46 protein-coding genes, 1 other RNA gene and 2 pseudogenes are annotated in these 46,748 nt (G+C 67.8%); 24 read left to right on the top strand and 25 right to left on the bottom strand.

Annotated features, from left to right (window positions below):
• The first annotated feature begins 50 nt into the window (after positions 1-50).
• The 5 genes from ACE5C1_RS01710 (at position 51) to ACE5C1_RS01730 (ending at position 3,844) form a co-directional block, all read left to right on the top strand.
• Entirely contained in the window at positions 51-716 is a 666-nt protein-coding gene (locus tag ACE5C1_RS01710) for a response regulator transcription factor (protein ID WP_374942333.1), read from the top strand.
• Positions 717-926: 210 nt separating this feature from the next.
• The gene (locus ACE5C1_RS01715) at positions 927-2,282 is read left to right on the top strand and encodes an ATP-binding protein (RefSeq protein ID WP_374942334.1); all 1,356 of its coding nucleotides are present in this window, start codon (positions 927-929) and stop codon (positions 2,280-2,282) included.
• Positions 2,283-2,358: 76 nt separating this feature from the next.
• The gene (locus ACE5C1_RS01720; protein WP_374942335.1) at positions 2,359-2,604 is read left to right on the top strand and encodes a hypothetical protein; all 246 of its coding nucleotides are present in this window, start codon (positions 2,359-2,361) and stop codon (positions 2,602-2,604) included.
• A gap of 136 nt (positions 2,605-2,740) precedes the next feature.
• The gene (locus ACE5C1_RS01725) at positions 2,741-3,484 is read left to right on the top strand and encodes a Crp/Fnr family transcriptional regulator (RefSeq protein ID WP_374942336.1); all 744 of its coding nucleotides are present in this window, start codon (positions 2,741-2,743) and stop codon (positions 3,482-3,484) included.
• A gap of 114 nt (positions 3,485-3,598) precedes the next feature.
• Positions 3,599-3,844: a hypothetical protein gene (locus ACE5C1_RS01730; RefSeq protein WP_374942337.1), complete on the top strand. Its 246-nt coding sequence runs from the start codon at positions 3,599-3,601 to the stop codon at positions 3,842-3,844.
• Here the strand turns inward: ACE5C1_RS01730 and ACE5C1_RS01735 are convergent.
• From ACE5C1_RS01735 to ACE5C1_RS01745, 3 genes are all read right to left on the bottom strand, one after another.
• Positions 3,799-4,032 carry a hypothetical protein gene (locus tag ACE5C1_RS01735; RefSeq protein WP_374942338.1) on the bottom strand — a complete coding sequence of 78 codons (234 nt, stop codon included), beginning with the start codon at positions 4,030-4,032 and terminating at the stop codon, positions 3,799-3,801. The genes ACE5C1_RS01730 and ACE5C1_RS01735 overlap by 46 nt on opposite strands.
• 135 nt (positions 4,033-4,167) lie before the next feature.
• The gene (locus ACE5C1_RS01740; protein ID WP_374942339.1) at positions 4,168-5,166 is read right to left on the bottom strand and encodes an LLM class flavin-dependent oxidoreductase; all 999 of its coding nucleotides are present in this window, start codon (positions 5,164-5,166) and stop codon (positions 4,168-4,170) included.
• A 67-nt stretch (positions 5,167-5,233) separates the two neighbouring features.
• Positions 5,234-5,653, bottom strand: a complete 420-nt coding sequence (locus ACE5C1_RS01745; protein ID WP_374942340.1) for a hypothetical protein — start codon at positions 5,651-5,653, stop codon at positions 5,234-5,236.
• Between the two features lie 260 nt (positions 5,654-5,913).
• Between ACE5C1_RS01745 and ACE5C1_RS01750 the strand changes: the two genes are divergently transcribed.
• Together ACE5C1_RS01750 and dapD are read left to right on the top strand one after the other, a co-directional pair.
• Positions 5,914-6,579, top strand: a complete 666-nt coding sequence (locus ACE5C1_RS01750) for a pyrimidine 5'-nucleotidase (RefSeq protein WP_374942341.1) — start codon at positions 5,914-5,916, stop codon at positions 6,577-6,579.
• Positions 6,576-7,370, top strand: coding sequence for a 2,3,4,5-tetrahydropyridine-2,6-dicarboxylate N-succinyltransferase (gene dapD, locus ACE5C1_RS01755; RefSeq protein ID WP_374942342.1), 795 nt, complete (start codon positions 6,576-6,578; stop codon positions 7,368-7,370). Before ACE5C1_RS01750 ends, dapD begins: the two co-directional genes overlap by 4 nt.
• A gap of 4 nt (positions 7,371-7,374) precedes the next feature.
• On the opposite strand, the gene ACE5C1_RS01760 is transcribed toward dapD, so the two are convergent.
• Positions 7,375-7,671, bottom strand: a complete 297-nt coding sequence (locus ACE5C1_RS01760; RefSeq protein WP_374942343.1) for a PspC domain-containing protein — start codon at positions 7,669-7,671, stop codon at positions 7,375-7,377.
• Positions 7,672-7,924: 253 nt separating this feature from the next.
• Between ACE5C1_RS01760 and glpX the strand changes: the two genes are divergently transcribed.
• The 3 genes and pseudogenes from glpX to ACE5C1_RS01775 all read left to right on the top strand — a co-directional run bounded on the left by glpX (position 7,925) and on the right by ACE5C1_RS01775 (position 10,656).
• Positions 7,925-8,890, top strand: a complete 966-nt coding sequence (gene glpX, locus ACE5C1_RS01765; RefSeq protein ID WP_374942344.1) for a class II fructose-bisphosphatase — start codon at positions 7,925-7,927, stop codon at positions 8,888-8,890.
• Positions 8,891-8,895: 5 nt separating this feature from the next.
• On the top strand, positions 8,896-9,618 hold the full coding sequence (locus tag ACE5C1_RS01770) for a type II CAAX prenyl endopeptidase Rce1 family protein (RefSeq protein ID WP_374942345.1): 723 nt from the start codon (positions 8,896-8,898) through the stop codon (positions 9,616-9,618).
• A gap of 157 nt (positions 9,619-9,775) precedes the next feature.
• Positions 9,776-10,656, top strand: a pseudogene (locus tag ACE5C1_RS01775) (IS1595 family transposase).
• Between the two features lie 38 nt (positions 10,657-10,694).
• On the opposite strand, the gene ACE5C1_RS01780 reads toward ACE5C1_RS01775, so the two are convergent.
• Together ACE5C1_RS01780 and ACE5C1_RS01785 are read right to left on the bottom strand one after the other, a co-directional pair.
• Positions 10,695-11,141 carry a hypothetical protein gene (locus ACE5C1_RS01780; RefSeq protein WP_374942346.1) on the bottom strand — a complete coding sequence of 149 codons (447 nt, stop codon included), beginning with the start codon at positions 11,139-11,141 and terminating at the stop codon, positions 10,695-10,697.
• Complete coding sequence (locus ACE5C1_RS01785) at positions 11,131-11,433, bottom strand: hypothetical protein (protein WP_374942347.1); 303 nt, start codon at positions 11,431-11,433, stop codon at positions 11,131-11,133. The genes ACE5C1_RS01780 and ACE5C1_RS01785 overlap by 11 nt, the downstream gene beginning before the upstream one ends.
• 202 nt (positions 11,434-11,635) lie before the next feature.
• Between ACE5C1_RS01785 and ACE5C1_RS01790 the strand changes: the two genes are divergently transcribed.
• Complete coding sequence (locus tag ACE5C1_RS01790; RefSeq protein WP_374942348.1) at positions 11,636-13,477, top strand: CocE/NonD family hydrolase; 1,842 nt, start codon at positions 11,636-11,638, stop codon at positions 13,475-13,477.
• Positions 13,478-13,570: 93 nt separating this feature from the next.
• Here ACE5C1_RS01790 and ACE5C1_RS01795 read toward each other — a convergent pair whose 3' ends face one another.
• The 5 genes from ACE5C1_RS01795 to ACE5C1_RS01815 all read right to left on the bottom strand — a co-directional run bounded on the left by ACE5C1_RS01795 (position 13,571) and on the right by ACE5C1_RS01815 (position 20,460).
• Positions 13,571-14,332 carry an ABC transporter permease gene (locus ACE5C1_RS01795; protein WP_374942349.1) on the bottom strand — a complete coding sequence of 254 codons (762 nt, stop codon included), beginning with the start codon at positions 14,330-14,332 and terminating at the stop codon, positions 13,571-13,573.
• A gap of 220 nt (positions 14,333-14,552) precedes the next feature.
• Positions 14,553-15,485, bottom strand: coding sequence for an ATP-binding cassette domain-containing protein (locus tag ACE5C1_RS01800; protein ID WP_374942350.1), 933 nt, complete (start codon positions 15,483-15,485; stop codon positions 14,553-14,555).
• 4 nt (positions 15,486-15,489) lie between these two features.
• On the bottom strand, positions 15,490-16,200 hold the full coding sequence (locus ACE5C1_RS01805; RefSeq protein ID WP_374942351.1) for a DsbA family protein: 711 nt from the start codon (positions 16,198-16,200) through the stop codon (positions 15,490-15,492).
• Positions 16,201-16,208: 8 nt separating this feature from the next.
• Positions 16,209-17,573 (bottom strand): M48 family metalloprotease, encoded by a 1,365-nt coding sequence (locus ACE5C1_RS01810; RefSeq protein WP_374942352.1) that lies wholly within the window; start codon positions 17,571-17,573, stop codon positions 16,209-16,211.
• Positions 17,574-17,676: 103 nt separating this feature from the next.
• Positions 17,677-20,460, bottom strand: a complete 2,784-nt coding sequence (locus tag ACE5C1_RS01815) for an Rne/Rng family ribonuclease (RefSeq protein WP_374942376.1) — start codon at positions 20,458-20,460, stop codon at positions 17,677-17,679.
• A gap of 491 nt (positions 20,461-20,951) precedes the next feature.
• Here ACE5C1_RS01815 and ACE5C1_RS01820 point away from each other — a divergent pair, with 491 nt between their 5' ends.
• From ACE5C1_RS01820 to ACE5C1_RS01860, 9 genes are all read left to right on the top strand, one after another.
• Positions 20,952-21,923 (top strand): N-acetylmuramoyl-L-alanine amidase, encoded by a 972-nt coding sequence (locus ACE5C1_RS01820; RefSeq protein WP_374942353.1) that lies wholly within the window; start codon positions 20,952-20,954, stop codon positions 21,921-21,923.
• A 303-nt stretch (positions 21,924-22,226) separates the two neighbouring features.
• The gene (locus ACE5C1_RS01825) at positions 22,227-24,743 is read left to right on the top strand and encodes a penicillin-binding protein 1A (protein ID WP_374942354.1); all 2,517 of its coding nucleotides are present in this window, start codon (positions 22,227-22,229) and stop codon (positions 24,741-24,743) included.
• A gap of 130 nt (positions 24,744-24,873) precedes the next feature.
• Positions 24,874-26,001, top strand: a complete 1,128-nt coding sequence (prfB, locus tag ACE5C1_RS01830) for a peptide chain release factor 2 (protein WP_374942355.1) — start codon at positions 24,874-24,876, stop codon at positions 25,999-26,001.
• A 10-nt stretch (positions 26,002-26,011) separates the two neighbouring features.
• On the top strand, positions 26,012-26,719 hold the full coding sequence (locus tag ACE5C1_RS01835) for a class I SAM-dependent methyltransferase (RefSeq protein ID WP_374942356.1): 708 nt from the start codon (positions 26,012-26,014) through the stop codon (positions 26,717-26,719).
• A complete protein-coding gene (thyA, locus tag ACE5C1_RS01840; protein ID WP_374942357.1) occupies positions 26,716-27,606 on the top strand; it encodes a thymidylate synthase in 891 nt (296 codons plus the stop codon). The genes ACE5C1_RS01835 and thyA overlap by 4 nt, the downstream gene beginning before the upstream one ends.
• Positions 27,607-27,728: 122 nt before the next feature.
• Positions 27,729-28,568: a peptidoglycan-binding protein gene (locus ACE5C1_RS01845; protein WP_374942358.1), complete on the top strand. Its 840-nt coding sequence runs from the start codon at positions 27,729-27,731 to the stop codon at positions 28,566-28,568.
• A 62-nt stretch (positions 28,569-28,630) separates the two neighbouring features.
• Complete coding sequence (gene guaD, locus ACE5C1_RS01850) at positions 28,631-29,941, top strand: guanine deaminase (protein WP_374942359.1); 1,311 nt, start codon at positions 28,631-28,633, stop codon at positions 29,939-29,941.
• Positions 29,942-29,993: 52 nt separating this feature from the next.
• Positions 29,994-30,620 (top strand): class I SAM-dependent methyltransferase, encoded by a 627-nt coding sequence (locus tag ACE5C1_RS01855; RefSeq protein ID WP_374942360.1) that lies wholly within the window; start codon positions 29,994-29,996, stop codon positions 30,618-30,620.
• 72 nt (positions 30,621-30,692) lie between these two features.
• On the top strand, positions 30,693-31,826 hold the full coding sequence (locus ACE5C1_RS01860; protein WP_374942361.1) for a Gfo/Idh/MocA family protein: 1,134 nt from the start codon (positions 30,693-30,695) through the stop codon (positions 31,824-31,826).
• Between the two features lie 349 nt (positions 31,827-32,175).
• Here ACE5C1_RS01860 and ACE5C1_RS01865 read toward each other — a convergent pair whose 3' ends face one another.
• Both ACE5C1_RS01865 and ACE5C1_RS01870 read right to left on the bottom strand, forming a co-directional pair.
• Entirely contained in the window at positions 32,176-34,659 is a 2,484-nt protein-coding gene (locus ACE5C1_RS01865; protein ID WP_374942362.1) for an ABC transporter permease, read from the bottom strand.
• Complete coding sequence (locus tag ACE5C1_RS01870) at positions 34,656-35,354, bottom strand: ABC transporter ATP-binding protein (protein ID WP_374942363.1); 699 nt, start codon at positions 35,352-35,354, stop codon at positions 34,656-34,658. The genes ACE5C1_RS01865 and ACE5C1_RS01870 overlap by 4 nt, the downstream gene beginning before the upstream one ends.
• Positions 35,355-35,398: 44 nt before the next feature.
• Between ACE5C1_RS01870 and ACE5C1_RS01875 the strand changes: the two genes are divergently transcribed.
• Complete coding sequence (locus ACE5C1_RS01875; protein WP_374942377.1) at positions 35,399-35,986, top strand: arylesterase; 588 nt, start codon at positions 35,399-35,401, stop codon at positions 35,984-35,986.
• Here the strand turns inward: ACE5C1_RS01875 and ACE5C1_RS01880 are convergent.
• The 7 genes and pseudogenes from ACE5C1_RS01880 to ACE5C1_RS01910 form a co-directional block, all read right to left on the bottom strand.
• Positions 35,955-36,335: a Rieske (2Fe-2S) protein gene (locus ACE5C1_RS01880; RefSeq protein ID WP_374942364.1), complete on the bottom strand. Its 381-nt coding sequence runs from the start codon at positions 36,333-36,335 to the stop codon at positions 35,955-35,957. The genes ACE5C1_RS01875 and ACE5C1_RS01880 overlap by 32 nt on opposite strands.
• On the bottom strand, positions 36,332-37,612 hold the full coding sequence (hmgA, locus tag ACE5C1_RS01885; RefSeq protein WP_374942365.1) for a homogentisate 1,2-dioxygenase: 1,281 nt from the start codon (positions 37,610-37,612) through the stop codon (positions 36,332-36,334). Before hmgA ends, ACE5C1_RS01880 begins: the two co-directional genes overlap by 4 nt.
• A gap of 147 nt (positions 37,613-37,759) precedes the next feature.
• Positions 37,760-38,827 (bottom strand): 4-hydroxyphenylpyruvate dioxygenase, encoded by a 1,068-nt coding sequence (gene hppD / locus ACE5C1_RS01890; protein ID WP_374942366.1) that lies wholly within the window; start codon positions 38,825-38,827, stop codon positions 37,760-37,762.
• Between the two features lie 64 nt (positions 38,828-38,891).
• On the bottom strand, positions 38,892-39,404 hold the full coding sequence (locus tag ACE5C1_RS01895; RefSeq protein WP_374942367.1) for an NUDIX hydrolase: 513 nt from the start codon (positions 39,402-39,404) through the stop codon (positions 38,892-38,894).
• A pseudogene (locus ACE5C1_RS01900) lies at positions 39,401-40,070 on the bottom strand (TPM domain-containing protein). Before ACE5C1_RS01900 ends, ACE5C1_RS01895 begins: the two are co-directional and overlap by 4 nt.
• A complete protein-coding gene (locus tag ACE5C1_RS01905; RefSeq protein WP_374942378.1) occupies positions 40,070-40,912 on the bottom strand; it encodes a TPM domain-containing protein in 843 nt (280 codons plus the stop codon). Before ACE5C1_RS01905 ends, ACE5C1_RS01900 begins: the two are co-directional and overlap by 1 nt.
• Positions 40,913-40,914: 2 nt before the next feature.
• Positions 40,915-41,490 carry a LemA family protein gene (locus ACE5C1_RS01910; protein ID WP_374942368.1) on the bottom strand — a complete coding sequence of 192 codons (576 nt, stop codon included), beginning with the start codon at positions 41,488-41,490 and terminating at the stop codon, positions 40,915-40,917.
• A 105-nt stretch (positions 41,491-41,595) separates the two neighbouring features.
• Here ACE5C1_RS01910 and mscL point away from each other — a divergent pair, with 105 nt between their 5' ends.
• On the top strand, positions 41,596-42,063 hold the full coding sequence (gene mscL / locus ACE5C1_RS01915; protein ID WP_374942369.1) for a large conductance mechanosensitive channel protein MscL: 468 nt from the start codon (positions 41,596-41,598) through the stop codon (positions 42,061-42,063).
• A gap of 25 nt (positions 42,064-42,088) precedes the next feature.
• Here mscL and ACE5C1_RS01920 read toward each other — a convergent pair whose 3' ends face one another.
• The gene (locus ACE5C1_RS01920; protein ID WP_374942370.1) at positions 42,089-42,520 is read right to left on the bottom strand and encodes an RrF2 family transcriptional regulator; all 432 of its coding nucleotides are present in this window, start codon (positions 42,518-42,520) and stop codon (positions 42,089-42,091) included.
• A gap of 41 nt (positions 42,521-42,561) precedes the next feature.
• Here ACE5C1_RS01920 and ssrA point away from each other — a divergent pair.
• Positions 42,562-42,902, top strand: a transfer-messenger RNA (tmRNA) gene (gene ssrA, locus ACE5C1_RS01925).
• A gap of 254 nt (positions 42,903-43,156) precedes the next feature.
• Here ssrA and ACE5C1_RS01930 read toward each other — a convergent pair.
• Positions 43,157-43,897, bottom strand: coding sequence for an energy transducer TonB (locus ACE5C1_RS01930; protein WP_374942371.1), 741 nt, complete (start codon positions 43,895-43,897; stop codon positions 43,157-43,159).
• A gap of 414 nt (positions 43,898-44,311) precedes the next feature.
• Between ACE5C1_RS01930 and ACE5C1_RS01935 the strand changes: the two genes are divergently transcribed.
• A complete protein-coding gene (locus ACE5C1_RS01935) occupies positions 44,312-44,680 on the top strand; it encodes a CHAT domain-containing protein (RefSeq protein WP_374942372.1) in 369 nt (122 codons plus the stop codon).
• Positions 44,681-44,758: 78 nt separating this feature from the next.
• On the opposite strand, the gene ACE5C1_RS01940 is transcribed toward ACE5C1_RS01935, so the two are convergent.
• The 3 genes from ACE5C1_RS01940 to ACE5C1_RS01950 form a co-directional block, all read right to left on the bottom strand.
• Positions 44,759-45,844, bottom strand: a complete 1,086-nt coding sequence (locus ACE5C1_RS01940) for an L-dopachrome tautomerase-related protein (protein WP_374942373.1) — start codon at positions 45,842-45,844, stop codon at positions 44,759-44,761.
• Between the two features lie 105 nt (positions 45,845-45,949).
• The gene (locus ACE5C1_RS01945; RefSeq protein WP_374942374.1) at positions 45,950-46,204 is read right to left on the bottom strand and encodes a hypothetical protein; all 255 of its coding nucleotides are present in this window, start codon (positions 46,202-46,204) and stop codon (positions 45,950-45,952) included.
• A gap of 82 nt (positions 46,205-46,286) precedes the next feature.
• Positions 46,287-46,748, bottom strand: a 462-nt coding sequence (locus ACE5C1_RS01950) for a S1 RNA-binding domain-containing protein (protein WP_374942375.1), incomplete at its 5' end; no start/stop codon positions are given.

A 46,748-nucleotide genomic window follows, 5' to 3' on the forward strand; every position in this document is an offset into this window, starting at 1 on the left:
TCAGACGGGCCAAGTCCTGGGCCGCACCGGACGTTGAGAGGGGATACGACATGCGCGTTCTGATCGTCGAGGACGAGCCGAACCTGGGCCAGCAGCTCAAGAACACGCTGGAGGGCGCTGGCTATGCGATCGACCTCGCCACCGATGGCGAGGAAGGACTGTTCCTCGGCCAGACCGAGAATTACGACGCGATCGTTCTCGACCTGGGCCTGCCCGAGATCGACGGGCTGACGGTGCTCGACCGCTGGCGCAAGGAGGGCAAGACGATGCCCGTGCTGGTGCTCACCGCGCGCGACAGCTGGTCGGACAAGGTCGCCGGGCTCGACGCGGGCGCCGACGATTACGTCGCCAAGCCGTTCCAGACCGAGGAACTGATCGCCCGCCTGCGCGCGCTGATCCGCCGCGCCTCGGGCAATGCGTCGTCGGAGCTCAACGCCGGCGACATCCGCCTGGACACCCGCAGCGGCAAGGTGACACGCGCGGGCGAGCCGGTGAAGCTGACCGCGCAGGAATACAAGTTGCTCAGCTACCTGCTCCACCACAAGGGCAAGGTGGTCAGCCGCACCGAGCTGATCGAGCACATCTACGACCAGGATTTCGACCGGGATTCGAATACCATCGAGGTGTTCGTGACGCGAATTCGCAAGAAACTGGGGCAGGACGTGATCACGACGATCCGGGGCCTGGGGTATTCGCTGGAAGAGCCTGGGGCTTAATCCCGGTCCGATGATCACCGGCACCCTTCCGTTCGCCCTGAGCGAAGTCGAAGGGCATGCCCCGGGCTCAGGTGCTTCGACTGCGCTCAGCACGAACGGGGTGAGAGAAATCGTGGCCGCCCAAACCCCCGTTCGCCCTGAGCGCAGTCGAAGGGCATGCCCCAGGCCAAGGTGCTTCGACTGCGCTCGGCACGAACGGTGGAGGGGTTGATGGCCGAACCCCCCCTCGTCCGCACCACCGGCTCGCTCTCCCGCCGCATGATCCTGATCGCCGCCGCATGGATCATCGTCCTGCTCGCCGGCGGCGGGTTCGCGCTCGACCGTGTCCTCACCACCGCGATCACCCAGAATTTCGACGACCAGCTCGAATACGTCCTGCGCTCGCTGCTCAATTCGGCCGAGATCGGTCCGGACGGCGAGGTGATCTTCAACCGCGAACCCGCCGACCAGCGCTTCATCGAACCCTATTCGGGGCTCTACTGGCAGGTGTCGGCGAAGGGTCGCGACGCGTTCCCGTCGCGCTCGCTGTGGGACCGCCAGCTCCCCTATGGCGGCAAGCACGACGACCGGGTCGTCCACACCTACGATACCATCCAGTTCGGCGACGAGCGGCTGCGCATCGTCGAGCGCGACGTCGTGCTGCCCAAGTCGCCGGTGCGCTGGCGCTTCCAGGTCGCGCAGACCCGCGACGGGCTGGACGAACAGATCACCACGCTGCGGCGAACGCTGGTGCGCAGCTTCGCACTCCTGGGTGTCGGGCTGATCGCGCTGGCGGCACTGCAGACGCTCTACGGTCTGTGGCCGCTGCGCCGGGTGCGCGCCGAGATCGCGCGGATGCGCGCCGGCAAGTCGAACCGCGTCGACAGCGCGATGCCCGACGAGGTCGCGCCGATGGTCGAGGAGCTGAACGCGCTGATCGCGCACAACGAGCGGCAGGCCGAGGAAGCGCGCCGTCATGCGGGCAACCTCGCGCATGCGCTGAAGACCCCGCTCACCGTCATCATGAACGCCGCGACCGCTGAGGCGGACGACCTGTCGGAAACGGTGGTGCGCGAAGCACGGACGATGCGCCGCCAGGTCGATCACCACCTCGCCCGCGCCCGGGCGGTCGGCCGCCGCGGCTCCGCGCACAGCCGTGCAGAGGTCTGGCCTAGCCTCGAATCGGTCGAGCGCGCGGTCGGCCGCCTCTACCGCCACGTCCGCATCGACATCACCGGGCCGAAGACGTTGCAGGTCCATGTCGAGCGCCAGGACCTCGACGAGATGCTCGGCAATCTGATCGAGAACGCCGCCAAATACGGCGGCGGCAGCGTGTTCGTGACGGTCGGCGCGCAAGCCGGGTTCGTCGAGTTCCTGGTCGAGGACGACGGCGCCGGCATTCCCGAAGAGGAACGCGTCCGCATCTTCGACCGCGGCGTCCGGCTCGACACCGGCAAGCCCGGCACCGGCCTCGGCCTCGCCATCGTTCGCGACGTCGCCGAAATCTACGAAGGCACCGTCGCTCTGGAGGAGAGCGAAGACCTCGGTGGATTGCTCGTCCGCTTGCGGCTACCGGCTGCGGGCTGATACGACCTGCCTGACATAGGTTGCTGCGCGATGCGGTGCCGCCTGGCTACACGGATCGTTCATCGCCGGAGCCATCATGCCCCATTACTTCTTCCACACTGCGAACGGCGAGCGGCACCGCGATCGGTCCGGCGTCGACCTGCCGGATGATGCCGCCGCTCGCGTAGAGGCGATCCGCTTCACTGGCGCGGTCATGACCGACGAACCCGATGTGCTGTGGGACGGCCGCGATTTCCGGGTTGAGGTGACCGATGCCGAGCAGCGCCCGCTGTTCACCATCATCACCCTCGCCGTCGACGCGCCGCGGTTCGCGAGCGAATGACCGGTCCGGGCCAAGGTCAACAAATGTTAGCCTATTCTGCGTTGGCCTGTGTTAATGAACCAAATCGCCGCTCGGCTAAGCTAGGGTTTCGGCGACTGAGAGATGCGTGTGCTCCCGCCCCGATTGGAGTAGCCGCATGTTCAAAGACACGCCCATGTCGCTGATGGTCCGCAAGCTGGAATCGCGCGGGCCGCTGGACGACGCCGATCGCGCCGCGATCGTCGCGTTGCCGCACCTGCGCCGGACGTACGAGCCATCGAGTTATCTGGTGCGCGAGGGCGAGCCCGCGCGCAAGTTTTGCAGCTTTATCGAGAGCGGACTGGCATACCGGCAGAAGCTGACCGCCAACGGTGCGCGGCAGATCGTGTCGATCCAGATGACCGGCGACTTCATCGATTTCCAGCATCTGTTCCTGCGCCGCGCCGACCACAACGTCCAGGCGCTGACCCGGATCGAGACGATCGATATCGAGCGAGAGGCGTTGCAGGCGCTGTCGAGCGAGCGGCCCGCGGTGGGACGGGCGATGTGGATCGATGCGCTGATCGACGCGTCGGTGTTCCGCGAATGGGTGGTCAATGTCGGCCGCCGCGACGCGCGTACCCGGATCGCGCATCTGTTGTGCGAGGTCGCGGTGCGGATGCGCGCGGCCGGCCTGGCGAGCGACGGCGGGTTCGAGCTGCCGATGACGCAGGAACAGGTCGGCGATGCGACCGGACTGACCTCGGTCCATGTCAACCGCACGTTGAAGTCGCTGGCAGAGGATGGGATCATTACGCGCCACGGGCGCTACATCGGCTTTGCCGATTGGAACCGCATCCGTCAGGCGGCCGATTTCAGCGATCTGTACCTCCACCTGGACCAGACCGCGCCGATTGTCTGATTTAGGTTGGAGCACAGCGCATTGACATGTATTGTGCGAACATTGCCGGAATGGATCATGGCGGTCCCGGCGACTGAGAGAGCGATGCTCCCCGCCCCGAAGCGAGGACGTCGTGTGACCCGGTTCTTTTTCCACCTGCGTGACGGCAACGACCAGGTGCTGCTCGATCCCGAGGGCGTCGAGCTTGCCGATATGGAGGCGATGAAGCGGTGTGCGATGCAGGCCGCCCGCGGGGTGATGGCCGGCGATCTGAGCAATGGGGTGCTCGACCTGCGTTACCGCATAGACGTCGAGAATGCGGCGCACGAGATGATCTATACGCTGGCGTTCCGCCACGCGGTCAGCGTCATCGACGCATAAGGATCAGCGGCGCGGGATCGCCATCGACAGGATCGGACGGTTTGCCCCGACTCTTCGTTCATCGTCGCATAGCGCGACGCCATGTTCAGATGGATGTCGCGGATCGCCTTCGACGTCGCGCGCGCCGCAAGCGCCAACGCCTGCTCCGCGCGCCGTTCGTAATAGCTGGCTTCGTTGTCGTTGTTCATCAGCCTTCTCCTGCCGAGCGACTCTTTCTGGGGAGACACTGTTACGCCCCTGATATGTGCTTGCCCGGAGCAAACGGCGCTCTAAACCAGGTTAAAAGCTGATTTGTTCAAGTATGTTATTGGCCTTTGCTGAGATTACGCTGCCGCGGCGACGTCCTGCATGGCGTCGGCAGCGATGGCGATGCTGCGCTTGCGCGCGTCGTGATCGTAGATCGAGCTGGTGATCATCACCTCGTCCACCCGCGTCCGCGCGATAAAGGCGGCAAGCTCGCCCGCGACCTTGGCGGGCCCGCCGACCGCGGAGCACGACAGCACATGGTCGAGGATCGCGGCACCTTGTGCACCCAGCGACTGGCGGTATCCCGCGACCGGCGGCGGCAGCTGACGCGGGTTGCCGGTGCGCAGGGCCACGAACGCCTGCTGCTGCGACGATGCGAGCAGCTCGGCCTCCGCATCGGTCTCCGCGGCAAAGACGTTGAACCCGGCCATAGCATAGGGCCGCGCGAGTCGGGCCGATGGGCGAAAATCGCGACGATACACCGTCAGCGCCTGATCGAGCGCGTCGGGCGCGAAGTGCGAGGCGAAGGCGTAAGGCAGGCCGAAAGCGGCGGCGAGCTGCGCGCCGAACAGGCTCGATCCCAGGATCCACATCTGCGGGTCCGCCCCCGCGCCGGGGGTCGCGACGATGCCCGTCTGCCCGTCGTTGGCGAAATAGCTTTGCAGCTCGAGCACGTCCTGCGGAAAGGCGTTGGCGTCGGTCTCCAGCGTCCGCCGCATCGCCCGCGCGACCCGCTGGTCGGACCCCGGTGCGCGGCCGAGCCCCAGGTCGATCCGCCCGGGAAACAGCGCGTCGAGCGTCCCGAACTGCTCCGCGATTGTCAGCGGCGCATGGTTGGGCAGCATGATGCCGCCCGCGCCGACCCGGATCGTTCTGGTCGCGGCCGCGACATGCGCGATGACCACCGCGGTCGCAGCGCTCGCGATCCCCGTCATGCCGTGATGCTCGGCGACCCAGTACCGCTGATAGCCACAGCTTTCCGCATGTCGCGCCAGATCGGCGGCATTGGCGAGCGCCCCGGCGACAGTGCCGCCTTCGACGACGGGGACGAGATCGAGCAGGGCGTAGTTGGTCATGGCAAGGAGATAGGAACGCGATCCTTTCGGTGCCATGCCCGTCGCCGACCTTGAGCCACCGCAGGGATCAGGCGCGCGTCCAGTTCTTCGACTTTCCGTCGTACCAGGTCATCGTGTATTTGTTGTTGCCCGCGCCGCTGCCGCCCGCGTGCGATCCCAACCCCCAGACCGTCATCTTGCCGCCCTTCCAGCTGTACCAGACGGTGCAGTTGTTCGCCTTCTGCGTGTCGTGCAGGCAGGATATGCCGTGGACCATTTCCTCGCCCCCCGAACTTGCGCCCCAGGACTCGATCGCCTCGATCCGGCGCTTGTACGGGTCGGATGGCGTGTCGTTGGCGGCGAGCGCGGCGAAGCCCGCGTTGGGCGTCGTGGACCCGCCAGGGCAAGCCAGCAGCGACGCGAAGGTCCGCGTGCCCGACGCCGGCGGTGGGTAGTCGGCGCGGCGATGCGTCGACTCGCATTTGCCGCCCTTCAGCGCGACATTCATGCACAGGACTCCGTCATCCCAATATTGGCTGCACGTCTGCATAATGATTCTCCCCCCGATTTCAGACCGTTGTTCCGAACGCAGCACAATAGACTTCCGTCGGCGTCCCCAAACGCCGACCGGCGACCCAAGAACATGGTATCCCCGAGTATCGCAACTGCCAAGAGCCGGAATGCGGAACCCGGACGTTGTCGCCGGCATCGGGCTCAAGCGCCCGCCCGTACTTGCCCACCCAGGTGGGCTATCCTACAGCCGCCGCCATGCGCGCCGAACTCCGTTCCATCGACACCTGGATCTTCGATCTCGACAATACGCTTTATCCAGCGCGCGCCGATCTGTTCGGGCGGGTCGACTGGCGGATCACCGATTACGTCGCGCGATTGCTGGGGCTCGACCGGGTCGAGGCGCGGCGGCTGCAAAAGGCGTGGTTCATGGATCACGGCACGACGCTGGCCGGGCTGATGGCCGAGCACGCCGTCGATCCGCACGATTTCCTCGCCTACGTCCACGATATCGAGATGGACGTGCTGGAGCACGACGCGCCGCTCGCCGCCGCGATCGCGCGGCTGCCGGGGCGCAAGCTGGTCTTCACCAACGGCGACAAGCCCTATGCCTTGAAGGTCCTCGACCGGCTGGGGCTCGGCGACGCATTCGAGGCCGTCCACGATCTCCACGCGATGAACCTGGTGCCCAAGCCGAACGCCAGCGCCTATCGCGGGCTGTGCGACGCCTACGCCATCGAGCCCACCGCCGCGCTGTTCGTCGAGGACATGGCGCGCAATCTCGCCCCCGCCAAGGCGATCGGCATGACCACGGTGTGGATCGACAACGGCTCCGAACAGGCCGCGGACGCCGATCGCAGCTATATTGACTACACCGTCGCCGATCTCGCGGGCTGGCTGAACACCATCATGGAGGATGCATGACCGATCTCGCGGCAACGATCGACGCGGCATGGGAAGACCGGGCCGACCTGGGCTTCGACACCGCTGGCGAGACGCGCGATGCGGTTGACCGGGCGCTGGCGCTGCTCGATTCGGGGAAGGCGCGGGTCGCCGAGCCAGACGGGGAAGGCTGGCGGGTCAACCAGTGGCTGAAGAAAGCGGTGCTGCTGTCGTTCCGGCTGAACGATAACCAGATCATGCCCGGCGGCTTCGACAAGGTGCCGAGCAAATTCGCTAACTGGAGCGAAACCGAGTTCCGCGCCGCCGGTTTCCGCGCCGTCCCCGGATCGGTCGTCCGCCGCGGCGCGTTCGTCGGCAGGGGCGCGATCCTGATGCCGAGCTTCGTCAACATCGGCGCCTATGTCGGTGAAGGAACGATGGTCGACACCTGGGCGACCGTCGGCTCCTGCGCGCAGATCGGCCGCAACGTGCATCTCTCGGGCGGGGCGGGCATCGGCGGGGTGCTCGAACCGCTCCAGGCCGATCCCGTCATCATCGGCGACGGCGCGTTCATCGGCGCACGTTCCGAAGTCGCGGAAGGGGTGCGCGTCGGCGAAGGCGCGGTGCTGTCGATGGGGGTGTATCTCGGCGCGTCGACCAAGATCATCGACCGCGCCACCGGCGAGGTGTTCAAGGGAGAGGTGCCGCCGTATTCGGTTGTCGTGCCCGGCACGACCGGCGGCAACCCCGCGCTCTATTGCGCGGTGATCGTCAAGCGCGTCGACGCGCAGACGCGGAGCAAGACCAGCATCAACGACTTGCTCCGCGACTGACGCGTCACGCCGCCTTCGCCAGCTCCACGGCGTCGGTCGTCACGGGGCGAGCCGCGTCGAGGTGCGTGATCTCGGCGGTGGCCGCAGAGGTCTTCGCATCGGGGCACAGCAACCGCGTGGCGAGCACCACCAGACCCAGCGCGAGATAGCCGCCGAACATCGCCAGCGGGTTCCACAGGATGCCGACACTCAGCGCGATGCGCAGGTACAGCGGGTTGAAGCCGAAATCCTCCCCCAGTGCGGCGCAGATGCCGAACAGATTGTCTTTCTTGGCGATCGGGGCGGGCTGCTGATCGTGCATCGGTCGAACTCCGTTTCGGCAGGTTGGCGCATCGTGCGCCGCCATGCCCCATGCTAAGCACGAGCCGTGCCAAACCGATTAGGCGAGCATTCCCAACAGCTTGGCCGGTCGCGGCGATCGGGCGCACGACGATCCATGCGGACCTGGCGCCACATGTCGGCATTCCGCACCACCCCCACAACGCCGCTCCGCGCATCTCGACATACCGCCGCGCACTGCCTATCCCGCCGCCAGACCAGATAAGGGGACTTCCATGACCGCCGCCGCCAGCCAGGTACTCGACCGCGTCCTCGTGCTGGAGATGGTGCGCGTCACCGAAGCCGCCGCCATCGCCGCCTCGACCCTGGTCGGGCGCGGCGACGAAAAGGCCGCCGACGCCGCCGCGGTGGAGGCGATGCGCGCCGCGCTCAACACGCTCGACATGGACGGCACCGTCGTGATCGGCGAGGGCGAGCGCGACGAGGCGCCGATGCTGTTCATTGGCGAGAAGGTGGGCACCGGCAACGGCCCCAAGATCGACATCGCGCTCGATCCGCTGGAGGGCACGACGATCTGCGCGACCGCGGGGCCGAACAGCCTCGCCGTGCTGGCGATCGCGGAGGAAGGCGGGCTGCTCAACGCCCCCGACGTCTACATGGACAAGATCGCGGTCGGCCCCGGCTATCCCGACGGGATTATCGACCTCGACCGCTCGCCAACCGAAAACGTCACCGCGCTAGCGCAAGCCAAGGGCGTCACCCCGCGCGACATCATCGCCTGCGTGCTCGACCGCCCGCGGCATGAGGCGCTGATCGCCGAGCTGCGCGCGCTCGGCTGCGGCATCATGCTGATCGGCGATGGCGATGTCGCGGGGGTGATCGCGACGACCAATCCCGACACCACGGTGGACATCTACATGGGATCGGGCGGCGCGCCGGAGGGCGTGCTGGCGGCGGCGGCGCTGCGCTGCGTCGGCGGGCAGTTCAAGGGCAGGCTGCTGTTCCGCAACGACGACGAGCGCGGACGCGCGGCGAAATGGGGCGTGACCGATCTCGACAAGCAATATGACCTGACCGAGCTCGCCAAGGGCGACTGCATCTTCGCTGCGACCGGGGTCACCGACGGATCGCTGCTCGCGGGCGTCAAGCGCAAGGGCGGCACCATGACCACCGAGAGCGTCGTCATGCGCGCGTCGTCGGGCACGGTGCGCTGGGTCAAGGGCGAGCACCGCATCGGCTGACCGGCGTGCTCGCGGGCGCGCTGCTGGCCGCGTCGCTGGCGATCGTCGGCTACGGCTGGTGGACGGGCAAGGGGTTCGCAGGCCGGATCGCCGCCCTAGCGGGGCCGACGTCGCGCGCGCGGATGATCGTGGCGTGGGCGGCGGGAACCTGGGTGACCTATGGTCTGTCCAGCCTCCTCGCACTGATCCTGCTCGGGCAAATCGACGCGGTCGCGACGATGCCGCCCGATCTGCAAATCGTCGCCTGGCGCTTCGGCCTGTCGGGCGGGAGCGACGCCGGCATGCTGCTGTGGCTAGGCGCGTGCCTCGCCGCAGGGGTCGTGGCGGGGGTGGCCGTCCTCGCGCTTCGAAACAGGCTCGGCAAGCGCCCGATCGGCCTTGCCTACCGCTCGCCCGCCGCGGCGCGCGTCGCCGGGGAACGCCTGCCTGCCGCCCTGCTGGCGTTGTCGGCGGGGGTATCGGAGGGGTTGTTCTTCCGTCTTCTTCTCCCGCTGCTGGTCGCGCTGGTCTTCGGCTCGGCGGCGCTGGGCTACGCGGTGTCGCTGGTAGCTTTCGCGGCGCTACACGGGCATCAGGGCCGGGTAGGCATGATCGCGGTAACGCTCGTTGGCGCGTGGCTGACGTACCTGTACCTGCTGACCGGCGCGCTGTGGGTGGTAGTGCTGCTTCACGTGCTTATCGACCTCCACGCGCTGGTCCTGCGACCTCGGTTGGCACCCGCCACCTGAACCAATCCTTCCGTCACCCCGGACTTGTTCCGGGGTCCAGCGTGCCGCACTGGAAATCCTCAACGCTCAAACCGCATCGCCAGCCGCCTGCTGGACCCCGGAACAAGTCGGCAATTATCCCCTTGCGACATGTAAGGCGTTGTGGCATACAATCCATATGCGCAGCAAAGCCCCCACCCTTCGCCAGTTTCAGGACCGTTTCCCGACCGAGGATGCGTGCCTGGATCACCTGTTTCAGGTTCGGTACGGCGCGGACTTCACGTGCCCCGGATGCGACCGCCCGGCGCGCTACAGCCGCGTTGCGGGCCGCCGCTCCTACCAGTGTCAGTGGTGCGCCAATCAGGTCTACCCGACCGCTGGCACGCCGTTTGACCGCACCCGCACGCCGTTGCGCGACTGGTTCTTTGTCATGTTCCAGTTTTGCACGTCGCGGAACGGGGTTGCCGCGAAGGAAGTCGAGCGCCAGCTTGGCGTGACCTACAAAACGGCGTGGCGCATGTGCCACATGATCCGAGAGTATATGAGCGCGGTAGACGGCTTCGACATGCTTGGCGGTTCGGGCGCGCGACCGTTGAGATTGACGAGACGATCGTTGGCGGCTCGGTCAGCGGCAAAGGCTCGGGTTACATGGGGAACAAGGCGGTTGTCGTCGGCATGAAAGAGCGCGGGGGCAAGCTGGCGATGCGCGTTGTGGTGACCCGCACGCGAGGGCCGATGGAAGCGATGATCCACGCCAACATCCTTCCCGGCACGACGATCAGCAGCGACGAGTTCGGCTCCTACCGCTTCCTTGGTCAGCAGGGCTTCCGGCACATAGCGGTATCGCACAAGTCGGGCCGTCACGTTGGCGCTTATGGCGCGTCCACGAACGCCATTGAAGGCATTTGGGCGCAGCTTAAGCGTTCGATCAACGGCACGCATATTCATGTCAGTGCGAAGCATCTTCCGAAGTATCTTGGGGAGCATGAATATCGCCACAACATGCGGGACGTTCCTCACTTGATGCTTGATCGTCTGATGGTTTCTTTCCCCCGCTAACCGGAGGCGCCATTGCGCTTAGTAGCGCATCAAAGCAATCATTGGGCGTCAAAGTCATGTTGCTCCTTAATAGCCGCAAGACGGCTCGTTGCTCGTTTGGTTAAAATGAAACCCCGTATGAAATAGTAAATCATGGCAAGCGACGACAAAGCTCCAACCGCAATCCAAACTCCTTTGATTATCTGCGAAGCAGGCTCGCTAAACGAAAAACTCGAGACCGTTGTGACCAACAATCCTAGGCAAAAAGACGCAAGAGCTCGAGCTTGGGCCGCCTCTTTTTGAGGGTCGCCAATAAAATCTAATTCGTGGTCAGTAAGCCGATAATATGTCACCGTCCGATTACCGCCAATATTGACAGTCTTTCCTGTTCGGGACTTTTGCCCACCTGTTGAAGCCCTACCTCCAAGGGAAGTCGAAACTTGCGCTCCAGCCGCCGCTGCTGTTCCAATGCTGGAAGATGCTTGGGCTTGGGGCTTATTCGCCATCGGCAAAACCAGAATCGGCTAGCTGATCTACTGCGCGTTGCGCTATTTCTCTGATTATGTCGGCATAACCAACGGCTTCGGTAGCCGACATGATCAATGCCGTATGGTAAATAGCTTCTCCGCTTACCATTTCTCCAAAGTTCAGACGGATATTTGCACCCGATATCTGAAGAAAGACACGGTTTGTATAAAACGAGCGAAGGGAACGAACCGCAATCATGTCCTTGGGCGTGACGCCAGGACCGAGTTCGTATCCATCCTCTACAGCCTTTGCGATCTCGTCTTCGCCCATCCTGCATCTCCCGCACGTCCGAATCGCCAAACGCAATCCGACCCATTACAGACGACGTACCAAGTTTTGTGCTACATGTCCAAAGGGGATAAATGCCAACAAGTCCGGGGTGACGTAATAGAGTTTAGGTTGCGTGGCGGCTCGTCGGATTGACGTCGCGATCACCGCATGGTCCCCTGCCGCATCGCCGCAGGAGCAAGCCATGCCGTTCAAGTCGATTTTCGTCGCCCTCGCGCTGCTCGCCCCAGCCGTCCACGCACAAACCCCGCCATCCACCGCGACCCAATCCCCCTTCACCTTTGAAGAAACCATGCTCCCGATGCGCGACGGCACACGGCTCCAGACCGTGATCCTCCGCCCCCGCGACGCGAACGGCTCGCTCCCCGTCCTTCTCCAGCGCACGCCCTACGGCGTCCCCGACAGCGCGCCCGCCGCCATGCCCAAGAGCTGGGCGGCGCTGGCGAAAGACGGCTACATCTTCGTCTTCCAGTCGATGCGCGGGCGGTTCAAATCGGACGGCGTCTTCACCCTGTCGACAGCGGTTCACCCCGGCGACAAAAAGGCCATCGACGAGGCCACGGACGCCTACGACACCGTCGCATGGGCCGCCAAGTTGCGCGGCAGCAGCGGCAAGGTCGGGATGTGGGGCATCTCCTACCCCGGCTTCGCGGCCGCGGTCGCGCTGGTGGGGCCGCATCCCGCGCTGAAGGCGGTCAGCCCGCAGGCGGCATGGACCGATTACTGGACCGGCGACGACCTGCACCGGAACGGTGCGCTGCGCCTGAGCTACGCCACCGACTGGCTCTACATGCTCCAGCACGACAAGGCTGACGACGCGACCTTCGACTATGGCCAATACGATACCTACGACTGGTTCCTGCGCACCGGTTCGGTCGAGAACGTCGACAAGACCCGGTTCAAGGGCTCGATCCCGATGTTCACCGCGCTGCTCGACCACCCCAACCACGACGCCTTCTACACCCGCCAGCGCTGGGTCGATGCGCTCGGCCGCACGACGGTGCCGACGCTCAACGTCGCGGGCTATTGGGATCAGGAGGACCCGAGCGGGTCGTGGGCGGTCTACCGCAAGCAGGAGGCGAACGATCCGAACCACCTCAACGTCATCGTCGCGGGCCCGTGGAGCCACGGCTACTGGAGCCGCCCGGAAGCGGACAACCTCGGCCGCATTCCTTACGGCGTGCCAAGCGGACAGCAGTTCCTCGACGAGGTGCAGGCGCCGTTCTTCGCCTGGTGGCTGCACGGCAAGGGGGCGAAACCCGCGTATGAGGTCAAGAGCTTCCAGAGCGGATCGTGGGGCTGGAAGAGCTACGCGCAGTGGCCGCCCGCCGCCGCGAAGCCGACCAGCCTGTACCTTGGCGTCGACGGCACGCTGTCGTTCGACAAGCCGACGGGGCAGGGGTGCCGCGACTATGTCTCCGACCCGGCCAACCCGGTGCCGTTCCGCCCGCGCCCGATCAGCCCCACCTATCCGCGCCCCGAATGGCAATGGTGGGAGGCCGAGGATCAGCGCTTCGTCGAAGGCCGCCCCGACGTGCTGACATGGAAGACCGCGGTGCTGACCGAGGACGTGACCGTGACCGGCACGGTCGCCGCCGAGCTGATGGCCTCGACCAGCGGCACCGACAGCGATTTCGTCGTCAAGCTGATCGACGTCTTCCCCGACGATTACGAACCTGCGCCCGACCACCCTCAGAACGGCGACTACACCCGGTCGCTCAATGGCTACGAGCTGCCCGTGGCGATGGAGGTGAGGCGAGGGCGCTTCCTGACCAGCGACACCGCGCCGAGCGCACTGACGTCGGGCAAGATCACCGCCTGGACCATACCGATGCGCGACCACGACCACCTGTTCCGCAAGGGCCACCGGATCATGGTGCAGGTGCAGTCGACGTGGTTCCCGGTCATCGACCGCAACCCCCAGACCTTCGTCCCCAACATCGCGAGGGCGAAGGCAGGGGATTTCGTCAAGGCGACGCAGAAGGTGTGCGCGGGGTCGCGGCTGATGTTGCCCGTGGTGCGATAACCCGCGCGTACCCCAATTCCGTTCGCCCTGAGCGAAGTCGAAGGGCACGCTCGACCCAGGTGCTTCGACTGCGCTCAGCAAGAACGGCGAGACTCAGCTCTTCAGCCGCCACCCGGTCCGGAAAATCCACCCGATCCACACGCAGCACGCCAGCAGGAACAGCCCCGTCACCGCCAGGCTCACGCCTACCGCGACATCGCTCGTCCCGAAGAATGTCCAGCGAAAGCCGTTGATCAGATACACCACCGGGTTGAACAGGGTGATGGTCCGCCAAGGCTGGGGCAACACGTCGATCGAATAGAACGCGCCGCCCAGGAACGTCATCGGCGTGACGACGAGCAGCGGAATCACCTGCAATTGCTCGAACCCCTTCGCCCAGATGCCGATCGCGAAGCCGAACAGGCAGAAGGTCGCCGCGACCAGCACCAGGAACCCGATCATCGCGAACGGATGCGCGACGTGCAGCGGCGTGAACAGATGCGCGGTCGCGAAGATGACGAGGCCGATGATCACCGACTTGGTCGTCGCCGCGCCGACATAGCCGAGCACGGTCTCGATCGGCGACAGCGGCGCGGACAGCAGCTCGTACATCGTGCCGGTGAACTTGGGCATGTAGATACCCAGGCTCGCGTTCAGGATGCTTTCGGAAAAGATCGCGAGCAGCATCAGCCCGGGCACGATGAACGCGCCGTAGGGGACGTCCGACACGCTCCCCATCTTGGCGCCGATCGCGGAGCCGAAGACGACGAAATACAGTGAGGTGGTGATGACCGGTGTGGCAAGGCTGGTCCAGACGGTCCGCCCGAACCGCGCCATCTCGAACCGATAAATCGCCCAGATGCCGTGATGGTTCATGGGCAAGCCTTCGAGAACCCGTTCGTCGCCGGGCATAACCAACCCTTTGCGTCATACCTCAATTTCGTCACCCCGGACTTGTTCCGGGGTCCAGTTTGCCGCGGACGATTCCGCTTGAGCCTCCGACCGCACCGCCTGCCGAGCGCTGGACCCCGGAACAAGTCCGGGGTGACGGAAGATTGGCGGGTGGCGATGCCCACCAAACGAGCGAACAGCCGGTTCATCCCTTCGCCCCCACCAGGTCGACGAAGATATCCTCCAGGCTCGACTTCCGCGTCTCCAGGTCCTTGAATGCAACCCCCTCCGCCTCGACCGCACGCAGTAGCGCCGGCACCCCGGTATCCTCGGCGCGCGCGTCGAAGACGTAGCGCAAGGTATGCCCCTCGTCTTCCAGCGTCGGTTTCCATTCCGCCAGCGCGTCCGGCACCGCGTCCATCGGGGTCACCAGCGCCAGCTTCAGCTCGCGCTTGCCCAGCTTCTGCATCAGCGCGGCCTTTTCCTCGACCAGCAGCAATTTGCCGCCCGCGATCACCCCGACGCGGTCGGCCATCTCCTCGGCTTCCTCGATATAATGCGTCGTCAGGATGATCGTCGTGCCGCCCGCGCGCAACCGGTGGACCAGCTTCCACATGTCGCGGCGCAGGTTCACGTCAACCCCAGCGGTCGGCTCGTCGAGGAACAGGATATCGGGCTCGTGGCTAAGCGCCTTGGCGATCAGCACCCTGCGCTTCATGCCCCCCGACAGCTCCATGATCTTGGAGTGCCGCTTGTCCCACAGCGACAGGTCGCGCAGCACCTGTTCGATATAGCCGCTGTGCCCCGACCGCCCGAACAGCCGGCGGCTGAAGGTGACGGTCGCCAGCACGCTCTCGAATGCATCGGTCGACAGTTCCTGCGGCACCAGCCCGACCTTGCGCCGCGCTTGCTTGTAGTCGGTGAGCGCATCGTGACCGTCGACCGTGATCGTCCCCGACGACGGCGTGACGATCCCGCAGACGATCGAGATCAGCGTCGTCTTGCCCGCGCCGTTGGGCCCGAGCAGCGCGAAGATCTCGCCGCGATTGATCTGGAGGTCGACCGGCTCGAGCGCCTTGGTCCCATCGGCGTAGGTCTTGGAGACGCCCGCGATCGTGAGGATTGCGTCGGTCCCCATATTACTACGAACGCCTGGCCGCGGCGATCGCCGCCTCGATCTGCTCGATCGGCAGCGCACCCGCCAGCACCCGGTCACCGACCACCCAGCTCGGCGTCCCCGTCAGCCCGAGCGCGCCCGCGGTCTTCAGGTTGCGTGCGATCTCCGCATCGGCGCGGGCGTTGAACGCGGCGGCCTGCGCCAGGTCGACGCCCGCGCGCGCCGCGGCGGCGGCGATCGTCGCATCGCTCACCTGACCGCCTGCGTAGAGCGCATCGTGGAAGGCGGCGAACCTGCCCTGCGCCGCCGCCAGCAGCGACGCGCGCGCCGCCGCGCGGCTCGACGGCGCGAGGATCGGCAGCTCACGGTAGACGATGCGCAGCTTGGGATCGCGCTGCACCAATTGCTTGAGCAACGGCAGGCTCGCGCGACAATACCCGCAATTGTAATCGTAGAACTCGACCAACGTGACGTCGCCCTGCGGATTGCCGGTCCACGCAGCCCCGAACGGCCGCGTCAGGTCGCCCGCCGCAGCCACAGCCTTGCCCTGCTCGCGGTCCTGCAACCGTTGCATCGCCTCCGGAATCAGCTCAGGATGCGCCAGCACGTAGGCGCGCACGACCCGCTCGACCCGTGCGGTGTCGCCCGCGCCGAGCGGACCGGGCGAGGCGCGATCATACGCAACGACGCCGGCTGCGCCCAGAACGGCGCCGATCAGCGCGACCACAGCAAGCATCCAGGCCCTCACCGTTTCTTGTACTTCTTGGGGTTGTCCGCGATGTCGTTGCGCGCGGTCATCGCAATGTCCTGCGCGCGAATCCAGTCGACCGTGTTGGGCGGGATGTTGGCCAGTGCATAGGCCGCGCTCTGCGCCGCGGTGCGGCTGTCGCCGGTCATGCTCGCGCGCTCCGCGGTGGCCAGCGCCGCACGCGCGGTGTCGCCGCTCGCTTCGTAAGCAGTGCCGAGCTGGACCCAGGCGACCGGATTGTCGTCGTCGCGCGCCACCGCGACGCGCAGCACCTTGATCGCCTCGGCATAGTTCGCTTTGTCCTCGGTTGCGATCAGCGCATGGCCGAGCGTCGTCGCAATCAGCGGGTTCTGCCCGGAGTCGCGATTGGCGATCCGCAGCGGTGCCAGCGCCTCGCGCGGCTTGCCCGATTCCAGCAGGATTTGCCCCTCGACTTCCTGAAAATACGGATTTGCGGGCTCCGCCTTCACCAACGCACGCGCCTCGGCGTCGGCTTTGTCGGGGTAGCCCGCCTTGTGATAGGCATAGGCGCGCGCATAATGCGCGTAGAGCGACTGATCGCTGTCGGGATATTGCTGGAGCGTCATGTCCGTCGTCTGGACATAGCCCTTGAGCTTCGCCTTCACTCGCCGGAACCGTTCCTCCAGCGCCGGGTCGGACGGCTTGTTCCACGCCGGCGACGCGGTCAGCGTGTCGGTCAGGTTCGCGATTCGGTCCCCCGACACCGGGTGATCGAGCATGAAGCCGACCTTGCGCGTGATGCCGTAGCGATATTCGAGCTGCTGCAACTTCTTGAAGAAGCTGAGATAGCCTTTGCCGGTGATCCCCGCGGCGTTGAGGAACGACGCGCCCGCCGCATCCGCCGAGCTCTCCTGGGTCCGCGAGAAAGACAAATACGACCCCTGCGCCGCCTGCTGCCCCGCCGCCATGATCCCCGCGCCCGCCTCGCCGCTGCCCGCCGCGATCGCCGCCAGCCCCAGCACCATCGACAGCACCGTGATTCCCATCGGCGCCTTCATCATACGGTCGCCGAGCGGCACGTGGCCGCCGGTGATATGGCCGATCTCGTGCGCGACCACGCCCTGCACCTCGTTGATGGTGTCCGCCGCCTGGAGCGTCCCCGAATGGACGTACACCGTTTGCCCGCCCGCGACGAAGGCGTTCACCGAATCGTCGTTGATCAGCACGACGCGGACGTTGCGGGTGGAGAGCCCCGCGGCGGTGACGATCGGCGCCGCCATGTCCGCGAACAGCGCCTCGGTCTCGGCATCGCGCAGCACCGATTGCGCCGCCGCAGGCTGCGCCCACAGCAGCAGCGTGGCGGCGCCAAGGATCATGGGGGTGGCGAGAATACGCTTCATGGTGGCGGTATCGGCCCTGCGCTGCAATTCGACAACGGAAGATGAACGCCGCGCACGGGCCGCGCGCCGTGCGCGGGTTCTCCCACGCACGGCGCGCAACCGTTCAGGCGCCGAACGTTCGCTGCCACCAGCCCCCGCGCCGAGGCGCGCCTGCCTCGTCGGAGGATGCCGCGGTGTCCTCCGGCGCAGGTTCGGCATCGGGCTCGGGCTCCGCGGCGAGTGCCAGCGGCGAGACGATCGGACCGGCGTCGGCGGCGTTCGCTACCGGCTCTGCCCCGACATCGGTCCCGGCATCCGCATCGACGGGCTTGCGCCGCGTCCGCCGCCGCGGCTTGGCCGCGGGCTCCTCGGCAGCCACATCCTCCGCCGGCGCCTCGGCTGGAGCCGCGTCAGCGGGCTTGCGCCGCCCGCGCCGCGGCTTGGGCGCGGCGTCGGCTTCCGCTTCGGGAGCCGGTGCCGCGACCTCCTCCACCGTATCGGTCGCCGCCGTGGCCGCCCGCGCGCGGGGGCGGCGGCGCGTCTTGGGCGCTTCGTCCGCGACCGGCGCAGGTGCTTGCTCCGCGACCGGCTCTTCCGCGTCCGCGACCGGTTCGGGGATCGGCAGCTCGGGTTCGCTGCCGGGCTCGTCGCCCATCACGTCCCCAGTCACATCGGCGACCGCAACACCCTCGGCTTCGACCGGCGCTTCGAGCGCTCCCTCACCGCCCTCGCTGCGCCGTCCGCCACGACGCCCGCGACGTCCGCGCCGGCGCCGCGCGCCCTCGGCGGTCTCGACCGGCTGCTCGCCGGCAAAGTCGCCCGCCTCGTCCGTGGCGCTGTCTTCTGCCGCGTCGACATCGCCCGGCTCGTCGCTTTCGTCGTCGCCACCCGCCTCGGACACGGTCTCCTCGGGCGCATCGCCTTCCTCGCGACGCTTGCCACGCCCACGGCGGCGGCGGCGGCGCTTGCGTCCGGCCTCGTCGCTCTCGGCGTCGTCGCGCGGCTGACGCGGCGCGCGCGCCTCGACCGCCTCGTCCTCGGCGAACTCCTCCCCGGCGTCGATCTCGTCGCCCTCGATCTCCTCGGGAATGTCGTCCTCGATCTCCTCGACCATCGGCGCGTCGAAGCGCGGCGCGTAGGCGGGCGGCGGGCCGCTCGCCTCCACCGACATCCGCGCGCCCTCTTCCTCGCGGTCGGGGAAGATCTCGACCGAGACGCCGTAGCGATCCTCGATCTCGGCGATGTCTGCGCGCTTGCGGTTGAGCACGTAGATCGCGGCTTCCTGGCTCGCGCGCAGGCAGATCAGCGATCCGCGCCCGCGCGCCGCCTCGTCCTCGATCAGCCTGAGCGCCGACAATCCGGCCGACGAAGCGGTGCGCACCAGCCCGGTGCCCTCGCAATGCGGGCACTGCCGCGTGGACGCTTCGAGCACGCCGGTGCGCAGCCGCTGGCGGCTCATCTCCATCAGCCCGAACGACGAAATCCGCCCGACCTGGATGCGCGCGCGATCGTCCTTCAGCGCTTCCTTCATCGCTTTCTCGACTTTGCGGACATTGCCGTTGTTGTCCATGTCGATGAAGTCGATGACGACCAGCCCCGCCATGTCGCGCAGCCGCAGCTGCCGCGCGATCTCCGCGGTCGCCTCAAGATTTGTCGCGGTCGCGGTCTGCTCGATGTTGTGCTCGCGGGTCGACCGGCCTGAGTTGATGTCGATCGACACCAAGGCTTCGGTCGGGTTGATGACCAGATAGCCGCCCGATTTCAGCTGCACGACCGGATTGTACATCGCGGCTAGCTGATCCTCGACATGCGCGCGCTGGAACAGCGGGATCGGATCGGAGTAATGCTTCACCTTGCGCGCATGGCTCGGCATCAGCAGGCGCATGAATTCCTTGGCCTGACGATACCCTTCCTCGCCTTCGACGATCACTTCCTCGACATCCTTGTTGTAGATGTCGCGGATCGCGCGCTTGATGAGATCGCTGTCGCCATAGACGACCGCGGGCGCGGCCGACTTCAGCGTCTCCTCGCGGATGCCGTCCCACAGCCGCGCCAGGTAATCGAAGTCGCGCTTGATCTCGACCTTGGTACGCTGAAGCCCCGCGGTGCGGACGATGCAGCCCATCGACGACGGCAGCGCCAGATCGGCCATGATCGTCTTCAGCCGCTTGCGGTCGCCCGCATTGCTGATCTTGCGCGAAATGCCGCCACCATGCGACGTGTTGGGCATCAGCACGCAGTAACGCCCGGCAAGGCTCAGATATGTGGTCAGCGCCGCGCCCTTGTTGCCGCGCTCCTCCTTGACGACCTGGACCAGCAGCACCTGACGGCGGCGGATCACATCCTGGATCTTGTAGCGGCGGCGCAGGTTCATCCGCCGCGTGCGCAGCGCCTCCACCTGGTCGTCGTTGACCGCGGTCTTGGGCGGCCGCGGTGCCTCGGCGTCGCCGCCGGCCTCGTCCTGGTCGTCGGCATGGCCGTCGCCGTGATCCCCGTGATCCTCGTCGAGATCATCGGCGTGATCCTCCTCGCCGTGATCGTCGTCCCCGTGCTCATCGTCGCCGTGCCCCTCATCGCCGTGCTCGTCGTCTTCGGCGTCCTGGCGTGCGCGCAGCTCGGCTTCCTCCGCGGCGTGCTCGGCTTCCTCGCGGAGCAGCGCGTCGCGATCCTCCTTGGGGATCTGGTAATAATCGGGGTGGATTTCGCTGAACGCCAGGAAACCGTGACGATTGCCGCCGTAGTCGATGAACGCCGCCTGCAGCGACGGTTCGACGCGGGTCACCTTGGCAAGATAGATATTGCCCTTGAGCTGCTTGCGCTCGGCGGATTCGAAATCGAATTCCTCGATTCTGTTACCCTTGACGACGGCGATCCGGGTCTCTTCCCGGTGGCGTGCGTCGATCAGCATACGCGTGGTCATTGATTGATCTCCACGCGCGCGTCCTGCCAAATAGCGGTCGCGCGCGACAATGGGGTGCGCGCCGGCCCGAACCGGCGGCGCAACGGGTTGCAAGAATTGCGTCTGCTCGCGACGTGTGCCGGGGCGAAAGCCCGGGCGCCCCGTTGGCCGCGACGACGACGGCTCGGGCCGGTCTGTCGTGCGGACGGGGGAAATGCGTCATGCGAGCGTCAACCTGGGTACACGGCCGCGCCCGGAAATGGGCCGCCGATGGCCCGATGCGTCGAAAGCCCGACGCACGGATCGTCACCGACGGTAGCAGCGAAGCCGCACCCCCGCAACCGCGACGAAGTTCGTGCCGCACCGCGACCACTTCTTAGCGGTTCGCCGCGGTTCGATCTCGTTAACCTTGTCCGGAAACCCTGTTTTTGCCGTCCACGGTGCAGGACGGCGCGATGGAACGCGATCGAGCCGCTAATCGCGAAGTGACGCGAGGGAATATGGATTTTCGCTGGACGGTCGCGCAAACTGCGCGGCATGCACGCGCGGTGTTCGCCGCATCGGTCCTGTTCCTCGGTTTTCTCCCCCCCTCGGCCGGCGCGGACACCATCGCCGCGGTCGAGGCGAGCGATACCGGCCAATTCGCCGCTGCGGGCGTCGCCGGGCAACTCGATTTCTCGTCGTTCGGCAGGCGCTCCGGCCCCAGCCGCTACAAATTGTCGATCCCCGTGCCCCCACCCGCGCGTGCACGGCCGCTGCCGCGCGTGCAAGGAGACGACAGCCGCCCGTTGGTCGTCATCGACGCGGGGCACGGCGGCGTCGATCCCGGTGCGATCAACGCCGAATCGGGGCTGCGCGAAAAGGACGTCACGCTGAAGGTGGCGAAGGCGATCCGCGACGTGCTGCTCGAGTCGGGCCGCGTCCGCGTCGCGCTGACCCGCGACGACGACCGCTATCTGATCCTGCGCGAACGCTACGGCATCGCCCGACGCTTGAAGGCGGACCTGTTCATCTCGATCCACTGCGACAGCGTCGGTTCGGGAGACGCCACCGGCGCCTCGGTCTACACCCTGTCCGAAGTCGCCTCCGACAAGGAAGCCGCCAGGCTGGCGGCGCGCGAGAACAAGGCCGACGTGATCTCGGGCGTCGATCTGGGCGATGCCGGCGCCGACGTCTCGTCGATCCTGATCGACCTGACCCAGCGCGAAACGATGAACGCGTCCGCCGGCTTCGCGCGACTGCTCGGCCGCGAGGCACGCCCGCTGATGCCGCTCAAGCCCAATTTCCACCGCATGGCGTCGCTGATGGTGCTGAAAGCACCCGACATGCCCTCGATCCTGTTCGAGACCGGCTACATCTCCAACCCGGTCGACGCCGCGTTCCTCGACAGCCGCGACGGGCGCGACGCGATCGCGCAGAGCGTCAGGCGCGCCGTCGAGGTCCATTTCGCCAGGCGGATGGCGGCACGCTGAGGCTTGCAATGTTGGAAGCCCGCGCGCACCCGTCCGGGTCCGTTCTTTCCACCGTCGATGCTCCTCCCGCCGCCGCCGCTGGCGCTCCGACGTTATCCTCACCGCGGGCCCCGCGTTCGATCGAAACCACGTTACCTTCGTTACCTTGGCTTGGTTCCGGCGGGCGCGGTCTCACTTCTGCCCGGGCGGCAGGCTGACCGCAATCGGCGTTCCCGACGTCGACTTCAGTGAACTTTCGCGGTCCCGCTGCCTGGTTCGCGGCTGGCACGGGGCAAGCAAAGCCGCTATCGGTCCTCCAAGTTCATGGCGTCCGCACTTCCCCGCACTTCTCGCTTCACCCTGCGCCGCCCTGCTGCGGGCTGGGCCGGACGCGCCTGGGCGCGGCGCTGGGTCAAGGCATCGGCGGTGCTCGCCGGGCTGTTCGTGCTGGCGCTCGGCATTTTCTGGTTCGCCTTCATGCGCGACCTGCCCTCGGTCGAGACATTGCGCGCCTACGAGCCGCAGCTGCCGACCAACGTCCGCGGCGGCGACGGCCTGCCCATCCAATCCTACGCCCGCGAACGCCGGGTCGAGCTGTCCTACGCCGAATACCCCCCGATGCTCGTGCGCGCCTTTCTCGCCGCAGAGGACCGGACCTTCTTCGAGCACCACGGCGTCGATTACCCGGGTCTGGCGGGCGCGGTGATCGACTACGTCTCCAAGATCGGCACCGGCAGACGGGCAAAGGGCGGATCGACGATCACCCAGCAGGTCGCCAAGAACCTGCTGATCGGCAACGAATACAGCAAGTCGCGCAAGATCAAGGAGGCGATCCTCGCCTGGAAGATCGAGGATGCGCTGACCAAGCCGCAGATCCTCGAACTCTACCTCAACCAGATCGCGCTGGGTCGCAACGCCTTCGGGGTCGAAGCGGCGAGCCACGCCTATTTCGACAAGGAACTGGACGAGCTGACCCTCGCGCAAATGGCATACCTGGCGATCCTGCCCAAGGGGCCAGCCAACTACGATCCCGTCCGCTTCCCCGATCGCGCGATCGCCCGGCGCAATTTCGTGCTGTCCGAGATGCTGCGCAATGCATTCATCGGCCAGGCACAGTACGATGCCGCGATCGCCGAGCCGCTCGGCACGATTCTCAGGCGGACACCTAAGTTCGAAAGCGTCGGCGGATATTTCGTCGAGGAAGTCCGCCGCCAGCTGATCGCCAAATATGGCGAGACCGCGCGCGACGGCCCATATGGCGTCTACCAGGGCGGGCTCTGGGTGCGGACCTCGCTCGACACCCGGTTGCAGGGATTGGCGCAGGAGGCGCTGCGCGACGGCCTGTTGCGCTACGATTCGGCGCGCGGCTGGTCGGGGCCGCTCGCGCAAAAGGACATCGCCGGCGGCTGGCAGCAGGCGTTGCTCAACACCAACATGGCGCTCGATTTCCGCGATTGGCGGGTCGCGATCGTGGTGGAGCGGGCGGGCGACGCCTGGACGATCGGCTTCGCCGACGGGCGCACCGCCACCCTGCCGCGCTGGGCCGCGCAGACGCCGGTCCGCGGCACCGCCACCCCCGCCTTCGGCCGGCTCGCACCCGGCGACATCATCGCGGTCGCCCCGTCCGGCAGCGGCGCCGAAGGGTCTTGGGCCCTGCGCTCGGTCCCGCGCATCTCGGGCGGCTTCGTCGTCGAGGAGCCCGCGAGCGGACGCGTGCTGGCGATGCAGGGCGGCTTCGACGCGCGGCTGCAATCGTTCAATCGCGCGACCCAGGCGCTGCGTCAGCCCGGCTCGACGATCAAGCCGATCGTCTATTCGGCGGCGCTCGAGAACGGCATGACCCCCGCCTCGATCATCGTCGACGGGCCGTTCTGCGTCTATCAGGGCGCACGTCTCGGCAACAAATGCTTCCGCAACTTCACCGGCGGCGGCTCGGGCCCGCACACCATGCGCTGGGGCATCGAGCAGTCGCGCAACCTGATGACCGTTCGCGCCGCCGCGCAGACCGGCATGCCCAAGGTCGTCGACGTGATGAAGCGGATGGGGGTCGGCGACTACGCGCCCTACCTGTCCTTCGCGCTCGGCGCGGGCGACACCACCGTCGGCCGGATGGTCAACGCCTATGCGATGCTGGCCAACGGCGGCCGCGCCAATGCGCCGACCGTCATCGACTTCGTTCAGGACCGTCACGGCAAGGTGATCCTGCCGGAGAACTGGCGCGCCTGCGACGGGTGCAATGCCGCCGACTGGAACGGTAAGGCGATGCCGCGTCCTGGCCTTCGTCAGCGCCAGGTGATCGACGCGCTGACCGCCTATCAGATGATCCACATCACCGAAGGCGTCATCCAGCGCGGCACCGCCACCGTCCTGCGCGACCTCGACCGGCCGATGTTCGGCAAGACCGGCACCACGTCGGGTCCGAAAGACGTGTGGTTCATCGGCGGCACCCCGCAGTTCATCGGCGGCCTCTACATCGGCTACGACGCCCCGCGGGATCTTGGCGGCTATGCGCAGGGCGGAACGCTCGCCGCGCCGATCTTCAAGCAATTCGCGGTCAAGGCCTACGAGGGGCTGGAGAAGCTCCCCTTCCGTGCCCCGCCGGGCATCCGCATGGTCCGTATCGACCGCGCGAGCGGCCGCCCCGTGTACGGAACCTTCCCGACCGACACCGATCCCAAGGCCGCGGTGATCTGGGAAGCGTTCAAGCCCGAAAGCGAACCCCGCCGCCGCGCCCGCCGCACCGGCGGCCCCGCACCCGTCGCGGCGCCGACCGCCGCGGCCCAGGCGAAGCCGACCCCGCGCGACAGCGACTTCTTGCAAAGGGAAGGCGGAATCTACTAGCGCCGTACGCAGAAATATGCCGTCACCCCGGCCTTGAGCCGGGGTCCCGCTTCTTCTTCTACGCGCCAGAAGGAAGAAGCGGGGCCCCAGGTCGAGCCCGGGGCGACGATGGTTTGAAGGTGATTTCATTATGCGCGCCGAAGCGCAGGCTCACGTCGACACGATCAACGAGGCGCTGGCGCTCTTGCGCCGCTTCCTCGACTGGGACCGCGCGCTGCGCCGTCTCGACGAGCTCAACGCGCGCGTCGAGGACCAGGCCCTGTGGTCGGACCCCAAGGCCGCACAGGAAGTGATGCGCGAGCGCCGCCGCCTCGACGAGGCGATCGCCGCGACACGTGCGATCGAGAGCGAATTGTCCGACACCGTCGAGCTGATCGAGATGGCCGAGGCCGAGGGCGACACCGCGATGGAGGCCGACGGCGTGTCGAGCCTTGCCGAGTTGGCGAAGCGCGCCGATACGGACAAGGTCAAGGCGCTGCTGGCGGGCGAGGCCGACGCCAACGACACCTATATCGAGGTCAACGCGGGCGCGGGCGGCACCGAGAGCCAGGATTGGGCGGGAATGCTCAGCCGCATGTATTCGCGCTGGGGCGAGCGCCACGGATTGAAGGTCGAGCTGATCGACCAGCATTCGGGCGAGCAGGCGGGGATCAAGTCCGCGACCCTGCTGCTGAAGGGCGAGAACGCGTACGGCTATGCCAAGACCGAGAGCGGCGTCCACCGCCTCGTCCGGATCAGCCCGTACGACAGCGCGGCGAGGCGCCACACCTCGTTCGCCAGCGTCTGGGTCTACCCCGTCGTCGACGACAACATCGAGGTCGATTATAACGAAAGCGACCTGCGCATCGACACCTACCGCGCGAGCGGCGCGGGCGGGCAGCATATCAACACCACCGATTCGGCGGTGCGCATCACCCATATCCCGACCGGCATCGTCGTCCAGTGCCAGAATCAGCGGTCGCAGCACAAGAACAAGGCCGAGGCCTATAACCAGCTCCGCGCCCGCCTCTACGAACGCGAGCTGGCTATTCGTGAGGCGGCGGCGAACGCCGAGAATGCGGGCAAGACCGACATCGGCTGGGGGCACCAGATCCGCAGCTACGTGCTCCAGCCGTACCAGATGGTGAAGGACCTGCGCACCGGCGTGGTGTCGACCAGCCCGTCGGACGTTCTCGACGGCGATCTCGACGCGTTCATGGCGGCGGCGCTGTCGCAGCGGGTCACCGGCGAGGTGACGCAGGTCGAGGACGTCGATTGAGGTGAGAACGATGCTCGTGCCCCTCATGCTGCTCGCGCTCGTCGCCTGCGACGGGTCGAAGCCGCTCATCAAGCAGCCCGAGAAGCGCGAGCCGGTCTTCCCGGTCGCCGATCGTCCGGTCGCGACCATCGTGTCCTCGCGCTGGTCGACCGAGGAGGCGCGCGACCGGGTGAAGGAAGCCGAGCGGGTGATGGACCGCGCCGACATCCGCCTGGGCATGACCGTCGCCGACATCGGCGCGGGCGAGGGCTATTATACGATTCGCCTCGCGCAACGCGTGGGCCGCGACGGTCGCGTGCTCGCCGAGGACATCGTCGCCGGGGTCCGCGACGCGTTGGCCGAACGCGTCGCGCGCGAACGGCTCGACACGGTCAGCGTCAAACTCGGCGAACCCGACGATCCCAAGCTGCCCGCCGCCAGCTTCGATCGGGTGCTGATGATCCACATGTACCACGAGATCGCGCAACCCTACGCCTTTCTCTGGCGGCTGCGTCCGGCGCTTAAAGCCGGCGGGCTGGTCGTCGTCGTCGATGCCGATCGCCCGACGCAGAACCACGGCACGCCGCCGTCGCTGCTGCAATGCGAGTTCGCCGCGGTCGGCTATACCCAGGTCGCGTCGGCGGAGATGCCCGGTACTGGCGCCTATCTCGCGACCTTCCGTGCCGAGGGCGCGCGACCCGAGCCAAAGGCGATCCGCGCCTGCCGGATCGACGGATGACCGCCGACGCGCAGTATTCCGAAATCCTGCGCCGCATTCTCGACACCGGCGACCGGCGCGTCGACCGGACGAGGGTGGGGACGCTGTCGGTATTCGGTGTCACCACGCGCTTCGACCTGTCGCACGGCGCGGTGCCGCTGCTAACGACCAAGCGGGTATCGTGGAAGACTGCGGTGAAAGAGATGCTCTGGTTTTTGACCGGACGCACCAACATCCGCGAGCTGCTGGAGCAGAATGTCCGCATCTGGACCGACTGGCCGCTGGCGCGCTATCGCCGCGAGACCGGCGAGGCAATCGATCAGGCTGCATTCGAGGCACGGATCCTCGAAGACGTCGTCTTTGCCGAGCGATGGGGCGAACTAGGTCCGGTCTACGGCAAGCAGTGGCGGCGCTGGCTGGGTGCCGACGGGCGGGAATACGACCAGATCGCAGCCGTGATCGACCAGCTCCGCACCACCCCGTCGAGCCGCCGCATCCTGTTCCACGGCTGGAACGTCGCCGAGCTCGGCGACATGGCGCTGCCGCCGTGTCACATGGTCTATCAATACCACGTCACCAGCGACGGACGGCTCAACAGCCTGCTGTTCCAGCGCAGTTGCGACGCGATGCTGGGGCTGCCGTTCAACTGGATCGGCGCGACCGCGCTGCACCTGATGCTGGCGCAGCAGGCCGGGCTGACCCCGGGCGAGTTCGTCTGGATGGGAGGCGACGTCCACCTCTACCTGAACCATCTCGATCAAGCGCGCGAACAGTTGCTCCGGGCGCCGCGAGACACCCCGCGGATGACGCTGCGTCCGGCGGCGAGCATCGACGATTATGCGATCCGCGACTTTGCGGTTGAGGGCTATGATCCGCACCCTGCGATCAGGGCCGAGGTCGCGGTCTGACAATTTCGTACATGGGTCGCGATGGTCCTTTTCGCGGCGCCATGGGCGGCGTTACACTGCCAGCGACTCGTATGCGTAGCGTTCGGTGCCGCCGTTGGGCGGCCTTCGGAAGGGGGATCGCCATGCCGGTTGTTGCCAGCGACATCGTTGCGCGGATCGCGCCCAAGGCGCATCCTGTCTACCGCGAGGCGTTCGCGGACAAGCACGGACTGCTTGGCGCGTTCGGGATTACCACGCCGCTGCGCATGGCGCATTTCATCGCGCAGGCGTTCGTCGAGACGGGTGGGCTGACCAAGCTGATCGAGAGCGGCGTCTATTCGGCCAAGGGGCTGGGGCGGCAGTGGGATATCGGCAACTGGCATGCCTTTTTCGCCGATCGCAACGAATGCATCGGCATGGCCGCGCGATGCCAGGTCGACAAGGGCGAGACACTGTTCAACCGCGTCTACATGCGCAAGACGCTGGGCAATACCAAGTCCGGCGACGGCTGGAAGTACCGCGGTCGCGGGATCATCCAGACGACGGGGCGGGCCAATTACCGCGGTTTGTCCAAGACGTTCGATGTTGGCTTCGAGGACGAGCCCGATCTGGTCGCCAGCCCCGACCATGCGCTGAAAGCGGCACTGGGGCATTGGCGCGACAAGCATCTGAACACCGCCGCCGACGCCAACGACATCTCGGTCGTCACCCTGGGGATCAATGGCGGGCTCGGCGCGCTGCCGGAGCGCAAGGCCGCGTTCCAGCGTATCTTCGCGGTCGCGGCCGGCAAGCCCCCGATCGAGACGTCGACCGAGTTCCTGGTGCAGGAGAAACTGGTCGCCGCCGGGTTCAAGCTTGGCAAGCCCGACGGCGTCATCGGCCCGCTGACCCGCACCGCCATCCTGAGCTATCGCGCCAAGCACGGGTTAAAGGCGACAACGGCAATCACCGACGATCTGCTCGCGTCGCTGGGCATCCACTGAATTCCTGCTCGCGTGCGTGGCCGTGCATGGCATAGGTCGCTCGGGATGCAGAACGATAGCCGATGACTCGCACCGCGTACCGCGCGGCCTTGTTGAGCGTGCCCGAAGATCCGGCCAACGGCGGCGTCGCGCAGGCGCACGCCGATGGCTTGCTGGTGGTCGAGGACGGCCATGTCGTGGCGTTCGGCGATGATGCTGCGCTGGCGGAGCGGTTCGCCGGGGTACCTGTCGTCGATCTGAGCGGCCGGATCATCGTTCCCGGCTTCGTCGACGCGCACGTCCATTACCCGCAGACCGACCGGATCGCCTCGCACGGCGAGCAGCTGCTGTCGTGGCTCGAGCGGCACATCTTTCCCGAAGAGGCACGCTTCGGCGATCGGGCGCATGCAGATACGATAGCTGCGGTGTTCTGCGACGAGCTGCTGCGTAACGGCACGACCAGTGCGCTGGTGTTCGCGACGGTCCACGAGACGTCGGTCGACGCGCTGTTCGAGGCGGCACTGGCGCGCGACATGCGGCTGGTGTCGGGCAAGGTGCTGATGGACCGCGGGCCGGAGACCTTGCACGACACCGTCGCCGGGGGAAGGGCGGCGACCGAGGCGCTGATCGCGCGGTGGCGGGGGCGGGGGCGGGGGCGGCTGGGCTATGCGGTGACGCCGCGCTTTGCGCTGACCTCGTCGGACGCGCAACTCGCCGATGCGGGCGCGATCCTGGCGGCGCACGGACACGTGCTGCTGCACACCCATCTGGCCGAGAACCATGGCGAGATCGCCGCGGTGGCAGGGCGCTTTGCAGATGCCGTGGATTATCTCGACGTCTACGACCGGTTCGGGCTGGTCGGCGCGCGATCGGTGTTCGCGCACTGCGTCCACATGAGCGATCGGGCGATGGCGCGGATGGCGGGTGCGGGCGCGGGCATCGCGCATTGCCCGACGTCGAACCTGTTTCTCGGCTCGGGGCTGTTCGATCTGGCGCAGGCGGACCGGCACGGCGTGCGGGTCGGCATCGGCAGCGACGTGGGGGCGGGGACGACCTTCTCGATTCTCGCGACGCTGGGGGAGGCGTACAAGGTGGCGCAACTGCGCGGCGCGACCCTCGATCCCTTACGCGCGCTGCATCTGGCCACCGCGGGCGGGGCGGCGGTGATGGGGCTGTCGGACCGGATCGGCGCGTTGCAGCCGGGGCAGGAGGCAGACTTCGTAGTCCTCGATCCGGCTGCGACGCCGCTGTTGGCGCGGCGAACGCGGGGCGCGTCGCTTGCCGACACGCTGTTCGCGCTCCAGGTGCTGGGCGACGACCGCGTGGTCGAGCGGACCTATGTCGCAGGCAAGTGTCTATACGATCGTAACCAGGTTCGGTCAGCCGCGGTTTAGGACGCGGGGCTAGGGTCGGCGGCATGGCCAACCCCGTCTTCAGGATGTTTGCATGACCGCCGTCTCGATCGATTCCCGCGCGGTCGCCGCGTCGCTGGGCCTGCGCGCGCCGCAGCGCCGCCGCCGTTGGCCGAGCTATCAGGCGGTGGTGCTGAAGGGCATGGCCAAGCTGTGGCAGGCGAGCCACCGCCACGTTCTCGACGTCGGTGCAGGCAGCGGCACGATGGCGCAATGCGTCTACGAGCAGATGCCGGTTCGGCAGGTGACCGCGGTCGACGTGGTGGACCGCTTCCACGCCGATCTGGACGTTGCGACGCGGACGTTCGATGGACGGCGGCTCCCGTTTGCCGATGCTGCGTTCGATGCCGCGACGTTGAGCGATGTGGTGGCGCACGTACCCCGCGGCGACCGGGTGACGCTGCTGCGTGAGATCGCGCGGACGACGGCGGGGCCGCTCTACCTCAAGGATTGGGAGGTACGGACCTTGCCCGACAGGCTGCGGCTGGCGGTGCTGGGCGGCAGCGTGCGGGTGCAAGCGCTGACGATGGACGAATGGCGGGCGCTGGCGGCGGCGAGCGGCTGGCGGATCGCGGCGAAGGCCCGGGCGCGCTATCGCAGGGGCGTCATGGCCTGGGCGTTCCCGAACCGGCTGGAGCTGTCGATGCGCTGGGAGCGCTGACGCCGAAGAGCGGGGACGGAAAGGATCGATAGCTCGGGCGTTCAGGGGCACATCGCCTCAGGAGAACGTCGCATGAGCATCGCATCCGCGCTCGGGTTCGGGAAGAAGGTCCGCTACGCGGTGGTGGGGCTGGGTGACATCGCGCAGCGGGCGATGATGCCGGGGATCGCGCACACCGGCAATTCCAAGCTGGCGGCGCTGGTATCGGGCGACCGGTTCAAGGCGCAGGAGGTGGCCAAGCGTTACGGTATCGACGCGGTCCACACCTATGACGAATATGACGCGCTGCTGGCGTCGGGGACGATCGACGCGGTCTATCTGGCGACGCCCAACTGGCGGCATGCCGAATTCGCGATCCCTGCGCTGAAGGCGGGCATCCATGTACTCTGCGAGAAGCCGCTGGAGGTCTCGTCCGAACACGCCGAGGCGATCCTGGCGGCGCAGCGGGCGTCCACGGCCAGACTGATGGTCGCGTACCGGCTGCATTTCGAGCCGGCGACGATCGACGCGATTCGCCGCATCAGGGCGGGGGAGATCGGCGACCTCGTCTGCTTCTCGGCATGCTTCACCCAGAAGGTCGATCCGGCGAACCACCGTGCGGGCAACGGCGTGCTGGCGGGGCCGCTGTTCGACATGGGGCCGTACCCGATCAACGCCAGCCGGTATCTGTTCGGGGACGAGCCGGAGGAGGTCGTCTCGGCGGTGGCGACGCGGCTCGGTGGATTGGGGATGGACGATACGGTCGCGGTCACCTTGCGCTTTCCGGGCGACCGGCTGGCGCAGTTCACATTGTCCTATGCGGCCAATTCGGTCGACAGCTATGTGATCGTCGGGACCGAGGGGAGCATCGCGATGAACCCGGGATTCGGCTTCGGTGATCCGCTGACGCAGGAGCGGACGGTCGGCAAGGACAAGACCAGCGGGAGCTTCAAGGCGACCGACCAGTTCGGGGGCGAGATGAAGTATTTCTCCGGCTGCATCCTGGAAGGGCGCGATCCCGAACCCGACGCGCAGGAGGGGTTGGCCGACCTTCGCGTGATCGAGGGCGTGCTGCGCGCGATCGAGACGCGGGCGCCGGTGACGTTGCCGCCGTTTACGCGGTCGCGGCGGATCGATCCGGAGGCGCAGGTGCAGACATTGCGGCACGTGACGCCGCCATCGCTCGATCAGGAGGTGGGCGCGGCGCCGCCGACGAAGGAGGGATAGCGGCGCGGAAGGTCGCAAGAGAGTCGCACGAATGACTTTGCTGACGGGTGTGTCGGGGTAACGAAGGTAACGAAGGTAACGTGACTCGCGGCGAAATGGCGGTGCTTCGAATCGAGGGCTTCGCCCGACTCGAGAGGCGCGGTGTACCGGCATGCCAGCGATGAGAAAGAGCGGGAACGCGCTGGGTGGGCGATGAAGTCCAACATGGCAAGCGGCGTTGCCGGGCATTGTCCGGCGTTGGCCTCACGGAGCACGAGGACAGCCGCGCTAGCGGGTGCGCGCTACCCGCGCGGGTTTTTGCTTTTCCTCCACCAACCGCTTTGCGGCCTGCGTGCTGAGGGGGGGGGCTTTACCCGGCGCGCAGCGCCTCCGCGGGGCGGACGCGCAAGGTACCGAGATTGCCCAGGACGCCGACCGCGACGGTGACCGCGACCGAGGCGGCAAGCGTGGCGGCGATGGTCGGCCAGTCGGGAGCCCAGGGCAGGTCGAACACCTGGGTGACGACGTACCAGGCCGCGCCCGCGCCGACCGCGAGTGCGACGCCGGTCAGGATCGCGGCGAGGAGCGCATATTCGATGGCCTGGACGCCGAGCACCTGCGCGCGGCGGGCGCCGACGAGCTTCAGGATCACCGCATCGGCACGGCGTTCTCGGGCGGACGCGGCGACTGCGCCGACCAGGACCGCGATGCCGGCGGCGACCGTAACCGCGGCGGCGACGCGGACCGCGAGCGCGACCTTGCCGAGCAACGCGCCGATCTGGCCGATGACGTCGCCGACGCGGATCATCGTCACCGACGGCAGGGCAGTGGCGACCGCGCGCGCGACCGCACCGTCGCTGGCGGACGGCGTGTAGACCCCGGCGAGGAGCGCGTGCGGCGCCTCCTCGATCAAGCCCGGGGAAAAGACGATTGCAAAGTTGAGGCCGAGCCCGCCCCAGTCGATCTTGCGCAACGCGGCGATACGGGCGCGCACGTCGACGCCGAGGACCGCCACGGTGATCTCGTCGCCGACGTGCAGGTTCAGCGCCTGCGCGGCGCGGTCCTCGATCGAGACGAGCGGGGGGCCGTGGTAATCCGTGGGCCACCAGCGGCCCGCGACCACTGCGTTGCGTAGGGGGACGGTCGCGGACCAGGTGATCGTGCGGTCGCCGCGGAGCACCCACGCGCCTTCGGGAATGGTCTTCATGTCCGCGACCCGCTGACCCTTCAGCGCGACGATCGAACCGCGAAGCGACGGGGTCGCCTCGATACGGGCGGCGGGGGCCACGCTGGCGACGGCGGCGCGGAAGGCGGTGGCGTCCTCGGGCTGCAAGTCGATGGCGAAGAAGCGCGGGGCTTTGGCGGGGGCGGTACCGGTCATCGCCGCGCCCAGACTCGTGTCGATCGCGGCGAGCGCGACGAAGAGCGAGAAGCCGAGGCCGAGCGCGACGACGAGGCGATCGGTCTGCGCGCCGGGGCGGTGGAGGTTGGCGAGCGCGAGGCGGAGCAGCGGGCGGCGGGGCCGAGGGAGCGCGGCGAGGCCTTTGCGGATGGCGAGGCCGATCAGCCAGAGCGCCACGACGAGCACCCCGACCGCGCCGACGAAGCCGAGCGCCAAGGGGCGATCCGCGGCGGTCAGGACCGCGAGCGCGACAAGGGCTGCCAGGAGAAGCACCATCGCGGCGGCTACGCGCCAGGTGGGAATGCGGCGCTCCGCAAGCGCGTCTCGCAGGAGCGTGGCGGCAGGAATGGCGCGGGCGCGGGCAAGCGCGGGGAGTGCGAACAGAAGGGCGACGAGCAGCCCGAGAGTGGCGGCGGTGGCGAGCGGGGCGAGGTAGAGGGCGAGACGCGGAACCACCGGGAGGGCGTCGCCCGCGATGCCCGCGACGAGCCACGGCACCGCGGCGCCGAGCGCCAGGCCTGCGGCGATGCCGGCCGTCGCGACGAGGCCGAGTTGCAGCAGGAACATCGCCGCGATCGTCGTCGAGCGCGCACCGAGCACTTTCAGCGTTGCGATGATCCGGGTCTTGCCCGACAGATACCCGGCGACGCCGCTGCCGACGCCTACCCCGGCGATGGCGAGCGCGGCGAGACCGACAAGCAGGAGGAACTGGCCGAGCTGGGCGATGCCGCGGCGCAGGCCCCCCGCAGCGCGGTCTGCGGTGCGCGCGGACCAGCCCTGACTGGGGAAGCGGCGTTGGAGGCGTTCGCCGGTCGCGGCGGCATCGGTTCCGGCGCGAAGCGCGATTCGGTAGCGCGATTCGTACAGGCTGCCGGGCTGGACGATGCCGGTCGCGTCGAGGCCGCGCAAATCGACGATCGCACGCGGGCCGAGCGAGAAGCCTTCGCCGAGCGCGTCGGGCTCGTCGGCGATGACGCCCGATACGGTGAGCTTCGCGGTGCCGATCTGGAGGGGGTCACCGGCGCGGAGGTTCAGCCGATCCGCCAGCGCCGGGGCGATGGCGACCTGCGCACCGCCAGGCCGTTTGCCGCTGGTCATCGTCAGGCGGCCGACCAAGGGCCAGCTTGGGTCGACACCTTTGAGGTCGATCAAAGTGGGCGTGCCGCTCGCCGGTTCGGCCATCGCGCGCGTCGTGACGCTTTCGGAGACGCGGCCCGCGGCGGCGAAGGCGGCAAGCTCCTCGACAGTGGCGCGGCGCTGCGAGACGCGCATCTCGAGGTCGCCGCCGAGCATCTGGCGGCCCTGCGCGTCGAGGGCTGCGATCATGCTCGCGGAGAGGCTGCCGATCCCGGCGAGCGCGGCGGTGCCGAGGAACAGGCACAGCGCCAGCAGCAGCAGCCCGCGGCCACCGCGGCGCAGGTCGCGGAGCGCCAGCCGCCAGGCGAGGGTCATGCGCGCCGGTCGCTGGCGATGCGGCCGTCTGCCAGCGTGACGACGCGCTCGCAGCGGGCGGCTAGCGAGGTGTCGTGGGTGATGACGAACAGCGTCGTGCCCGCATCCTGGTGACGTGCGAAGATCAGGTCCATGATCGCGGTGCCGGTCGCAGCGTCGAGGTTGCCGGTGGGTTCGTCGGCGAAGAGCAGCGCGGGGCGGGGCGCGAGCGCGCGGGCGATGGCGACGCGCTGCTGCTCGCCGCCCGAGAGTTGGGCAGGATAGTGCGCGGTGCGACGCGACAGGCCGACCGAGTCGAGTTCGGCGCGGGCGCGGTCGAAGGCGTCGCGCTCTCCGGCGAGTTCGAGCGGGACCGCGACGTTTTCGAGCGCGGTCATCGTCGGCAGCAGGTGGAAGGCTTGCAGGACGATGCCGATCCGGGAGCGCCGCGCTGTGGCGAGCGAATCCTCGTCGAGCCGCGCGAAGTCGAGGCCGGTGACATGGACCGACCCTGCGCTCGGGCGTTCGAGGCCCGATAGGACTGCCATCAGCGACGACTTGCCCGAGCCCGAGGGGCCGAGCAGCGCGACGCTTTCGCCTGGCGACACGTCGAGGTCGATGCCGTGGAGGATGTCGACGCGGTTCGGCGCGCGGCCGAGCGCGAGCCGCACGTTGCGCGCGGCGATCACGGGATTATGGGTGGGGGATGAGGACACGTGCGATGCGATATGGGGCGGGCGGCGTGCTTGTCCACCTGCTGATGTGGCTGGGCCTGATCGGGGCCGCGCCGGCACCGAAACTGGTGTGGGCGTTCGGGGACAGTCTGGCGGCTGGGTATGGCTTGCCGCCGGACCAGGGGTTCACCGCGCAATTGCAGGCGGCCTTGCGCCGGAGCGGCGTGGCGGCGGAGGTGCGCAACGGCGGGGTCGCCGGGGATACCGTGGCGCAGGGGCGGGCGCGGCTGCTGTGGGGGTTGCGCGGGCTGGCGCGCGCGCCCGACCTGGTGATCGTAGAGCTTGGCGCCAACGACATGCTGCGCGGATTGCCGCCGGCGCAGGCGCGGGCGAACCTGGACCGGCTGCTGGCGGAACTGCGGCGGCGAAACATACCGGTGCTGCTGACGGGGATGCGGGCGGCGCCGAACCTGGGGGCGGATTACGCGCGGGACTTCGAGGGGATGTATCCGGCGTTGGCGCGGAAATACCGTGTGCCGTTATACCCGTTCTTTCTGGACGGGGTGGCGGGAAACCGGGGATTGATCCAGCGCGACGGGCTGCACCCGAACGCGCGCGGGGTGGCGGTGATCGTCTCGCGGATCATGCCTGCGGTCCGGGCTGGGCTGCGGTAACGATTCCGTCCTCGTGCACCGTTACCGGCCACGGCGTCAGCCGCGCGCCGACGCAGGGCCCGCCGACGCAAAGCCCCGTGTCGATCTCGAACAGCGCGGAATGCCAGCTGCACGCGATCAGCGTCCCGTCGGGGGTCAGGTAATCGTCGAGCGTCTGCGCGAGCGGGACGCCCATGTGAGGGCAGCGGTCGACGTAGCCGTGCACCGCGCCCCCGCGGCGGACGACGAAGCCGTGGAAGCGTCCGGCGCGGAGTTGCAGGACGTAGTTGCGGGCGCCGCCGTCGGCGATCCGGTCGAGCGGGCCGAGCTTCACCCCCGCCGGAGTCGCGAACACGCGCGCGTCGCTCACTGCGGGAGCTTGGCCTTGGGGAAGTCGGACCAGACGGTGTCATAATCGAGCTGCGAACGGTCGAGCGCGAACCGGGTCGGTTTGTACGGCCAGCAGCTCTCCAGCATGAACGCCATCGTGCCGTCGATCTTGTGGGGTTTCAGGTCGGCGTCCGACGCGCCCTGCCAGCTGGCGAGATCGGGGCCGTGACCCGCCATCAGGTTGTGGAGCGACAGGCCGCCGGGTTGGAACCCTTCGGCCTTGGCGTCGTACGCGCCGGCGATCAGGCCCATCGCTTCGGACATGACGTTGCGGTGGAACCAGGGCGGGCGGAAGGTGTCCTCGGCGACCATCCACCGGGGCGGGAAGACGACGAAATCGGCGTTGGCGCGGCCGGGGACGTCGCTGGGGCTGGTCAGGACGGTGAAGATCGACGGATCGGGGTGGTCGAAGCTGATGCTGCCGACCGTGTTGAAACGGGCGAGGTCGTAGCGCCACGGCGCGAGATTGCCGTGCCAGGCGACGACGTCGAGCGGCGAGTGGTCGAGGGTGGTGGTCCAGAGCGAGCCCATGAACTTCTGGATGACCTCGCACGGCTCGTCGCGGTCCTCGAACCAGGCGACCGGGGTCTCGAAATCGCGGGGGTTGGCGAGGCCGTTGGCGCCGATGGGCCCGAGATCGGGGAGGCGGAACAGCGCGCCGTGGTTCTCGCAGACGTAGCCGCGCGCGTGGCCGTCGGGCAGCAGCGCGCGAAAGCGGATGCCGCGGGGGATCAGCGCGATCTGGCCCGGCGCGACCTCGATGCGGCCTAGTTCGGTCAGGAGCTCCAGGCGACCGTCCTGCGGCACGAACAGGAGCTCGCCGTCCGCGTCGAAGAACACGCGCTCGGTCATGTCGCGGTCGGCGGCGTAGAGGTGGAGCGCGACGCCTTCGAGGTCGGCGGGATCGCGGTTGGCGAGCATGGTGGTCATGCCGTCGATCAGGTCGGTGCCCGCGGGCGATGCCTGGATCGGGTCCCAGCGGAGGCGGTTGGGGGCGAGGGGGCGGTCGATCGTGCCGGGGGCGAACCGCTTCGCGCCCTCGTATCGCTCGAACGGCGGGTGTTCGGCGGTGGGGCGCATGCGGTAGAGCCACGAGCGGCGGTTCTCGTGGCGGGGCGCGGTGAAGGCGGTGCCGGAGAGCTGCTCGGCGTAGAGGCCGAAGGGTGTGCGCTGGGGGGAGTTGCGCGCGATCGGGAGTGCGCCGGGGACGGCTTCGGTGGAGATGTGGTTGCCGAAGCCGGGGATGTAGTGGGGCATGGCCGTTCCTTCTTCGCCCTCTCCCGCGGGGAGAGGGGCAAGCTCGCGAAGCGAGCGCGGGGTGAGGGTGAGGCCCAACGTAGGTCGTCGCCCTCACCCTTCCCGCGCTTCGCGCCTCCCTCCCTCTCCCGGACGGAGAGGGACTTCTTACGCGTCGACCGTGATCACACCGCGGCGGATCTGGTCCAACTCTATCGACTCGTACAGCGCCTGGAAATTGCCGTTGCCGAACCCCTCGTTGCCCTTGCGCTGGATGATCTCGAAAAAGATCGGCCCGAACATCGGCTCGGTGAAGATCTGCAGCAGCAGGCCTTCGTCGGCGACGTCGCCGTCGATCAGGATGCGGTTGGCGCGTAGGCGGGCGAGGTCTTCGCCGTGGTTGGGGACGCGCTTGTCGACGAGTTCGTAATAGGTCTCGATCGTGTCCTGCAGCTTCACGCCGCGAGCGCGCAGCTTCTCGACGGTGGCGTAGATGTCGGGGGTGGTCAGCGCGAGGTGCTGGATGCCTTCGCCGTTGTAATCGCGGATGAATTCCTCGATCTGGCTGTGCTCGTCCTGGCTTTCGTTCAGGGGAATGCGGATCGCCTTGTCGGGGGCGATCATCGCCTGGCTGAACAGGCCGGTCGCCTTGCCCTTGATGTCGAAATACTTCTGCTCCTCGAAGCCGAAGATGTCGCCGTAGAATTTGGACCAGGTGCGCATCTGCCCGCGCTTGACGTTGTGGGTGAGGTGGTCGAGCAGGTCGAGGCCGACGTTGTTGGCTGCCTCCGCTTCCGCCGCGCCGGGGACGGCGGTCCAGTCGTCGTAAAGCGAGCCGCCCTCACCGTGGCGGTCGACGAGGTAGAGGAGCGAGCCGCCGATCCCTTCGAGAACGTACGCGTCCGGCAGCGCGCTGACCGATGCGTCCGCCGCCTTGGCGCCGCGCGAGAGGGCCGCACCGAAGGTCGCCTTCGCATCGTGGACGCGGAATGCCATGCCGTTGGCCGAGGGACCGTGCGCCGCCGCGAAGTCCGCGGCTTGGCCGCTCGTCTCACGGTTCAGGAGCAGGTTGATGCGGCCCTGCTTGTAACGGGTCACGGCCCTGGTCGGGTGCTGCGCGGCGGCGACGAAGCCGAATTGCTCGAACTGCGCGGCCATCCTGTCCGGGTCGGGCGAGGTGAACTCCGCGAATTCGAACCCGTCGAGCCCCATCGGGTCGACATCCATATGCTCCATCGCAGCCGTCCTTATACAGTATCGGTTGATACCAGATGGGCGTGACGCGAAGCGGTGTCAATCGTTACGAACCGCCCAGTAGCGAGCCTGCGAGGAGGAGCAGCATCTTGGCATCGACCGCGACGCCCGCGGCGCGGCGTTCGGCGACGAACGTGGGGAGGGTCGCGAGCGGTACGCGGTGGATGGCGATGTCCTCGTCGCCCTCGCCGCCGCCGTCGCCGACCTTGGTCAGCCCGGTTGCGCGGACCAGCTCGAAATGCTCGCTGGTCATGCCGGGGGAGGATTGGAAGGTGCCGAGCCGTTCGATCTGCGCGGCGCGGTAGCCGGTTTCCTCTTCGAGCTCGCGGTTGGCGGCGGCCTCGATGCTCTCGCCCGCCGTGTCGTCGCCGACGAGTCCGGCAGGGAGTTCGAGGCAGCGCCCACCGACGGGAATGCGGTGCTGCTCGACGAGGATGACGTGGTCCGCGTCGATCGCGACGATCACCGCGGCGCCGATGTTGCCGATGCGTTCGGCATATTCCCAGGTTCCCGCCTTGCGGACCTCGAGCCAGCGGCCCTGCCACGCCACTGCGGTCACAGTACGATCAGCCGGTCGGGGAGCTCGTTGACGTCGCCATCGCTGCGCGGGACATGCTCGGCCAGGATCGCGCCGATTTGTGCCACCGCAGCGGCCATGCCGTCGCCCGGACGGCCATCGCGCACCGCGACGATCAGCGCCGCCATCGCATCGCCCCACACCTCAGCGGCGACCTTGTCGTGGATCGTCGCGTCGGCGATGATCTCGGCGCGGCGTTCGGCGAGGCTGAGATAGAGCAGCACGCCGGTCCGCGCGCGCGTGCGCTTTTCGGCGGCGGTGCGGAACAGCGCGGTCGCGCGGCGGCGGACGCGGCGCACCTTGGTCGCGTGCGGGGTCAGCGCGAAGCGCAACGGCGTCCAGGCGAAGAGCAGGCGAAACACGAGAAAGGCAATCGCAGCGACGATCAGCGCCGCGGTGAGCGCGGCACGGATCGTCGGCGCTTCACTCCACGGGTCCGCGACGAGCGCGTGCATCGCCTCGACCAGCCCGGGCCAGGTCGCCAGCACCGCAAGTGCCAGCAGCATGCCGAGCACCGTCCAGTGCAGCGCGACGTCGTGATAGGCGTCCGATTGCGCCGCGACGACGGTGACGATCTCGCCATCTGTGCCGCTCGGCATCGGTCACCGCGGCGCTGACGCGGGCACGGTCAGCGGGGCTCAGGTGCATCACCAACTCCCCGACGCGCCGCCGCCGCCGCCGGACCCGCCGCCGCCGCCGGAGAAACCGCCGCCACCCCAGCCGCCGCCACCGCCGGAATCGCCACCGCCGCCCCAGCTGCTACCTCCGCCGCCGCGGCTTATTTCGTTGGCGATCGACCACAGCACGATCGGCAGCGTGCCGCCGCCGCCGCCGCCATAAGCGCGCCCGCCGCGCCGCCCGCGCAGGAGCATCGGCAGCATCACCGCGGCCAGCACGATGCCCCAGAAGATCAGCCCGACCGGCAGGCCACCTCCCGACGACGCCCGCGTCTCGTGCGTGCGGTCGAACTCGACGACCGCGGCGTCGGTGCGCGCCTTGGCCTCGTCGGGTGCGGCGCGCAGCTGGGTGACGAGCGTATCGGCGCCCGCGGTCGCCGCGCCGCCGAAATCGTTCTGCTTCAGCCGGGGCAGCATCTGCGTGTTGATGATCTGGCTGGACAGCGCATCGGTGACGATCGGCTCGAGCCCGTAGCCGACCTCGATCCGCACCTTGCGGTCCTTGGGCGCGATGAGAAGGATCGCGCCATTATTGACGTCCTTCAGCCCGACGCCCCACGCGCGGATCAGCTTGTTGCCGTATTCCGCGATGTCATAGCCCTGCAGATCGGGGATCGTCGCGACGACCAGCTGGTGCTTGGTGTCCTTTTGGAGTGCGTCGAGCTTGGCGGTGAGATCGGTTTCCACATCGGCGGGCAGCACGTCGGCCGCATCGACGACGAAGCCGGTGAACTTTGGGAATGTCTGCGCCTGCGCCATGCCGCCTGCACACAGCAGGAGGAGCGGCGACAGCCAGCGCAGGAGGAACGGGATCGTCAATTGCCGAAGTTCACCGTCGGCGCGGTTTCCGCGCCTGGCGTGGTCGCCTGGAACGGCACCATCGGCTTGGCACCGTAGAAGATCTTGGCGCCGACCGCGTCGGGGAAGGTGCGGATGCGGGTGTTATACGCCTGCACCGCGCCGTTATAGTCGTTGCGCGCGATGGTGATGCGGTTCTCGGTGCCTTCGAGCTGGCTGAGCAGCGTGGTGTAATTGCCCTGGCTCTTCAGCTCGGGATACGCCTCCTGCAAGCGCTGGAGCGACATCGTCACCGCGCCCTGCGCGCGCTGGTAATTGGCGACCGCATTGGGATCGCTCAGCTGGTCGGCGGTGAGCTTCACCTGGTTCGCGCCGGCGCGCGCCTGCGTCACCTCGACCAGGATGCTCTTTTCCTGCGCGCCCGCGGCCTTCACCGTGGCGACGAGATTGGGGATCAGGTCGGCACGGCGCTGATACTGGTTCTGGACGTCGGCCCAGCGCGCCTTGGCGTTCTCCTCGGCGGTCGGTACGCTGTTGATCCCGCACCCGGCGAGAATGACGGCGGGGACGAGAGCGAAGAGCGAACGGTGCATGCGGGCAAACTCCTGGTACCTGTCCTAGTCGTATAGGACAGTCTGGGCGCTTGGCGAAGAGCAAATCGGCGGTTACGCTGGCAAGCGGCAAACAGGGGTGTGGCGATGCTGAAGGAATTCCGTGCGTTCATCATGCGCGGCAACGTGCTCGATCTGGCGGTTGCCGTCATTATCGGCGCGGCGTTCGGCAGGATCGTCACCTCGCTGACCGACGACGTGCTGATGCCGGTGATCGGCCGCATCTTCGGCGGCCTCGATTTCTCCAGCTATTTCTGGCGGATGGGGCCGGTGCCCGCGAACTATGCGGGGTCGCTCAGCGATTATGCGGCGCTCAAGAAGGCGGGGGTGCCGCTGCTCGGGTACGGCGCGTTCGCGACCCAGCTGGTCAATTTCCTGATCGTCGCTTTCATCATCTTCCTGCTGATCCGCACCGTGAATCGGGCCGCCGCGATGCTGGAGCGCGAGGCGGCGCGGTTGCGGCGGGACGACGCCACCCCGGTGGCGCCCGAGCCCGAGCCGGTGGAGATCGCGTTGCTACGCGAGATACGGGACGAGCTGAAAGCGCGGGCCTGATTACCTTCCCGTTCCGGGCAGGTAATCAGGCCGCCGCCAGCTCCTCGACCGCCGCGTCCGCCAAGCTCGTCCCGTCGAGAATCCGCGCGGTCTCGTCGCGGACCCGCATCATCGCGTGGCGGATCGCGCAAGTCGCCTCGTCGTGGCAGTCGACGCATGCGCGGTAGGCGGTGCGGCTGACGCACGGCACGAGCGCGAGGGGTCCCTCGATCACGCGGATGATCTCGCCCAGCGAGATGAGGTGGGTGGGGCGCGACAGGCAGTATCCGCCCATCTTGCCGCGGTGGCTGTGGAGGAACCCCGCCTCGCGCAGGTCCGCTAGGATCAGCTCGAGGAACTTGCGCGGGACCTTGGCGGCCGCGGCGATGCGGGTCATCGGGATCGGCGGGCTGCCCGCAGGCGCCTCGGCCAGGAACAGCATCGCACGCAGGGCGTATCGGGAACGCTGGGTCAACATGATGCTCAGGCCATGGACCCGAAACATGGCGGGGGAAAGGCGCTCTTTTCAGATGCGTCGGGATCGCCTATATCGGTCGTGCCGGGTTCGCCCGGCTATGGCGATAAACGTAGGCGTTCAATAGATGCAGCGGACCCGGGGGCAGTACCCGGCGACTCCACCATCACCTGCCTTTCAGGCGGGTGTTGACGGGGTCGAACCAGGATCGACGTGTGTTGAAAAGCGACGACTATTGCTCGGTATGGGACCACCGTGACGGCCTGAACCATAAGTGCCAACGATAACGAAGCACTCGCGATTGCGGCGTAACTGAAGGCTTCACGGCCTAAGGTTACACCGAACTAGCGCGGTCGGACCCACCGGGCAACAGAAGGGTTACGGCGGCTGCCGGGAGGGCCGAGCAACAGAACCTCCCGGACCTAATTTGAAAGGGGGATACTCTTTGCAAGAAGAGTGTTCCCTTTTTGTTGGTCTCTCGCCGCTCTTTCTCGGCCACGAACGCTGGCCCCAGCCCCTCCCCGGCGAAAGCCGGGGCCCAGAATCGGGTATTCTACGTAGCGCGGTGCTCGATCCCGGCGCGGCCGACTGGGCCCCGGCTTCCGCCGGGGAGGGGTATGAGGTGAGAGCACGACCACCTTAATCCTCTTCCGGCTCCTCGATCACCCAGCTCTCGTTCTGCACGATCACCGACCGGAACGGCCGCCCCCGCACGTCGCGCGCCGGCCTGAAGCGGTACCGCTGCACGATCAGCCGGCAGGTCGTGTCGTCCAGCAGCCGGCTGCCGCTCGACCGCGTCACCGAGCAGGACGGCACGCGGCCATCGACATCGACCACGAAGCGCACGCCCACCGTCCCGCTGACTCCGCTCTGGCTCGCCTCCAGCGGATAGTCCGAATCGCGGATGCGACCGCCGATGCGCCGCGGCGGCACGTCGCCAGCACCATCGCCGTCACCGTCGCCGCCCGCGCCGAAGCCGTTGCCCTCGCCGCCCGCACCGGTGCCGGGGCCGGGCACCTCCGCCGCCCCCGCGCTTGCGTCCGCCCCCGGCCCGGCGACCGGGGCGGCGACCACCGGGGGCGGGGGGAGGGGCGGCACGATGATGGGCTCGGGCGCGACCAGCTCGGTCGGCCTGGAGCGCAGGTTCGGGGGTGCCGCCTCGCCCGCGGGGCGCGTGTTGCGCACCGGCTTGGGCGGCTCGCGCTCGATTGGCGGTGGCGCGGGCGGGACGACGCCGAACATCTTCAGCCCGTCCGCCACCGTCCCACCGCGCGCGACACCCAGCCCCAGCCACAGCGCGAACAGCAACAATCCCACCAGCCCGCCGGACACCAGCGCGGACACGATGCGATCGCCAGAATCGAGCCGGGACGTGGTCATGCGCTGCGCATAGCAGCGGCGGCTTAACGGACGCTGGCTCACGCAGCAGTCCTCCCGGCGTCCGCCGGAAAGGCCTGAACTGGTCCTATCCCCCATCAATCCTGGCGGTAGGTAGATGGCCTGCATACTGGGGCGCAGGCGGGATGGTACGATACTGGATCGTGGGGATGCTCCTCGCGGCACTGCCGGCACCGGTGCTGGCGCAATCTGGTAGGCCCACCGGCGTCGCAGGAGCGGAACACCTCCCCGCCGTCACCGTCACTGCCCGCCGCCGCGCCGAGGACGCGCAACGCGTCCCAGCGTCGCTGGCGGTCGTCGACGGCGACCTGCTCGACGCGAGCTACACAGTGAACGCGCAAGGCTTGGCGACGCTCATCCCCTCGCTCAACTACTGGCCATGGCGGCGATCAGGCCTTGCTGTTCGACAACGAACGTGCCGGCGACGATGGCGGGACGGTGCTGGATTTCGACATGATCGCGCGGGTCATCGACGCGACCAGTGCCACGCCATCGCTGCTGGTGCTCGTGGCGTGCGATACGATTGCAGGAGCGGACAGGTTCCTGCGCGCGGTGCCGGCGGTGGTCGCAATGGGCGCGGCCATCGGCGATACGGCGGCCTGCGAGTTCTCGGCCCGCTTCTACCGTTCGCTTGCCGAAGGAGTTGCCCCGGCCAAGTCGCTGGCGCAGGCCAAGTTGCTGCTGGAGAGCAAGGGCTATCCGGACTCCAGCCTGCCGACGCTGCTCACGCGCAACGACGCTGCCGCGGCGCGACCATTGATCTGACACCTCGCCTGATGTCGCTGGAAGGGGTGAAGCGTTGCAGCGAACGTCTTGATCGTAGGCAATACCGGAGGCGGACCCTCACCGCTCCGGCATGAACGAGAACAGCTCCGTCCGCACCGCCGCCGGCGCACCCGGCTTGAACCACATCGTGTCCTGGATGTGGCTCGCCGTCACATAGATCGTCCCGTCCGGCCCTTCGGCAAACGTATCGGGCCAGCGCAGCCGCCGGTCGGTCAGTACCGTCTCGACCACCGCGCCATTCAGCCGCTTGATCGAGTAATCGGTCGGCGAGGTGAGGTAGAGCACGCCGGCGCGGCTCATCCAGATGCCGTCCGTCACCTGCGTGCGCGCCACCGTGTGCACCGCCAGTTGGCGATCACGTTCGCCCACCTCCTGCCGCAACAGGCCCGTGTCGATCGAGTATAGCGTTTTGCCCGTCAGCGCCTGCCAGTATAGTGTGCGGCCGTCGCCCGAGATCGCGATGCCGTCCGCCGCGAACATCGGCTGGCGACCGTCGGGGCGGCGCAGCGGGCGGCCGTCCAGCGTCACCGTCACCGTCTTGTCGACCTGCGTCGTCGGGCTGCCGTCCAGCGTCCGCCAGCTGCGGTCAGTGACGAGGTCGACGACGATGATCGCGCCGCGCGTGCCACTGTCGGTGATGTAGGCGGTGCGCCCGTCGGGCGAGAAGCGGATGTCGTTCAGATACGTGCCCTGCAACGCCACGTCGCCGGGGATGGCGATCACCTTGGTCACCTGATTGGTGGCGAGGTCGATGCGCACCAGCTTGGGGGCGCCTTCCAGGATGCGCTCGTTGCCTGGTGCGCCGGCATCCACCACCCACAGGTTGCCTTGCCCGTCGGGCACGATCGATTGGACGCAAACAAAATACTGGCTGACCGGCAGCTCGCTGGCGCGCGCGTTGCGCCAGCTGTTCCAGCGCGTGTCGGGGTAGGGGCGCAGCGAGCCGTCGCGCTCCACCTCCGCGACCGAGATCGGCGCGTCCTCCGTCCAGCGTGGAAAGTTGACGAAACGACGTCCGTCGGCGGCGACCGCGACGCCTGTCACCTGATGGTCGAAGCGCGCGACCTGCGACAACGTCTGCGCGGCGAGAGGCGTGGCGACCAGCGCGGCGGCGGTGGCGAGGAGGCGTAGCGAGCGGGTCATGCCGGGGTCCTGCTGGTGATGTTCCAAGCCGAACCGGTTGCCGCCCCGCGCGTTCCGCGACGGCGCGCCCGAACTGATGTGGTTTAAGACGATGGTTGCCGGGCGCTACAGCCCAGCGTCCGCGATCGCCGCTGCCAGTTCCTCGCTCATCGCCTCGTCCTTGGGCGTCAGGCGGTTGAGGACGGTCTGCAACCGGGTCTGCGCCACCTGCAGTGTCTTGTGGCGCACCTGACGGATGCCGTTGGTCCGCCACGACGAACTTTCGCCGAGCAGCGCCGCCCATTTCGCTTCTTCCGCCGCGAGCACCGCGAGCGCAAGCCGCAGCCCGTCGCGCTTGCCGCGCGCGTAATCGTCGGACACCCGATCCCCCCTGCGCCAAACGAGCAAAAAGCCCGGAACTCACGCTCCGGGCCTCTTGCCGATCAATCAACCGCTTGAACGATCAATCGCGATCGTTGGTCAGAAACGCTGGCGCGAACTCCGGGGCCGGCCCGTCGCCGTCGCGAGCAGCACGCTCCGGTCGCGGACCACGGTCCCCGCCGCCATCACGGCGCGGGCCCCGGTCACCGCCGCCGTCACGGCGCGGGCCACGATCGCCACGGCCCCCACCGTCCCGATCGCCACGCGGGCCACGGTCGCCGCCACCATCACGACGCGGGCCACGCGGACCACGATCACCACCCTCGCGCGGCTCGCGCGGCGGGCGCGTGTCCTCCAGCTCGGCGCCGGTCTCCTGGTCGACGACGCGCATCGACAGGCGGACCTTGCCGCGCTGGTCGATCTCCAGCACCTTGACGCGGACTTCCTGGCCCTCGGAGACGACGTCCGACACCTTCTCGACGCGCTCGTTGCGCATCTCGGAGACGTGGACCAGCCCGTCCTTGCCGCCCATGAAGTTCACGAA

This window comes from Sphingomonas sp., assembly GCF_964263785.1.
Taxonomy (GTDB): domain Bacteria; phylum Pseudomonadota; class Alphaproteobacteria; order Sphingomonadales; family Sphingomonadaceae; genus Sphingomonas.

Coding starts and splice junctions, on each gene's coding strand:
- ACE5C1_RS01810 (WP_374942352.1), bottom strand. CDS start 17,573: ATGAAGCGTATTCTCGCCACCCCCATGATCCTTGGCGCCGCCACGCTG.
- hppD (WP_374942366.1), bottom strand. CDS start 38,827: ATGGAGCATATGGATGTCGACCCGATGGGGCTCGACGGGTTCGAATTC.
- mscL (WP_374942369.1), top strand. CDS start 41,596: ATGCTGAAGGAATTCCGTGCGTTCATCATGCGCGGCAACGTGCTCGAT.
- ACE5C1_RS01800 (WP_374942350.1), bottom strand. CDS start 15,485: ATGGGGACCGACGCAATCCTCACGATCGCGGGCGTCTCCAAGACCTAC.
- ACE5C1_RS01795 (WP_374942349.1), bottom strand. CDS start 14,332: ATGAACCATCACGGCATCTGGGCGATTTATCGGTTCGAGATGGCGCGG.
- ACE5C1_RS01875 (WP_374942377.1), top strand. CDS start 35,399: ATGTGGCTGGGCCTGATCGGGGCCGCGCCGGCACCGAAACTGGTGTGG.
- ACE5C1_RS01735 (WP_374942338.1), bottom strand. CDS start 4,032: ATGAACAACGACAACGAAGCCAGCTATTACGAACGGCGCGCGGAGCAG.
- ACE5C1_RS01860 (WP_374942361.1), top strand. CDS start 30,693: ATGAGCATCGCATCCGCGCTCGGGTTCGGGAAGAAGGTCCGCTACGCG.
- thyA (WP_374942357.1), top strand. CDS start 26,716: ATGACCGCCGACGCGCAGTATTCCGAAATCCTGCGCCGCATTCTCGAC.
- ACE5C1_RS01865 (WP_374942362.1), bottom strand. CDS start 34,659: ATGACCCTCGCCTGGCGGCTGGCGCTCCGCGACCTGCGCCGCGGTGGC.
- ACE5C1_RS01930 (WP_374942371.1), bottom strand. CDS start 43,897: ATGACCACGTCCCGGCTCGATTCTGGCGATCGCATCGTGTCCGCGCTG.
- ACE5C1_RS01750 (WP_374942341.1), top strand. CDS start 5,914: ATGCGCGCCGAACTCCGTTCCATCGACACCTGGATCTTCGATCTCGAC.
- ACE5C1_RS01910 (WP_374942368.1), bottom strand. CDS start 41,490: ATGCACCGTTCGCTCTTCGCTCTCGTCCCCGCCGTCATTCTCGCCGGG.
- ACE5C1_RS01790 (WP_374942348.1), top strand. CDS start 11,636: ATGCCGTTCAAGTCGATTTTCGTCGCCCTCGCGCTGCTCGCCCCAGCC.
- ACE5C1_RS01835 (WP_374942356.1), top strand. CDS start 26,012: ATGCTCGTGCCCCTCATGCTGCTCGCGCTCGTCGCCTGCGACGGGTCG.
- hmgA (WP_374942365.1), bottom strand. CDS start 37,612: ATGCCCCACTACATCCCCGGCTTCGGCAACCACATCTCCACCGAAGCC.
- ACE5C1_RS01715 (WP_374942334.1), top strand. CDS start 927: ATGGCCGAACCCCCCCTCGTCCGCACCACCGGCTCGCTCTCCCGCCGC.
- ACE5C1_RS01740 (WP_374942339.1), bottom strand. CDS start 5,166: ATGACCAACTACGCCCTGCTCGATCTCGTCCCCGTCGTCGAAGGCGGC.
- glpX (WP_374942344.1), top strand. CDS start 7,925: ATGACCGCCGCCGCCAGCCAGGTACTCGACCGCGTCCTCGTGCTGGAG.
- ACE5C1_RS01805 (WP_374942351.1), bottom strand. CDS start 16,200: ATGCTTGCTGTGGTCGCGCTGATCGGCGCCGTTCTGGGCGCAGCCGGC.
- ACE5C1_RS01845 (WP_374942358.1), top strand. CDS start 27,729: ATGCCGGTTGTTGCCAGCGACATCGTTGCGCGGATCGCGCCCAAGGCG.
- ACE5C1_RS01920 (WP_374942370.1), bottom strand. CDS start 42,520: ATGTTGACCCAGCGTTCCCGATACGCCCTGCGTGCGATGCTGTTCCTG.
- ACE5C1_RS01855 (WP_374942360.1), top strand. CDS start 29,994: ATGACCGCCGTCTCGATCGATTCCCGCGCGGTCGCCGCGTCGCTGGGC.
- ACE5C1_RS01710 (WP_374942333.1), top strand. CDS start 51: ATGCGCGTTCTGATCGTCGAGGACGAGCCGAACCTGGGCCAGCAGCTC.
- ACE5C1_RS01815 (WP_374942376.1), bottom strand. CDS start 20,460: ATGCTGATCGACGCACGCCACCGGGAAGAGACCCGGATCGCCGTCGTC.
- ACE5C1_RS01760 (WP_374942343.1), bottom strand. CDS start 7,671: ATGCACGATCAGCAGCCCGCCCCGATCGCCAAGAAAGACAATCTGTTC.
- ACE5C1_RS01720 (WP_374942335.1), top strand. CDS start 2,359: ATGCCCCATTACTTCTTCCACACTGCGAACGGCGAGCGGCACCGCGAT.
- ACE5C1_RS01940 (WP_374942373.1), bottom strand. CDS start 45,844: ATGACCCGCTCGCTACGCCTCCTCGCCACCGCCGCCGCGCTGGTCGCC.
- ACE5C1_RS01725 (WP_374942336.1), top strand. CDS start 2,741: ATGTTCAAAGACACGCCCATGTCGCTGATGGTCCGCAAGCTGGAATCG.
- prfB (WP_374942355.1), top strand. CDS start 24,874: ATGCGCGCCGAAGCGCAGGCTCACGTCGACACGATCAACGAGGCGCTG.
- ACE5C1_RS01780 (WP_374942346.1), bottom strand. CDS start 11,141: ATGGCGAATAAGCCCCAAGCCCAAGCATCTTCCAGCATTGGAACAGCA.
- ACE5C1_RS01785 (WP_374942347.1), bottom strand. CDS start 11,433: ATGGGCGAAGACGAGATCGCAAAGGCTGTAGAGGATGGATACGAACTC.
- ACE5C1_RS01820 (WP_374942353.1), top strand. CDS start 20,952: ATGGATTTTCGCTGGACGGTCGCGCAAACTGCGCGGCATGCACGCGCG.
- guaD (WP_374942359.1), top strand. CDS start 28,631: ATGACTCGCACCGCGTACCGCGCGGCCTTGTTGAGCGTGCCCGAAGAT.
- ACE5C1_RS01825 (WP_374942354.1), top strand. CDS start 22,227: ATGGCGTCCGCACTTCCCCGCACTTCTCGCTTCACCCTGCGCCGCCCT.
- ACE5C1_RS01745 (WP_374942340.1), bottom strand. CDS start 5,653: ATGAATGTCGCGCTGAAGGGCGGCAAATGCGAGTCGACGCATCGCCGC.
- dapD (WP_374942342.1), top strand. CDS start 6,576: ATGACCGATCTCGCGGCAACGATCGACGCGGCATGGGAAGACCGGGCC.